This is a genomic window from Caballeronia telluris, assembly GCF_001544495.1.
GTDB classification, from domain to species: Bacteria; Pseudomonadota; Gammaproteobacteria; order Burkholderiales; family Burkholderiaceae; genus Caballeronia; species Caballeronia telluris.
On sequence record NZ_FCNZ02000023.1, the window covers coordinates 1 to 57,671 of the forward strand.

Annotated in this window: 51 protein-coding genes and 2 pseudogenes (1 of these 53 running past the window's edge); 33 read left to right on the plus strand and 20 right to left on the minus strand. The window is 63.8% G+C overall.

All coding sequences use genetic code 11. The annotated features are described in order from the left end of the window. The coding region (locus AWB66_RS24465) for an electron transfer flavoprotein subunit alpha/FixB family protein (RefSeq protein WP_200819053.1) at window positions 1–420 on the plus strand (420 nt) is incomplete at its 5' end. A gap of 379 nt (window positions 421–799) precedes the next feature. On the opposite strand, the gene AWB66_RS24470 is transcribed toward AWB66_RS24465, so the two are convergent. Next, window positions 800–2,239, minus strand: coding sequence for an aldehyde dehydrogenase family protein (locus tag AWB66_RS24470; RefSeq protein WP_087632681.1), 1,440 nt, complete (start codon window positions 2,237–2,239; stop codon window positions 800–802). Beyond that, complete coding sequence (locus AWB66_RS24475) at window positions 2,236–3,174, minus strand: LysR family transcriptional regulator (protein ID WP_087632682.1); 939 nt, start codon at window positions 3,172–3,174, stop codon at window positions 2,236–2,238. Before AWB66_RS24475 ends, AWB66_RS24470 begins: the two co-directional genes overlap by 4 nt. 300 nt (window positions 3,175–3,474) lie before the next feature. Here AWB66_RS24475 and AWB66_RS24480 point away from each other — a divergent pair, with 300 nt between their 5' ends. The 10 genes from AWB66_RS24480 to AWB66_RS24525 all read left to right on the plus strand — a co-directional run bounded on the left by AWB66_RS24480 (window position 3,475) and on the right by AWB66_RS24525 (window position 16,350). After that, window positions 3,475–4,977: a UbiD family decarboxylase gene (locus AWB66_RS24480; RefSeq protein WP_087632756.1), complete on the plus strand. Its 1,503-nt coding sequence runs from the start codon at window positions 3,475–3,477 to the stop codon at window positions 4,975–4,977. Next, complete coding sequence (locus tag AWB66_RS24485) at window positions 4,970–5,590, plus strand: UbiX family flavin prenyltransferase (RefSeq protein WP_087632683.1); 621 nt, start codon at window positions 4,970–4,972, stop codon at window positions 5,588–5,590. Before AWB66_RS24480 ends, AWB66_RS24485 begins: the two co-directional genes overlap by 8 nt. Next, the gene (locus AWB66_RS24490; protein WP_087632684.1) at window positions 5,587–8,610 is read left to right on the plus strand and encodes a xanthine dehydrogenase family protein molybdopterin-binding subunit; all 3,024 of its coding nucleotides are present in this window, start codon (window positions 5,587–5,589) and stop codon (window positions 8,608–8,610) included. The genes AWB66_RS24485 and AWB66_RS24490 overlap by 4 nt, the downstream gene beginning before the upstream one ends. After that, window positions 8,607–9,428 (plus strand): FAD binding domain-containing protein, encoded by an 822-nt coding sequence (locus AWB66_RS24495; RefSeq protein WP_087632685.1) that lies wholly within the window; start codon window positions 8,607–8,609, stop codon window positions 9,426–9,428. Before AWB66_RS24490 ends, AWB66_RS24495 begins: the two co-directional genes overlap by 4 nt. After that, a complete protein-coding gene (locus AWB66_RS24500; RefSeq protein ID WP_087632686.1) occupies window positions 9,425–9,970 on the plus strand; it encodes a (2Fe-2S)-binding protein in 546 nt (181 codons plus the stop codon). Before AWB66_RS24495 ends, AWB66_RS24500 begins: the two co-directional genes overlap by 4 nt. Then, window positions 9,963–11,534: an AMP-binding protein gene (locus AWB66_RS24505; protein ID WP_087632687.1), complete on the plus strand. Its 1,572-nt coding sequence runs from the start codon at window positions 9,963–9,965 to the stop codon at window positions 11,532–11,534. Before AWB66_RS24500 ends, AWB66_RS24505 begins: the two co-directional genes overlap by 8 nt. A 6-nt stretch (window positions 11,535–11,540) precedes the next feature. After that, complete coding sequence (locus AWB66_RS24510; RefSeq protein WP_087632688.1) at window positions 11,541–12,347, plus strand: enoyl-CoA hydratase/isomerase family protein; 807 nt, start codon at window positions 11,541–11,543, stop codon at window positions 12,345–12,347. Window positions 12,348–12,376: 29 nt separating this feature from the next. After that, on the plus strand, window positions 12,377–14,113 hold the full coding sequence (locus AWB66_RS24515; protein WP_087632689.1) for a GMC family oxidoreductase: 1,737 nt from the start codon (window positions 12,377–12,379) through the stop codon (window positions 14,111–14,113). A gap of 96 nt (window positions 14,114–14,209) precedes the next feature. Then, entirely contained in the window at window positions 14,210–15,586 is a 1,377-nt protein-coding gene (locus tag AWB66_RS24520; protein WP_087632757.1) for an MFS transporter, read from the plus strand. 62 nt (window positions 15,587–15,648) lie between these two features. Further along, window positions 15,649–16,350, plus strand: coding sequence for a sterol desaturase family protein (locus AWB66_RS24525; RefSeq protein WP_087632690.1), 702 nt, complete (start codon window positions 15,649–15,651; stop codon window positions 16,348–16,350). Here AWB66_RS24525 and AWB66_RS24530 read toward each other — a convergent pair. The 6 genes and pseudogenes from AWB66_RS24530 to AWB66_RS24560 all read right to left on the minus strand — a co-directional run bounded on the left by AWB66_RS24530 (window position 16,347) and on the right by AWB66_RS24560 (window position 23,408). Next, on the minus strand, window positions 16,347–17,267 hold the full coding sequence (locus AWB66_RS24530) for a LysR family transcriptional regulator (protein ID WP_087632691.1): 921 nt from the start codon (window positions 17,265–17,267) through the stop codon (window positions 16,347–16,349). The two genes, AWB66_RS24525 and AWB66_RS24530, sit on opposite strands and share 4 nt — an antisense overlap. 122 nt (window positions 17,268–17,389) lie before the next feature. Further along, window positions 17,390–17,728 (minus strand): type II toxin-antitoxin system RelE/ParE family toxin, encoded by a 339-nt coding sequence (locus AWB66_RS24535; RefSeq protein ID WP_087632692.1) that lies wholly within the window; start codon window positions 17,726–17,728, stop codon window positions 17,390–17,392. Next, window positions 17,728–18,012 carry a type II toxin-antitoxin system Phd/YefM family antitoxin gene (locus AWB66_RS24540; RefSeq protein ID WP_087632693.1) on the minus strand — a complete coding sequence of 95 codons (285 nt, stop codon included), beginning with the start codon at window positions 18,010–18,012 and terminating at the stop codon, window positions 17,728–17,730. The genes AWB66_RS24535 and AWB66_RS24540 overlap by 1 nt, the downstream gene beginning before the upstream one ends. A gap of 342 nt (window positions 18,013–18,354) precedes the next feature. Then, a pseudogene (locus tag AWB66_RS34470) lies at window positions 18,355–18,738 on the minus strand (hypothetical protein). Between the two features lie 20 nt (window positions 18,739–18,758). Further along, window positions 18,759–22,055, minus strand: a complete 3,297-nt coding sequence (locus AWB66_RS24550; RefSeq protein ID WP_087632758.1) for an adenylate/guanylate cyclase domain-containing protein — start codon at window positions 22,053–22,055, stop codon at window positions 18,759–18,761. 393 nt (window positions 22,056–22,448) lie between these two features. Then, complete coding sequence (locus tag AWB66_RS24560) at window positions 22,449–23,408, minus strand: GlxA family transcriptional regulator (RefSeq protein WP_087632695.1); 960 nt, start codon at window positions 23,406–23,408, stop codon at window positions 22,449–22,451. A gap of 130 nt (window positions 23,409–23,538) precedes the next feature. Between AWB66_RS24560 and AWB66_RS24565 the strand changes: the two genes are divergently transcribed. Continuing rightward, complete coding sequence (locus AWB66_RS24565; RefSeq protein WP_087632696.1) at window positions 23,539–24,360, plus strand: SDR family NAD(P)-dependent oxidoreductase; 822 nt, start codon at window positions 23,539–23,541, stop codon at window positions 24,358–24,360. A gap of 165 nt (window positions 24,361–24,525) precedes the next feature. Further along, the gene (locus AWB66_RS24570) at window positions 24,526–25,788 is read left to right on the plus strand and encodes an epoxide hydrolase family protein (RefSeq protein WP_407642317.1); all 1,263 of its coding nucleotides are present in this window, start codon (window positions 24,526–24,528) and stop codon (window positions 25,786–25,788) included. Between the two features lie 300 nt (window positions 25,789–26,088). Here AWB66_RS24570 and AWB66_RS24575 read toward each other — a convergent pair whose 3' ends face one another. Next, on the minus strand, window positions 26,089–27,006 hold the full coding sequence (locus tag AWB66_RS24575) for a LysR family transcriptional regulator (protein ID WP_087632698.1): 918 nt from the start codon (window positions 27,004–27,006) through the stop codon (window positions 26,089–26,091). 270 nt (window positions 27,007–27,276) lie between these two features. On the opposite strand from AWB66_RS24575, the gene AWB66_RS24580 reads away from it, so the two are divergent. From AWB66_RS24580 to AWB66_RS34485, 19 genes are all read left to right on the plus strand, one after another. Further along, window positions 27,277–28,056 (plus strand): 5-oxoprolinase subunit PxpA, encoded by a 780-nt coding sequence (locus tag AWB66_RS24580; protein ID WP_087632699.1) that lies wholly within the window; start codon window positions 27,277–27,279, stop codon window positions 28,054–28,056. Between the two features lie 41 nt (window positions 28,057–28,097). Beyond that, complete coding sequence (locus tag AWB66_RS24585; protein WP_087632700.1) at window positions 28,098–28,340, plus strand: acetyl-CoA carboxylase; 243 nt, start codon at window positions 28,098–28,100, stop codon at window positions 28,338–28,340. Window positions 28,341–28,345: 5 nt separating this feature from the next. After that, on the plus strand, window positions 28,346–29,770 hold the full coding sequence (locus AWB66_RS24590; RefSeq protein ID WP_087632759.1) for an acetyl-CoA carboxylase biotin carboxylase subunit: 1,425 nt from the start codon (window positions 28,346–28,348) through the stop codon (window positions 29,768–29,770). After that, on the plus strand, window positions 29,767–30,642 hold the full coding sequence (locus tag AWB66_RS24595) for a 5-oxoprolinase subunit B family protein (RefSeq protein WP_087632701.1): 876 nt from the start codon (window positions 29,767–29,769) through the stop codon (window positions 30,640–30,642). The genes AWB66_RS24590 and AWB66_RS24595 overlap by 4 nt, the downstream gene beginning before the upstream one ends. Beyond that, complete coding sequence (locus AWB66_RS24600) at window positions 30,632–31,627, plus strand: 5-oxoprolinase subunit C family protein (protein WP_087632702.1); 996 nt, start codon at window positions 30,632–30,634, stop codon at window positions 31,625–31,627. Before AWB66_RS24595 ends, AWB66_RS24600 begins: the two co-directional genes overlap by 11 nt. A gap of 239 nt (window positions 31,628–31,866) precedes the next feature. Beyond that, the gene (locus AWB66_RS24605) at window positions 31,867–33,213 is read left to right on the plus strand and encodes an amidase (protein WP_087632703.1); all 1,347 of its coding nucleotides are present in this window, start codon (window positions 31,867–31,869) and stop codon (window positions 33,211–33,213) included. A 21-nt stretch (window positions 33,214–33,234) separates the two neighbouring features. Beyond that, a complete protein-coding gene (locus AWB66_RS24610) occupies window positions 33,235–34,122 on the plus strand; it encodes a polysaccharide deacetylase family protein (RefSeq protein WP_087632704.1) in 888 nt (295 codons plus the stop codon). 25 nt (window positions 34,123–34,147) lie between these two features. Further along, window positions 34,148–35,485, plus strand: a complete 1,338-nt coding sequence (locus AWB66_RS24615; protein ID WP_087632705.1) for an MFS transporter — start codon at window positions 34,148–34,150, stop codon at window positions 35,483–35,485. An 18-nt stretch (window positions 35,486–35,503) separates the two neighbouring features. Next, window positions 35,504–36,259: an SDR family NAD(P)-dependent oxidoreductase gene (locus AWB66_RS24620; protein ID WP_087632706.1), complete on the plus strand. Its 756-nt coding sequence runs from the start codon at window positions 35,504–35,506 to the stop codon at window positions 36,257–36,259. An 11-nt stretch (window positions 36,260–36,270) separates the two neighbouring features. Continuing rightward, on the plus strand, window positions 36,271–37,029 hold the full coding sequence (locus AWB66_RS24625; protein ID WP_087632707.1) for an SDR family NAD(P)-dependent oxidoreductase: 759 nt from the start codon (window positions 36,271–36,273) through the stop codon (window positions 37,027–37,029). A gap of 30 nt (window positions 37,030–37,059) precedes the next feature. Next, on the plus strand, window positions 37,060–37,371 hold the full coding sequence (locus tag AWB66_RS24630; protein WP_087632708.1) for a hypothetical protein: 312 nt from the start codon (window positions 37,060–37,062) through the stop codon (window positions 37,369–37,371). After that, entirely contained in the window at window positions 37,368–38,423 is a 1,056-nt protein-coding gene (locus AWB66_RS24635; protein WP_087632709.1) for a CobW family GTP-binding protein, read from the plus strand. The genes AWB66_RS24630 and AWB66_RS24635 overlap by 4 nt, the downstream gene beginning before the upstream one ends. Before the next feature lie 39 nt (window positions 38,424–38,462). Further along, window positions 38,463–39,641, plus strand: a complete 1,179-nt coding sequence (locus AWB66_RS24640) for an ABC transporter substrate-binding protein (protein WP_200819054.1) — start codon at window positions 38,463–38,465, stop codon at window positions 39,639–39,641. Window positions 39,642–39,690: 49 nt separating this feature from the next. Further along, window positions 39,691–40,719, plus strand: coding sequence for a GntR family transcriptional regulator (locus AWB66_RS24645; RefSeq protein ID WP_087632710.1), 1,029 nt, complete (start codon window positions 39,691–39,693; stop codon window positions 40,717–40,719). An 807-nt stretch (window positions 40,720–41,526) separates the two neighbouring features. Then, a complete protein-coding gene (locus AWB66_RS24655; protein WP_087632711.1) occupies window positions 41,527–41,877 on the plus strand; it encodes a hypothetical protein in 351 nt (116 codons plus the stop codon). A 124-nt stretch (window positions 41,878–42,001) separates the two neighbouring features. Continuing rightward, window positions 42,002–42,814 (plus strand): sugar phosphate isomerase/epimerase family protein, encoded by an 813-nt coding sequence (locus AWB66_RS24660; RefSeq protein ID WP_200819055.1) that lies wholly within the window; start codon window positions 42,002–42,004, stop codon window positions 42,812–42,814. Between the two features lie 9 nt (window positions 42,815–42,823). Next, window positions 42,824–42,988 (plus strand): hypothetical protein, encoded by a 165-nt coding sequence (locus AWB66_RS34080; RefSeq protein ID WP_200819056.1) that lies wholly within the window; start codon window positions 42,824–42,826, stop codon window positions 42,986–42,988. A 71-nt stretch (window positions 42,989–43,059) separates the two neighbouring features. Then, window positions 43,060–43,788 carry a shikimate dehydrogenase gene (locus AWB66_RS24665; RefSeq protein WP_235021220.1) on the plus strand — a complete coding sequence of 243 codons (729 nt, stop codon included), beginning with the start codon at window positions 43,060–43,062 and terminating at the stop codon, window positions 43,786–43,788. Further along, window positions 43,740–43,844 carry a hypothetical protein gene (locus AWB66_RS34485; protein ID WP_235021221.1) on the plus strand — a complete coding sequence of 35 codons (105 nt, stop codon included), beginning with the start codon at window positions 43,740–43,742 and terminating at the stop codon, window positions 43,842–43,844. Before AWB66_RS24665 ends, AWB66_RS34485 begins: the two co-directional genes overlap by 49 nt. 708 nt (window positions 43,845–44,552) lie before the next feature. Here the strand turns inward: AWB66_RS34485 and AWB66_RS24670 are convergent. From AWB66_RS24670 to AWB66_RS24710, 9 genes are read right to left on the minus strand one after another with little or no spacing between them, the layout of a single operon-like run. Further along, a complete protein-coding gene (locus AWB66_RS24670; RefSeq protein ID WP_087632712.1) occupies window positions 44,553–45,326 on the minus strand; it encodes an SDR family NAD(P)-dependent oxidoreductase in 774 nt (257 codons plus the stop codon). A 24-nt stretch (window positions 45,327–45,350) separates the two neighbouring features. Then, a complete protein-coding gene (locus AWB66_RS24675) occupies window positions 45,351–46,112 on the minus strand; it encodes an SDR family NAD(P)-dependent oxidoreductase (RefSeq protein WP_087632713.1) in 762 nt (253 codons plus the stop codon). Window positions 46,113–46,163: 51 nt separating this feature from the next. Beyond that, window positions 46,164–47,162: an ABC transporter permease gene (locus AWB66_RS24680; RefSeq protein WP_159462935.1), complete on the minus strand. Its 999-nt coding sequence runs from the start codon at window positions 47,160–47,162 to the stop codon at window positions 46,164–46,166. A 16-nt stretch (window positions 47,163–47,178) separates the two neighbouring features. Further along, a complete protein-coding gene (locus tag AWB66_RS24685; protein WP_087632715.1) occupies window positions 47,179–48,696 on the minus strand; it encodes a sugar ABC transporter ATP-binding protein in 1,518 nt (505 codons plus the stop codon). 56 nt (window positions 48,697–48,752) lie between these two features. After that, window positions 48,753–49,862 carry a sugar ABC transporter substrate-binding protein gene (locus AWB66_RS24690; RefSeq protein ID WP_087632716.1) on the minus strand — a complete coding sequence of 370 codons (1,110 nt, stop codon included), beginning with the start codon at window positions 49,860–49,862 and terminating at the stop codon, window positions 48,753–48,755. A 33-nt stretch (window positions 49,863–49,895) separates the two neighbouring features. After that, complete coding sequence (locus tag AWB66_RS24695) at window positions 49,896–51,176, minus strand: acetoin dehydrogenase dihydrolipoyllysine-residue acetyltransferase subunit (protein ID WP_087632717.1); 1,281 nt, start codon at window positions 51,174–51,176, stop codon at window positions 49,896–49,898. Further along, on the minus strand, window positions 51,173–52,156 hold the full coding sequence (locus AWB66_RS24700) for an alpha-ketoacid dehydrogenase subunit beta (RefSeq protein ID WP_087632718.1): 984 nt from the start codon (window positions 52,154–52,156) through the stop codon (window positions 51,173–51,175). The genes AWB66_RS24695 and AWB66_RS24700 overlap by 4 nt, the downstream gene beginning before the upstream one ends. A 4-nt stretch (window positions 52,157–52,160) precedes the next feature. Continuing rightward, window positions 52,161–53,183 (minus strand): thiamine pyrophosphate-dependent dehydrogenase E1 component subunit alpha, encoded by a 1,023-nt coding sequence (locus AWB66_RS24705; RefSeq protein ID WP_200819057.1) that lies wholly within the window; start codon window positions 53,181–53,183, stop codon window positions 52,161–52,163. A 54-nt stretch (window positions 53,184–53,237) separates the two neighbouring features. After that, on the minus strand, window positions 53,238–54,746 hold the full coding sequence (locus AWB66_RS24710) for an FGGY-family carbohydrate kinase (RefSeq protein ID WP_087632761.1): 1,509 nt from the start codon (window positions 54,744–54,746) through the stop codon (window positions 53,238–53,240). 27 nt (window positions 54,747–54,773) lie between these two features. Between AWB66_RS24710 and AWB66_RS24715 the strand changes: the two genes are divergently transcribed. After that, a complete protein-coding gene (locus tag AWB66_RS24715; protein ID WP_200819058.1) occupies window positions 54,774–55,895 on the plus strand; it encodes a sugar-binding transcriptional regulator in 1,122 nt (373 codons plus the stop codon). Window positions 55,896–56,347: 452 nt separating this feature from the next. Here the strand turns inward: AWB66_RS24715 and AWB66_RS35115 are convergent. Both AWB66_RS35115 and AWB66_RS24725 read right to left on the minus strand, forming a co-directional pair. Then, window positions 56,348–56,545 (minus strand): annotated as a pseudogene (locus tag AWB66_RS35115) (hypothetical protein); the annotation flags it as partial. Window positions 56,546–56,637: 92 nt separating this feature from the next. Further along, window positions 56,638–57,671: the 3' portion of an ATP-binding protein gene (locus tag AWB66_RS24725; protein WP_087632720.1), read on the minus strand. 646 nt of this gene lie beyond the right edge of the window; only the last 1,034 of its 1,680 coding nucleotides appear in the window; its start codon lies off the right edge, out of view; its stop codon occupies window positions 56,638–56,640.

The following is a 57,671-nucleotide window of genomic DNA, read 5'->3' on the forward strand; positions in this document are numbered from 1 at the left end:
GCGGGCATTTCGCAGTTCGTGTCGCGTGAACTTACGAAGCTGGACCGTCCGGAACTGACGTCCGCGTCGATCATCGTTTCTGGCGGACGCGGCTTGGGCAATGGCGAGAACTACACAAAAGTACTCGAACCTTTAGCTGACAAGCTCGGCGCAGCACTCGGCGCATCTCGTGCCGCAGTCGACGCAGGCTTCGTTCCGAACGATTATCAAGTCGGTCAAACCGGCAAGATCGTCGCGCCGCAGTTGTATGTCGCGGTCGGCATCTCGGGCGCGATCCAACACTTGGCCGGCATGAAGGACAGCAAGGTCATCGTCGCGATCAACAAGGACGCTGAAGCGCCGATCTTCGGTGTCGCCGATTACGGCCTCGTGGGCGATCTGTTCAGCGCGGTGCCGGAACTCATGAGCGAGCTTGACTGACCCTCACGAGCGCATGCATCGGCGGTGACCGCTGGCCGGCCAAGCGATCTTGCATGCGGGGCTATCGATGGAAGAGATTATGTCTTCGGGAGCTCTGGCCGTCGCTCATCCTGAGCCTGACGTGTCTCGCCGGAGTTCTCGTTCCCCGCGCCGACATATTCCGTGAAAGGGAATGGATTGGCGCCGCGCGATCGGGCTCGCCGACTTGCCTATCCAGAGCGCTTGTCGTCTTGGTGTCCCGTCGCGGGGTGACTGCGCCCCGCGAACGTGGGCTATCCCAATGCCGATCGTCTGTCGTCTTCTTCTGAGTCCCGGCAGTGAGCCATGAACAGGCCGACGGCCTGTCGGAAAACAGGCGGAGTCGCCCCCGCCAACGTACTCAACGTAGCGGTGTTACACCATCGGCGACGCCAGCCGGCATGCAGATGTGCTTGATTTCCGTGAAGTCGGCGAGCGCATCGTAGCCGTGCAGGCGGCCGAGACCGCTTTGCCGGTATCCGCCCGTTTCCGCTTCGGCAAAGAGCTTGTTGTGATCGTTGATCCACACCGTGCCGTTGCGCAACGCGCGCGCGATCCGATAGGCGCGCGCGCCGTCATGCGTCCACACGCTCGCGGACAGGCCGAATACGGTGTCGTTGGCTTTCTCGATTGCTTGCGCTTCAGTGTCGAATGTCTCCAGCGTGACGAACGGTCCGAAGATTTCCTCCTGGCAGAAGAATCCTTTCGGGTCGCTGTGTTCGACGAGCGTCGGCGACAAGAACGCATGCCCCGAGCGCTTGCCGCGCAGCAGTACGCGATCGGCTTCGTTGCAGGCACGGGCAATGGTTTGATCGACCGCGTCGCGCGTGGCCGCGTCGATTAGCGGACCGATGTCCATGGCCTCGTTGATGCCTTCGCCCACTTTCAGCGCTTCGAGCGCACGCGTCAGATGCTCGCGCATCTCGGCCGCTCGCCGGGCATGCACGAGCACGCGGCGCGCAGCAGTGCATTGCTGACCCGAGATGATCGTCGCGGCGCGTGCGATACGCGGCGCGATCGCGGCGACGTCCGCATCCTCGAAGACGACACAGCACGACTTGCCACCGAGTTCCAGCGAGAGCTTCTTCATGCTTTCGGCGGCAGCGGCCATGATTTTCTTGCCCGTCGCGGTCGATCCGGTGAAACTCACCACGTCTACGTCATGCGACTCGACCAGCCGTTCGCCCGCCGCATAACCGACCTCGTTGACGAGGTTCACTGCGCCCTTCGGCAGCGTGGTCTGCTCGAAGCAGCGCAGCATGGCCGCGATGACCAAGGGCGTCTGCGCGGCCGCTTTGACGATTGCGGTGCAGCCAGCGGCGAGCGCCGGCGCGAGCGAGCGCACGAGCAACACCGCGGGCGCATTCCAGGGCACGAAAATGGCGGCGACGCCAGCGGCTTCGCGCAGCATCGTCGAGATCGTTCCCGGTTCGGGTTCCAGCACGTGCCCCGCGACGTGCCGAGCGAGTCCCGCGTAATAGCGCACTTCGGAAATCGCGCCTGCGATCTCGCCGCGCGATTGAGCGATCGCCTTGCCGTTTTCGCGCGTGAGGAGGGTCGCAAGCGGCTCGCGTTGCGCATCGAGTGCGCCGGCCCATGCGAGTAGCACGTCTTGACGCAGGCGCGCGTCCTGCGCCCACGTCGTGCGGTCGAACACCTGCCGTGCTGCGGCGATGGCCGCATCGGCTTCCGGTGCGCCGCCGTCGGCGAACTGGCCGATGCTTTCACCGGTAGCAGGGTCGATGCTGTCGACGGACGGCATGCCGACCCATGCGCCGGCTATCCAGTGTGATGCGTTCATACGGTTTCCTTTGGGACAAGAGTGGCATTCGTGCCGGATGCGTTCGACACGCGGTGCAGTTCGTCAGCGATGATTTCGATCAGCGCCTCGGCCGCAGCGGACAGCGGCCTGCGCGGATGACTCACGCGCACGATATGCCGCACGATGCGCGGCGCGAGAATCGGATGGGCTCGCAGCGTCCCACGTTGCACGGCCCGACCGACGGCGATGCGCGGCAAAATCGTGGCAAAGCGGGTGCTCTCGACGAGTTTCACGATCGTGCTGAGCACGTCGATTTCAAAGCGCGGCGCCAGCAGCACGTCTTCGTGCTGCGCAGCCGTATCAAGCACGCCGCGCAAGCCGTGGCGCTTGGTCGGCAAGACGAGTTCGAGTTCGGGCAACTGCGCGAGCTCGATCGTGTGCGGTAGGTCAGGGCCGTGCTCGACGCTCGTCGCCAGCACCATTTCTTCGTCGAGCAAGGTCTGCGAATCCAGAGACAGGCGCGAGCGGGGCTTGTTGATGAGAGCCGCATCGAGTTGCCCGCCTGCGACCCAGTCAATGAAGGTCGCGCTGAAACCGTCCGCCACCGTCACTTCGACATGCGGATAGCGCGCATGAAAGCGCGAAAGCGAATCGGCAAGCACACTCTCCGTCACTGATGCGATGAGCCCGATGCTCACGTGCCCCGTTACGACTTCGTCGCGCTGCTGAAGCTGCTGCCGCGCGTGCGCGAGGTCGCGCATGATCGGCAGGAAGAGGCGATACATCAGGCGTCCGGCGGCGGTCGGCGCCATACCGTGCGCGCCGCGCTCAAACAATTGCTGATGCAGCTCTTCCTCCAGCTTCGCGATCTGCATGCTGAGCGCAGGCTGCACGATGTTCAGTCGTTTGGCCGCACGCGTGACGGATCCGTCCTCGAAGAGCGCGATGAAGTACTGGATTTGCTTGAGGTCCATTTTCGTTTCAATAGGCTATCAGCGAGTCTTATGACGGCTGGCTGCATTATCAGATTATGGCCGCAGGGCGTCTTACAGGCCATTTCCCTCCACGGCGCTTGCGGTGCGGTACAGCGTCAGGGCTCTATTGATATAGTTCTGTCAGACCGGTGTCATCGGGGCTAACACTGATATCAACATTAATGATTCGAAACATCAAAAAACAGTATTAGAACTTATAACGCGATCTCGCTACGCTTCATTTCAGCCCTCGCAGCGGTGCTTTAGCCGGAAAACGCAGGGGACTTGATGGAGACGCAGATGAACACTCGCGATGCCGCGACGCACGGCACCTTTCCGACCCGGCCTCTTCCGTGGGCTTCGAATCGTTCAGAGACGGCAACGCTCACGCTGCGCGACTGGCTCGCGCATCTCGCGAAGACCAGCCGGCTGGCGACCATCGACCGGCCGGTTGCGCTCGAGCACGAACTCGCCGCGATCGCCAAACGTCTCGATGGTACGCAAGCCGCTTTCTTCACGCAGCCCGGCGGCAAGAGCGTGCCGGTCGTTTCCGGCTTCATGTCGAAGCGCGCCTGGATCGCGGAGGCGATGGGTGTCGAGGAAGCAGGCCTGCTCGCGCGTTTCTCGGCGGCGGCCGCGCAGCCGCTCGCATCCAGGGTAGTCGATCGAGCGGACGCGCCCTGTCAGCAGATCGTTCATACGAATGGCGTCGACCTGCACGCACTGCTGCCGATTCCCACGCACAGCGAGCATGACAACGGCCCGTACATCACGGCGGGTCTCGTCATCGCGCGCAATCCGCGCACCGGCGTGCAGAACGTGTCGATCAACCGCATCCAGGTGCACGGCCCGGACCGCATGGCGATCCTGCTGCTGCCGCGCCACCTGTACGCGTTCCAGAAAGCCGCCGAGGAAGCGGGCGATGCGCTCGACGTTGCGGTCGCCATCGGCGTCGATCCGCTGACGATGCTCGCCTCGCAGGCGATCACGCCGATCGATCACGACGAGCTGGAAATCGCGGGCGCGCTGCATGGCGCGCCACTGCCGGTCGTGAAGTGCGTAACGAGCAATGTGCATGTGCCGGCGTTCGCGGAGATCGTCGTCGAAGGACGCATCCTGCCGAACGTGCGCGAGCCGGAAGGCCCGTTCGGCGAGTTTCCGAAGTATTACAGCGCGAAGGAAGCGCGTGAGGTGATCGAAGTGACGGCGCTCACGCATCGCCGCGATCCGGTCTTTCATACGATCGTGCCGGCCGAGATGGAGCACTTGCTGCTCGGCGCGATTCCGCGTGAAGCGACGCTGCTCGCGCATCTGCAACGCAGCCATCCGGGCGTCACGGACGTGCATCTGTCGGTGGGCGGCGTATGCCGCTATCACCTCTGGGTGCAGTTCGACAAGAAGCGCGAAGGCGAAGCGAAGAACGTGATCCTGTGCGCGTTCGGCGCGCATTACGACATCAAGCAGGTCGTCGTCGTCGATACCGATGTGGACGTGCACGATCCCGCCGAAATCGAATGGGCGATCGCCACGCGCTTTCAGGCGGATCGCGATCTCGTCGTGATCGAAGGCGCGCAGGGTTCGCCGCTCGATCCGTCCACGACGGTCGACCAACCGGCGGACGCACCGCCGCATCTGCAAGGCGTGAGCGCGAAGATGGGGCTCGACGCGACGCGACCCGTGGTCTACCCGGAGCATGTTTTCACGCGCGTTCGCATTCCGGGCCAGGACACGGTCGACCTCGACGCGCTCGTCGCCGCGGACAACGCCGCATTCGATGCCTACCTGAGCCGCGATCATGGCTGAGCGCAACAAGTCGCGCATCGTCGTCGGCATCTCGGGCGCGAGCGGCGCGGCGATCGGCGTGCGCCTGCTCGCTGCATTGCGCCGGCTCGGCACGCACGAGACGCACCTGATCGTGTCGGCTTCGGGTGCCGTTACAGCCGCGCAGGAACTCGGCCTCGGACGCGGCGACCTCGATGCGCTCGCCGACGTCGTGCATAACGTGCGCGACATCGGCGCCGCAGTGGCGAGCGGATCGTTCCTGACGGACGGCATGGTGATTGCGCCCTGCTCGATGAAAACGCTTGCGGGCGTCGCCAACGGCTTCGCCGACAACCTGCTCACGCGCACCGCCGATGTGATGCTCAAGGAGCGCCGCCGCCTCGTGCTAGTGGCGCGAGAAACGCCGCTCAACCTCGCGCATCTGCGCAACATGATGCTCGCGACCGAGATGGGCGCGATCGTGATGCCGCCGGTACCCGCGTTCTACGCGCATCCGAAGACGATCGACGACGTGGTCGATCACACCGTCGGCCGCATTCTGGATCTGTTCGGCATCGAGCATGGCGAGATCGCGCGGCGCTGGAGCGGCCTCGCGGACGAGTTCGCGAGCCGAGACGAAGGAGCCGCGTCATGAACCAGCGCGAAACCGCTTTCGCAAACATCGACGCAGGCGCGAAGCAGGAGCCGCTTGCGAAGCGCCACGTCGGCCGCTCGATGCAGCGCCTCGAAGATCCCGCGATCCTGACCGGCCGCGGACGCTACGGCGACGACATCGCGGTGAAGCCCGGCACGCTGCACGCCGCCGTCCTGCGCTCGCCCCACGCGCACGCGGAGCTGGTCTCGATCGATGCGCAAGCCGCGTCGAAGCTGCCCGGCGTGCGCGCCGTCCTCACGCGTGACGACTTGCGCCCGTGGTCGCGGCCGTTTGTCGTTGGCGTGAAGTCGCCGATGGAACAATGGTCGCTCGCGATGGATCGCGTGCGTTATGTCGGCGAGCCTGTGGCGGTAGTGATGGCGGAATCGCGCGCGCTCGCCGAAGATGCGCTCGATCTCATCAAGGTCGAATACGCAATGCTTGATCCGGTCACGTCGATCGAGCAATCGCTGAACGACGATGCGCCGGTCTTGCATGAACGCGTCGGCACGAACGTGATCAGCGACCGGCATTTCCGCTATGGCGATCCCGAAGCCGCGTTCGAAGCGGCGCCGCATCGCGTGAAGTTCGTCGCCCACTATCCGCGCAATACGTGTGCGCCGATCGAATGCGGCGTGGTGATCGCGGAGTATCTGTCGGGCGACGAAGGCTACGACGTCACCTCGAATTTCATGGGACCGTTCTCGCTGCACGCCGTGATGGCGATGGCGCTCAACGTGCCGGCGAATCGTCTGCGTCACAAGGCGCCGCGCGATTCGGGCGGCAGCTTCGGGGTGAAGCAGGCGGTGTTTCCGTATGTCGTGCTGATGTGCCTCGCGTCGCGCAAGGCGGGCGCGCCGGTGAAGTGGGTCGAGGACCGGCTGGAGCATCTGAGCGCGGCAACGTCGGCCACCGCGCGCTTCTCCACGATCGAAGCCGCCGTCGAAAACGACGGACGCATCACCGCGCTTTCCTACGATCAACTCGAAGATGTCGGCGGCTACGTGCGCGCGCCGGAACCCGCGACCTTCTACCGAATGCACGGCTGCCTGACGGGCGCGTACGCCATCGACCACCTCGTCGTGCGTAACCGCGTCGTGCTGACCAACAAGACGCCGACCGGGCTCGTGCGCGGCTTCGGCGGCCCGCAGGTCTACTTCGCGCTCGAACGGCTGATGCAGCGCATCGCGATCGAATTGAAGCTCGACGTGCTGGACGTGTATCGCCGCAACTTCGTTCCCGCCGATGCGTTTCCGTATCGCGCGGCAGCGGGCGCGTTGCTCGACTCGGGCAACTATCAGGAAGCGTTGCGCCGCTCGCTCGCGGACGGCGGCTATGACGAACTCGTCGCGCGGCGCGAGGCGGCGCGCAACGAAGGGCGGTTGTACGGCATCGGCTTCGCGGCGATCGTCGAGCCTTCCGTGTCGAACATGGGGTACATCACGACCGTGATGCCCGCCGACGCGCGCAAGAAAGCCGGCCCGAAGAACGGCGCGATCGCCAGCGCGACGGTGAGCGTCGATCTGCTCGGCGGCGTGGTCGTGACGGTGGCGTCGACGCCGGCGGGGCAGGGACACATGACGGTCTGCGCGCAAGTCGTCGCGGATGTGCTCGGGCTCGATCCGAAAGACATCGTCGTGAACGTCGAGTTCGATACGCACAAGGACGCGTGGTCCGTCGCGTCGGGCAATTATTCGAGCCGCTTCGCGGGCGCCGTGGCGGGTACCGTGCATCTCGCCGCAATGCGGGTGCGCGACAAACTCTCGCGCATCGTCGCGAAGCAGTTCGGCTGCGCACCGCAAGATGTCTGCTTCGATGCCGCGCGCATTTATCCGAAGGGCGCCGAGGATCGCGCACTGCTGTTTCCGCGTGTTGCGAGCAACGCACCGCATTGGGCGCCCGCGCTCCTGCCCGAAGGCGAGGAACCGGGCTTGCGCGAGACCGTATTCTGGACGCCGCCGAACATGGAAGCGCCCGACGAGAACGATCGCATCAACACGTCGGCGGCCTATGGATTCGCTTTCGATATGTGCGGCGTCGAAGTGGATCGCGCGACGGGTCGCGTGCGCATCGACCGCTACGTGACCGCGCACGATGCCGGCACGCTGCTGAACCCCGCACTCGCCGACGGCCAGATTCGCGGTGCGTTCGCGCAAGGACTCGGCGCGGCGTTGATGGAAGAGTTCCGCTATGGCGCGGACGGCAGCTTCCAGTCCGGCACGCTCGCCGACTACCTGATGCCGACGACATGCGAAGTGCCCGATCCGCTCATCGTGCATCTTGAGACGCCGTCGCCGTTCACGCCGCTCGGCGCGAAGGGTCTCGGCGAGGGTAACAACATGAGCACGCCGCCGTGCATCGCAAATGCTGTCGCGGATGCGCTTTGCGTCGACGATATCCGCCTGCCGCTGACGCCCGCGAAAGTGATGGCGCTGATCGGCATCGACGATCCCGAGCCGTCGCGGCCCGAACTGCGCGACGCACCCGCGAAGAAGCCCGCGACGCCGGGCGGCAAGGCGCTGACGGCGCAAGGCACGGTCGATTTGCCCGCGACGCCCGAAGCGGTTTTCGCCGTCTTGCTGAACCCGCAAGCGCTCGCGAAGGTCATCCCCGGCTGCCATGCGCTCGAAGAGACTGCGCCGAACCATTATCGCGCGGATGTGACGGTCGGCGTCGGCATGATCAAGGCGCGCTTCGAGGCTCGGATCGGCTTGTCGGAGATCGACGCGCCGCATCGGCTGCGCCTTGCCGGCGCGGGTATCTCGCCGCTCGGCAGTGCGCGCGGCAACGGGCTCGTCGAACTCACGCCGACAGACCACGGCACGCGGCTTTCATACGACTACGAAGCGCAGGTGTCGGGCAAGGTCGCGGCGGTCGGCGGACGCATGCTCGAAGGCGCGGCGAAGGTCGTGCTGAAGCAACTCTTCGAATCGCTCGGGCGACAGGCCGCCGGCAAGTCCGTGCAGGCGGGAGGATCGTGGATCACACGCCTCTTCGCACGCTTCAGGAGACATTCATGAAACCGGCGCCGTTCGATTATTTGCGCGCCATGACGACGCACGATGCGCTCGGTGCACTCGCCGAATTCGGCGAGGACGCGCGCGTGCTCGCGGGCGGCCAGTCGCTGATGGCGGTGCTCAACATGCGCCTTGCGCAGCCGCGAGTGCTCGTCGACATCTCGCGAACCGAAGAGTTGAACGCGGTCCACGTCGACGACAAAGCGGGCCAACTCGTCCTGAGCGCGGCGGCGACGCAGGGCAGCGTCGAATGGCGCAAGACCCTGCGCGACGAAGTGCCGATGCTCGCGCTGGCGTTCCCGCACATCTCGCATTTTCAGATCCGCAATCGCGGGACGGTGTGCGGTTCGATCGCGCATGCGGACCCGAGCGCGGAACTGCCGCTCGTGCTCGCCGCGCTCGGCGGCGATGTCACATTGCGCTCGAAGAAGAAAAAACGCGTGCTCGCTGCGCAGGACTTTTTCCAGGGCATGTTGATGACCGCGCGCGAGCCGGATGAACTCGTCGAGTCCGTGAGCTTCCCGCTAAGGAAGCCGGGCGAGCGTTACGCGTTCACCGAATTCTCCGCGCGTCACGGCGACTTCGCGATGGTCGCGTGCGCGGCGGTCGTGACGGACGACGCGATTCGCATCGCGGTGGGCGGCGTCGCGGACCGGCCGATGGTCGAACGATGGCCGCGCCTCTCGGGCGACGACCTGCGCGGTGCACTGAACGATTTGAGCTGGAAGCTGGGCGCGCAGGACGACGCCCACATCAGCGCGAAATACCGCCGGCATCTGGTCCGGCAACTCGGATGGCGCGTGATCGAGGAGGCGAAGTGAGCAAGACATCGATGAACATCATGCGGCAAGGCGAAGCGCAGCGCATTACGCTAACGCTCAACGGCCGCGAACGGAGCGGTCATTGCGAGCCGCGCGAACTGCTATCGGACTTCATCCGGCACGAACTCGGGGCGACCGGCACGCACGTCGGCTGCGAGCATGGCGTGTGTGGCGCGTGCACGGTCCACATCGACGGCGTCGCGGCGCGCTCGTGTCTCATGCTCGCGGTGCAGGTGCACGGAAGGCGTGTCGATACAGTCGAGGGTCTCGCTCCCGACCAGACGCTCGGCGACTTGCAGCAGGCGTTTCAGCGGCATCATGCGTTGCAGTGCGGCTTCTGCACGGCGGGCATTCTGATGTCGTGCGCGGACTATCTGCAACGCGTGCCCGATCCGAGCGAGGAACAGGTGCGCGAGATGCTCTCGGGGCACATCTGCCGATGTACGGGCTATACGCCCATCGTCAAGGCGGTGCTCGACGTGGCCGCGCGCCGCAATGGTCGCATTGGCAGCGAACAAGGCGAGGAGGTCGAGCATGCTTGATCTCGGCCGCACCTTCCTGCAAAGCGTCGAGCGCAGCCCGCATGCGCTCGCACTCGTCGACGGCGACTTGCAGTTCACCTACGCACAGTGGCATCGCGTCATTCTCGATGTCGCCGATGGCTTACGCGAACTGGGTCTCGCGCGTGGCGACCGGCTGCTCGTCGTGCTGCAGAACCGCTGGGAAATGGCGACGCTGCACTGGGCCTGCCAGATGGCGGGCATCGTGATCGTGCCGCTCAACTGGCGCGCCAAGCCCGACGAACTTGACTATTGCGTGACCGACGCGGGCGTAAAGGCGATCGTCTACGAGCCGGTGTGCGCGGATGCCGTCGTGCAAAGCAGCGCGGCGCAGAACGTGCCGCGCATCGGACTCGACGATGCCCAGGGCCGCACGACGTCCTTCGACGCGCTGCTTGTCGAACGCACGCATGCAGGCGAAACGACCCACGCGAACGCCGACGATCTCTCGCTGATCCTCTACACCTCGGGCACGACCGGCAAGGCGAAGGGCGTGCCGCGCCGTCACCGCCACGAACGCGCGGGCGCGCTCGCGCACGTCGCGCAGAACCTGTACCGGCACGGCGAACGCACGCTCGGCGTGATGCCGCTCTATCACACGATGGGCGTGCGCTCGCTGCTCTCGATGGCGCTCGTCGATGGTCTCTTTGTCTGTGTGCGGCGCTGGAACGCGCGGCTCGCGCTCGACTCCATCGCGAAACACGGGCTCACGTGCCTCTATCTCGTGCCGACGCTCTACCACGACCTGCTCAGCGAGTCCGCGTTCGCGAATACCGATACCTCGTCGGTGACGAAGCTCGGCTTCGCGGGCGCGCCGATGAACGACGGTCTGCTCAAGCGCCTCTCGACCGCGTTCGAGCCGGAACTGTTCGTCAATCACTACGGCTCGTCCGAGGTCTACACCTTCAGTGTCGACCAGGACGCGACGAAAAAGCCGGGTAGCGCGGGACGCGCGGGCATCAACACGCGGCTGCGCGTCGTAAAGCTCGACGCGAAGTCACCCGACGATCTCGCGGCCATGAACGAGGAAGGGCAGATCATCGCGGACCTGCTCGGCGACGAAGCGTTCGAAGGCTACTGGAACCGACCCGATGCCGACGCGAAGTCGCTGCGCGAAGGCTGGTACTTCACCGGCGACACCGGCTACTTCGACGAAGACGGCGACCTGTATGTGTCCGGGCGCGTGGACGACATGATCATCAGCGGCGGCGAGAACATCTCGCCGGTCGATATCGAATCGGTGCTCTCGCTGCATCCGTCGGTCGATGAAGTGGCCGTCGCCGGCGTGAAGGACGAGCGCTGGGGCCAGCGCGTCGTCGCGTTCATCAAGCGCCGCGATTATGTCGATTCAGCCGCGCTCGACGCATGGTGCCGCGAGTCGGACCTCGTCAATTTCAAGCGGCCGCGCGACTACGTGTTCGTCGACGACATTCCGAAGTCGCCGGTCGGCAAGATCCTGCGCCGCAAGCTTTCCGCTGGCGACTATCAACGCGATGACGGTCCGTCCGCATCCGCTGCACACCACACCGAAACCACGAAGGAGTAAATCAACATGACCGACTTGACCCATCGCGGCCAGGCGCTGCTTCAGGACCTCGACGGCTTCTCGATCGAGATCGACGCCGCGCGCGAGCGCGCCGACATCATCCTGCATCGCCCGCCGTTCAATGTGATCTCGATGCACGCGCGCGACCAGTTGCGCGCGGCGTTCGAAGCGCTCGATGAAGACGATCGCGTGCGCGTGATCGTCGTGCGCGCAAAGGGCGAACACTTTTCGAGCGGAGGCGACATCAAGGGCTTTCTCGAAGCATCGCCGGAGCACGTGTCGAAGCTCGCCTGGAACATCGCCGCGCCCGCGCGCTGCTCGAAACCGGTGATCGCGGCCAATCGCGGCTTCTGCTTCGGCGTGGGCTTCGAGTTGTCACTTGCATGTGACTTCCGCATCGCGACCGAGACCACATTCTATGCGCTGCCCGAACAGAAGCTCGGGCAGATTCCCGGCTCGGGCGGCTCGGCGCGGCTGCAGCAGATGGTTGGCATCGGCAGGACCAAGGACATCGTGATGCGCTCGCGCCGCATTCCGGGCAAGCAGGCGTACGAATGGGGCATCGCGGTCGAGTGCGTGCCGGATGCGGAACTGGAAGCCGCCACCGATGCACTCGTCGACGAGTTGCGCACATTCTCGCCGCTCGCGCAACGCACGGCGAAGAAGCTGCTCAACGATTCCGAAGATACGCCGCTCTCGATCGCGATCGAACTCGAAGGGCATTGCTACAGCCGGCTGCGCACCTCCGACGATTTCCGCGAAGGCGTCGAAGCGTTCCATGGCAAGCGCAAGCCAGTGTTTCGCGGTTCTTGAGAGCCGGAAAAAGACGAGGAGACAGGCATATGGAACGTTTCGACTACGTGATCGTCGGTGGCGGATCGGCGGGATGCGTGCTCGCGCATCGGCTGTCGGCGGTGCCGTCGCTGCGCGTCGCGTTGATCGAGGCGGGCGCGGATACGCCGCCGGGCGCGGTGCCCGCGCATATCCTCGACAGCTATCCAATGCCCGTCTTTTGCGGCGATACCTACATCTGGCCGGATCTGAAAGCGAAGGCGACCAGGACATCGGCGCCACGGGTGTATGAGCAGGGCCGTGTGATGGGCGGCGGATCGAGCATCAACGTGCAGTCGGCGAATCGCGGCCTGCCGCGCGATTACGACGAGTGGGCGGCGAACGGCGCGCCGGGCTGGGGATGGGACGACGTGCTGCCGTATTTCCGCAAGCTCGAGCGTGACGTGAATTTCCCCACTGGCGAGTTGCATGGCAGCGATGGTCCGGTGCCGATCCGCCGCATCATGCCGGAAGACTGGCCCCCGTTCTGTCACGCGTTCGCCGATGGTCTGCGCGCGAACGGCTTCGCCACCTTGCAAGACCAGAATGCCGAGTTCGGCGATGGCTTGTTTCCAGGCGCGTTCTCGAATATCGACGACAAGCGCGTGTCTACCGCTGTCGCGTACCTCGACGAAGCGACGCGTAGACGGCCCAATCTCACCGTGTATTCGAACCTGCGTGTCGAGCGAATCGTGATGGAAGGGATCGCTGCTCAGGGCGTGGTCGCAGTGGCGCCGAACGGCGAGCGGGTGCATCTGGACGCCGATGAGGTCGTCATCTGTGCGGGCGCGCTCCAGTCGCCCGCGTTGCTGATGCGCGCGGGCATCGGCTCAAAGCATGAGCTCGACGAGTTCGGCATTGGATGCCTCGTCGATCTGCCCGGCGTCGGGCGCAATTTGCAGGATCATCCGTCGCTCACGTTCTGCCATTTTCTCGAGCCGCGCTTTCGTATGCCGCTTTCCCGGCGTCGCGCGAGCATGACGGCGGCTCGATTCACGTCGGGCGCCGATGGTGGCGAATCGTCGGACCTGTATCTGTCCAGCGCGACGCGCGCCGCATGGCATTCGCTGGGCAACCGGCTTGGTCTTTTCTTTCTCTGGTGCAACCGGCCGTATTCGCGCGGCCGTGTGCAACTCGTTTCATCCGATGCAGCGGTCGCACCGCGCGTCGAGCTCAATCTGCTCGACGACCCGCGCGACCTCGATCGGCTCGCGGTGGGCGTACGGATGCTCGCGAAGGTCGTCGCGGCATCGGGCCTCGGTCACGATCAGCGGGATTTCTTTCCCGCGGCATTTTCGCCGCGCGTGAAGGCGCTGAGCCGTGTTGGCGAGGGCAACGCGCTGCTGACTTCGATGCTCGGCATGCTGCTCGATACACCCGCGCCGATCCGCCGCCTGCTGATCGAACGCTTCTTCACGCGCGGGCTCAGGATGTCCGCGCTGCTCGCCGATGAACGCGCGCTCGCGGATTTCATCCGCGCGAACGTCTTCGGCGTATGGCATGCGAGCGGCACGTGCCGCATGGGCGACGCGCGCGAGCGCAGCGCCGTGACCGATACCGAAGGCCGAGTGCACGGAACGCGGGGCTTGCGAGTGGTTGATGCATCGCTGATGCCGCGACTGCCTTCGGCGAATACCAATATCCCGACCATCATGATTGCCGAGAAGATCGCCGATGCAATGGTCACTAGACGACGCGCCGGCAGCGCATCGGCATCGGCATCGACGCCGCTCGCCGCCGCGCACTGACAAGTTTCTTTAACGGCAATAAGAGCACGCCACAACAACGTGCCTTCAACACGGGGTCAATCGAGAGATGGCTCGGTGACATTCAAGGAGATGGAAATGTCCGTAGCAGCGCAAAATGGCGCCGCCGCACCCGCTGTCGATCAGCAACAGGTGATGGGCGCAGTGGTAGCTTCGTGCCTCGGCTGGGCACTGGATTTGTTCGACCTGTTCGTGTTGTTGTATGTTGCGCCAGTGGTGGGGCGTCTTTTCTTCCCCTCCGAACACGCGATGCTTTCTCTCGCCGCGGTCTACGCGTCCTTCGCCGTGACTTTGCTGATGCGCCCGCTCGGCTCCGCGCTTTTCGGCTCATACGCCGACCGCCGCGGACGTAAAGGCGCGATGATCGTCGCGGTGGTCGGCGTCGGCCTGTCGACTGCCGCGTTCGGCCTGCTGCCGACCGTCGCTCAAGTCGGTCTGCTCGCACCGATTCTCTTCCTCGTGCTGCGCCTGATCCAGGGCGTGTTTGTCGGTGGCGTGGTTGCTTCGACGCATACCATCGGCACGGAATCCGTCGCGCCGAAGTATCGCGGCGCGGTGTCGGGGCTGATCGGCGGCGGCGGGGCGGGGCTCGGCGCGCTGCTCGCGTCAGTAACGTTCCTCGCGATGTCTGCGCTTTTTCCCGGCGATGCCTTCGACGTATGGGGCTGGCGCTGCATGTTCTTCACCGGCATCATCAGCTCGGTGCTGGGTCTCTTCGTGTTCAACAGCCTTGAAGAGTCGCCGCTGTGGAAGAAGCTCGCCGCCGAAAAGGCCGCGAAGGCCGCTGCACAGGTGAAGAGCGCGCCCGTTGAAATCGTGCGCTCGCCACTAAAGACGCTGTTCTCGCGCGACTATCGCAAGATCCTCTTCGTCAACCTGCTCCTGACGATTGGCGGCGGCAGCGGCTACTACCTGACATCGGGCTACCTGCCGACGTTCCTCAAGGTAGTTAGCCATGCACCCAACGGTGCGGCCGCGGCGATCCTGATGATCTGCAGCGTAGCGGTAGTGATCGCATCTATCGCGGCAGGGCACCTGAGCACGTTCATCGGCCGCAAGGGCACGTTCGTGTGGATCGGGCTGCTGCGGCTCGTCGCGCTGCCCGCGCTGTTCTTGCTGCTGCCTACCGCGGACAGCATCATGATGGTCGGCGTCTATGCGGTGCTTCTTAGCGCGCTCGGCAGTGCCGGCTATGCGCCGATCCTGATCTTCCTGAACGAACGCTTCCCGACCTCGATCCGCGCGACCGGTACAGGTCTCTCCTGGAACATCGGTTTCGCAATCGGCGGGATGATGCCGACGGCCGTGTCGCTCGTGGCGAAGGACGCAAGTCAGTTGCCGATGACGCTGGCGATCTTCGTCGGCGCGATCAGCGTGATCTTCCTCGTGGGCGCATTCGTCGTGCCCGAGACGCTCGGCAAGCTCGAAGGCGGTTCCGCGCGCAGTCCTTCCTGAGTCATTAGGCATGACGGCGGACGCCAACGGGCGCTCGCCTTTCACAACAGCCGGAGACATCGATGAAATACGAAGAAGACGTTCGTGCGCGTTCCTACAAGTTTCGCGACGAGTATGTCGACGCCACGCCATGGTGGTATCGCGGTGAAATGCACCTCGGCTTCACATTGCTCTTCACCGGCGGCGTAATCGTGTATTGCCTGATGCAGCTTCATGCGCCGACGCTCGCCGAATGGCTCGCGGTCATTCCGCTTTTTCTGTTCGGTAATTGGGCGGAATGGGCGGCGCACCGCTACGTGCTACATCGTCCGACGAAGTATTTCAGCATGATCTACAAGCGTCATTGTGCGGTCCATCACCGCTTCTTCACACATGTGACGCTTGAATACAAGGGCCACCGTCATTGGCGCGCGCTGCTGTTCCCGCCGTTCGCGCCGGTTGCATTCGTGCTGGCGGCCGTGCCGTTCGCGCTCGTGATCGGGTTTGTATTCTCACGCAACGCTGGCTACATCGCGTTGTTCACGATGGCGGCGTACTTCCTGATGTACGAGGGCCTGCATACGCTCTCGCACTTCACCGACAGCCCGTTCCTCGACCGCGTCCCGCTCGTCAACACCGTGCGGCGCCTGCACGCCACGCACCACGATCCCGAAGTGATGGCGACACAGAACTTCAACCTCACGTTCCCGATCTGCGACACGCTGTTTGGCACGCGCAGCGATGCGCCGAATAGTGCGCGCGAACCGTTGGAACGCGGCCGCTAGGGCGCCTGTTCCCTCGATACACCTGTCGTCACGCGCTTTATCTCGTCGGTGATGATTGCGATGAGCGTCTGCGCGGCGGGACCGATCGGCCGCTTCGGATGCGTGACCTGGATGATGTGCCGCACGATCGGCGGCGATGCGATCGTGTGGGCGCGCAGCACGCCTTCATCCACTTTGCGTTGCACGACCACGCGCGGCAGGATCGTCGCGATATTTCCCTGTTCGACGAACTGCACGATCGAGCTGAGCAGATCAATTTCGAACTTTGGCTTGATGACGATATCGGCGGCCATCAACGCGGCGTCGAGGGCGCCGCGCAGGCCGTTGCGGCGGGTCGGCAGCACGAGTTCGACTTTGGGTATGTTCGCGAGATCGATTTCCTGCGGCAGCTCGACGCCGTGCGCGGCGCTCGTTACGAGCACCATTTCCTCGACCAGCAACGGCTCCACATCGAGCGCAAGGCGACCGCGTGGCTTGTTGATGATCGCGGCATCGAGCCGGCCTGCCTCGACTGCGTCGATGAGTTGCGCGCTGAAGCCGTCGGCCACGGAAACCTCGACTTGCGGAAAGAGCGCGTCGAACCTCGCGAGTGACTCCGGCAGCACGCTTTCCGCTTCCGACGCCACCATTCCCAGCGAAACGCGACCCGTGATGATGACGTCGCGCCGGCTCAACTGCTCGCGCGCGTGGTCGATGTCACGGATGATCGGCGTGTACAGGCGGTACATGAGGCGCGCCGCTTCGGTGGGCGCCATGCCGTGCGGCCCGCGTTCGAAGAGCGTCTGTCGCAGTTCGGTTTCGAGCTTCGAAATTTGCATGCTGAGCGCGGGCTGCACGATATTGAGGCGCTTGGCCGCGCGTGTGACGGAGCCATCCTCGAAGAGGGCGATGAAATACTGGATTTGCTTGAGGTCCATGAGGCCGATCGAGGTGGGAAGGCCAGAGACTGCGAGTAGCCACGGGCCGAAGCGTACGGGGGTTCGATGCTGCGATCCAAGATTGCACGGCCCGGTTCTTTACTCACTCCAACCACCGGTACTCACATCAGCCGGAGCACGATTCTATGAAGAAGGGCTAGCAGATCACGTCGCCTGTCGACGAAGAGGTGAATGTACAGCGTGTCGTCGCGCACCTGATAAACAATCCGGTTTTTGCCGGATAAGACCTGCCGAAAATTGTCGTCACCGAAGCCCTCGAGTTCGGAGGGCACATGGCCGCTCTCGGGAAACGTGCGAACGTGCGTGATGGCCTCTTGCAGGTGCGCCGACGTCTGACGCCATGTGTCCCACCCAAACGTGCGGACGATATAGCTTCTCAGTTCATCGATACCGATTCGGGCGGTCGGCAAGATGCGGGACTTCAAAAGCGATGCTTGCATTAGCGGAGCTTTTCTTGACGGTCGAGTTCGTCGAGTTCCGCAAAAAATTCGTCGCCATCGACATGGTCGTGTCGTTCAATCTGTTTTTGACCGATCGCCAGAATTTTCAAAAGAGCAATCGTCTGTTGTGCCGCTTCATAGGTCCGCACGTCCTGAACGACGAGTTTCGCCTCGCCGTTTTGCGTGATGATGAGCGGTTCGCCGGAGTCAGTCAGGTCTTTAACAATTTGCGCTGCTTCGCTCTTGAGGTAGCTGATTGGCTTCACACGGTCAGCGATATGCATTGGGCGCTCCGTTTGCAGGGGATAAGACCAAATGTAGACTATTTTTGGTCCGATAACAACGATGCTTACATTTCTAGGAATCATCCTGACGGACGTGATTTGACATAATGCAATGTATCAAAGTTTGACATGTAGTAGCTTTATAGAAATGTCGTTCTAACGAGACAGAAATGTCGTGTTTTACCTGGCAACGCGTTCCAGCCAGTTGATCGCGGAACTGGAGTCGGTGGTCGGCTTCCGTATCTTCGCCCGGATGACCCGCACCGTGGCGCGTCTCCTGCCGAGCGCATCGGTGCGTGGCTGCTGCGTGGGTCATGCCCTAGCAGTACCCGCGGCATCGGACTATCCGAACACTGGAGTCCATGCACCCCGGATGCAACGCGCGCAGTCTTCCAGAAGAAAAGAGGCCGCGAGCGCCAGAAACGCTGAAACCGCGCCTGTCAGTATGTGTTCGACGTGCGTCAAACGATAGTGGCTCACTGTACATAGGTGTCGCCGATTGCCGTAGGCACGCCTACCAGCGTGGCATTTCCATAGCGCTTTGCAGCGGTGTGAATGTCGGCAGCACCGCGGACGGTCCGCTGAGAACCCGACCTGAACGCTATCGCCGACTGGGCGAGGCTTGCGATATTGCTCCAGGCCGGGCATGCATGTCATGCGCGCGCTGGTCGGCTGCCAGAAACGTTGAATGAACAGTCTGAACCGGCTCCTCCGTTCGCTTGGCATGATCGACGTCCTCACCGTCTTCAATGAAGATTCGACTGACTCGTAAGCGCGTCGTTGATCGCTTCGAGCGCGTAAAGGAAGCCGGACCTTCTGCCCTCCAGCTCGAGCCGCCTGAGTTCCTTCATCGACGCCGGGTCCCGATTGCCTTTGCCATGCGAGACGAGCGCGCGTGCACGTGCCACGTGAAACGCGGAGAAGATCGATGGCTCACGGCGTGCATACGCTTCGAGGGCGGCCGCATGATGCGCGGCCGCATCCCAGCGTCCCCGATCGATGCATGCGTCCATCGCGTCACGCCGGAAGAGAAAGTGATTGTGGCTGACGGCCCCGGCGGCAAGCACGGCTTCGCCTTCCGCGAGCGCGCTTTCGAAGGTATCGATGTCTTCCGTCGCGCGCGCAAGAATCCCGAGATAGGCGGCGCCGAGGTAGGCCATGCCGGTCTCCCGACTGATCGAAAGCGCCTCGCCGATGTCTTCTAAGGCCTCGCGCGGATGCCCCGCGACGCGATGCAATTCCGCGCGCAACGCTAAGGCTTCGCCTTCGAATCGCCTCGATTTCAGTTCGAGCGCGCACTGTAACGCTGGAGCGACGTGCTCCCACGCGCGCTCCCAGTCAGCGCGATCGTGCAGACAATGCCAGGCGGCGTGATGCGCAACGGCGAGCGCCCGAAGATGACCAACCTTCTGCGCCGCGGCCACGCTGGCGAGCGCGGCATCGAGTGCGACGTTGGCCTTGCCCGCGAACCACGCGGTGATCGCGCGCATCGGCAGGTTGGCGACCTCGATCCGCCCAAACCCGTGGCGCTGGCAAAGAACAATGCAGCGGCTAAAGGCGTCGTGCGCGCTGATCATCCGGCCGCGCATGTACTCCGCGTCGCCCAGTCCGCCGAGTGCAGCCGCCTCCTGTTCCGGGTCGCCCAACTCCTGTGCGAGCGCAAGGCTCAATCCGTGCTCGCGCGCGCAGCCGTCGATCTCGCCGCGTGGGAAGCACAGATTGCCGCGCAGGGAATGAATGCGTGCCTCTTCGCACCGAAGACCTTCGGCGGTGGCGGCCGTGGCGGCGCAGTCGAGATCGGCCCATGCACCGTCCAGATCGTCAAGGACCCGCTTCACGGTCGCCCTCCCGATCCATGCGCGGCAACGCTCTGCGTCGGTCGTGGCGAACTGCAAAACCCGTTCGAACGCCGCGAGGGCCGACGTCATGTCACCGGTGTCGTGCAGGATATTGCCGCGCAGGCATTCGAGCGCGACACGCTCGCCCTGCCCTTGCGCGAGTTCGACCCCTCGTCCGACGAGTTGGAGGGCGGATTCATAACGGTATCCGGATGCCTGCGATCGCGCCGCGTCGCAATAGGCGAGCGCGGCTTCGTGGTCCGTTGCGCGATCGAGATGCTCGGCCCGCAGGACGAGATCACGCTCGCCATACCACTGCGCGGCCCGACGATGCAACGTACGGCACCGGCTCTTGAGCAACCCGTCATAGATGGCGTCGCGAATGAGGGCGTGGTGGAATATGAATCTCGCTCCCTGCCGTCGCAGCAGGTGACTCGCGACAAGTGTTTCCAACGCAGCGCCCGCGCCCATTCCATCGACGAGATAGTCGACCGCCTCCTCTTCGAAGAACTGGCCGAGCACCGAGGCCGCCTGCAAAATGGTTTTATTCGTGGTATCAAGTCGGTCCAGCCGCGCCTGCACCAGACTTCGCACCGAGCCCGGCACGCCAGTCGCCGCCCCGCTCTCGGCATGAGCAAGCAACTGCTCGAGAAAGAGCGGGTTGCCCGCCGCACGCGAGATGCAGCGTTCAGCCAGATCTGGCTGTGCATTGGGAAACGAGCCGGCCATGATTCGTGCGTCCCCGGCGCTCAGCGGACCCAGATCGACGACCGAAACGGGCGCACTGTCTGCGGCAAGCCATGAATCATCGAGCGCTTCGCCGAAAGGTCGCGCCGTCAGTACCAGCACGGCGGGACACCCCGCCGCGGTTTCCGAAAGTGTCTGGAGATCCCGTAATGTCGAGCCATCCGACCAGTGAATATCCTCGACGGAGAGGAGCCGCGGCCGCCGGCGACTCGCGCGCTGCACAAGGCGTTTCACGACGTTCTGGCGTCCGCGAATACGCATCGCGTTGTCCATTGCCTCGTAGACCGCCCGGTCCTCGAACGCCATCGGACGACCGACGAGGTCGTACAGAAAGAGTGCATCGCCGGAGTCGACCAAGCCGTCGTTAAACGCGCGGTCAACGTCAGCCACACGGGTGTCGTCATCGTTTGAATCGCCGAGTGCCAACAGACCGCAGACGAGAGACTGGATTGCACCCCGCCCGGTCGTCGCGCCGAAGTCGAGCACGAAGCCGCCATGGCAAGCGAATCCCGCGTTCCGGGCTTCGCGTTCGAATTCCTCGAGCAGCCGCGTCTTACCGATCCCGGCCTCACCGCGTATCAGAACCGTACGACCACTCCCAGTCTCGCGGCACAATGCAAGCACCGCTCGAAACGCCTGCAACTGATCGCTCCGACCAACCATCGGTCGGCCAACAGTCGAGCGTCGAATCCCGACAACACACCAGGCCGAAACCGGATCTGCGAAGCCCTTGACCGATAGCGCGCCGCGTTCGACGCAGTCGAGCCGATTCGCCAGAGAGCGCCTTACCGCGTCTGACACCAAAGTCTCTCCTGGCCCTGCCGCGTCGGTGAGACGCGAGGCCAGATTGACGGTCTCGCCGGTGACGGTATATTCCCTGTGCATCTCGCTACCCGTCCCGCTTGCGACGACCTCGCCACTGGCAACGCCGATATGCGCGAATACTGGACGTGCGAGAGAGTGTGACAGACCGGGCATGGCGTCGCTGATCACGAGCGCTGCCCGTACGGCACGCTCGACGTCGTTTCCATGTGCGACGGGCGCGCCAAACAGTGCCATGACGGAGTCGCCGACATGTTTGTCGACGTGCCCTCCGTGTTGTCCGATGATGCGATCGACCCACTCGAAATATCGCTCAAGCACAGCGAGCACTTCTTCCGCGTCGAGATGCTGGCTCATATCGGTGAAGCCACACAGATCAGCGAAGAGCACGGCAACCTGCCGTCGTTCTCCTTTCGCGTCATGCAGACTCACCGGCGCGGGCGTGGGCTTGATTCTCGCCCGGAGTGCCGCCAACGCATCGAGCAGTTTGCGGCGATGCCCAACCAAAGTGACACCGAGTTCCTTCAGATCGTCCGCGGAAAGGTTGCGCAGCGCGTCGGCATCGATGGCGTTCTCATGGAACGCCCGTTCATACCGCTCCATTCCGAGGCTGCGCAGCCAGGCGGCGACGTCCACGATCTCTCCCGGGCGGAAGGTCTCCACACCATTTAAAGATAGCATGCGGCCAGCATTCTGCAGCGTTTAGAGCGATTGCGCGCGGTGTCGGCAATGCAGTCGCCGCGCTGCCATCGGCGAGGCGCGGTCGCCGCCCACGTGCCGCTTCGTCAGCGCGTAGTTGGTGTGGCCGTCGGTGACGAGGCAGCCCACCCTGGCCGTCCGCTCGGCGCCCTGCACGTTCGCGATCAGCGGTAGCCACCTGCAGCGACGGGCTTTTGAAGTCGGGGTTGCCGGGAGCATGAGGTCGATTCACCTCGTCGACGAAGTTCGCCTTGCGATCGTGGTCGTCATGCGGGCCTGGTCCTGCTGGCACGTGTACGAAGTCGACGCCGTCAGTTCAAGCCGACGTGCTCACGCGCTCACCTCATCCCCGGCGCGCGCCTCGCGCCGTACCTCCTGCGGCGGGAGACCAAACCCGCGCATGAACGCTTCGCGCATATGCCGGCGGTCGCGAAAACCCGTCTCCTTCGCGATCACTTCCAGCGAGTGCCGGCTCTTTTCGATCATCAACCGCGCGGCTTCCAGCCGCAGTCCTTCGATCGCCTTCGCTGGCGACTGGCCCGTCTCCACCGCGAAGACGCGGCTGAACTGCCGTGGACTCAGATGGGCCGCGCTCGCGAGTTCCTCCACGGGAAGCGGCCGGCTCAGGTTCTTGCGCGCATAGTTCAGCGCGTCCTGGATGCGATCGGATTTCGGCGCGAGATCCAGCATTTCCGAATGCTGCGACTGACCGCCCGCGCGCCGCTGGTGCATCACGAGCTTGCGCGCAACCGAGCGCGCGACTTCCTCGCCGTGATCCTTCTCGACCATCCCGAGCGCGAGGTCGAGCCCGGCGGTCATGCCCGCCGAGGTCCAGATGGGTCCATCGACAATGTAGATCCGGTCTTCCTCCACGCGGACATCCGGATACCGGCTCGTCATTTCGCGCGCATAGGCCCAATGCGTCGTCGCGCGGCGATTCGCGAGCAGCCCCGCCTCGGCCAGCAAGAAACCGCCCGTGCAGATGCCGGCAATCCGTCGTGCGCGCGTCGCCGCCTTGCGCAGGAATACAAGCACTTCGGCGGGCGGCGGCGGGCTGAACGGTGCATTGACGCCCACCGCGAACCACGTGTCGATCGACGCGCGCACGCTGAGCGGCCGCGTGCTCACGAACATGCCCAGCGAGGAACGCACTCCCCCGCCCGCGACGGAGTAGCTCTCCACCCGGTAGAACGGCTCGCGCAATACGAGGTTCGCGTATTCGAAAACGGCCTGTGACGCGAGCGCCATCACCTGGAAGCCATCGCTCAACAAATATCCGATGCGGTGCATGTTGGTCCCCTATTCATCCGGTTAAAGCGGAATGTCCTGAATCACAACCTTATTCGTCATTTGAGCCGTCGTCAATGTGGACCACACTTGCCTCACCCAATCACCGAAGAACTTCAACTGGAGCACTTCAATGAATCGACATCACCAAGGTACGGCGCTCATTACGGGTGCGTCGTCTGGCATCGGCGCGGTCTACGCCGAGCGGCTCGCCCGGCGCGGCTACGATCTGATTCTAGTTGCGCGCAATCACGACCGGCTCGTGAATCTCGCCGAGCGCATCACCAACGAAACGCGCCGTGGCGTCGAGATCATGGACGCCGATCTCACCGATCCCGCTTCGCTCGCTACGGTCGAAGCGACGTTGCGCGAAGACGCCAGCATCGCGATGCTGGTCAACAATGCGGGAGTCGGCACGCACACCCCGCTCGTCGACAGCGATGTCGACGCCATGTCGAGGATGATCGACCTGAACGTCACCGCGCTCACCCGTCTCACCTACGCTGCCGTGCCGGGCTTCGTATCGCGCGGCAGAGGCGCGATCGTCAACATCTCGTCGATCGTCAGCATCGCGCCGGAGATCCTGAACGGCGTCTACGGCGGCACCAAGGCGTTCGTGCTGGCATTCAGCCAGTCGCTGCGGCACGAACTCGCCAGCAAGGGCGTGACGGTGCAGGCCGTGCTGCCGGGCGCCACCGCCACCGACTTCTGGGAAACCGGCGGTCTGCCCCTGGAGCACCTGAATCCGGCCATCGTGATGTCCGCCGGCGACATGGTCGACGCGGCGCTGACCGGCTTCGATCGCGGCGAAGCGGTCACGATTCCGTCCCTGCACGACGGCGCGAAGTGGGACGCGTTCGAGGCCGCGCGTCAGGCGATGTCGCCTGAGTTGTCGACCAGCACACCCGCGCCACGCTACGTTGCCAATCACGTACAGACCGCCGGCGACGCATAGCAGCCGGTTGCGCCCGATACGAAAGCGAAAGCGCTCGACGCGAGCGTGGACGCAGTGCATCGCTGCATTTTTTCTGCAAGGAATACCAGCATGTCAACCGTTTCGACACCTCAAACCCGGCGCAGCTCGTTCGTCAAGTCGGCGACGGCGGCCCTCGGCCTTGTAATGGCCGCAACCTTCGGTTCCGTCAGCGCGCTTGCGGCGACCGACCAGCCGGCCGCGCCGGCCGCGGCTCAGGACGCATTGATCCGTCCCTTCCACGTCCATGTCCCGGACGAAACACTCGCCGATCTGCGACGCCGCATCGCGGCGACCCGCTGGCCCGACAAGGAGACCGTCGCCGATCAGACTCAAGGCGTGCAGGAGGCGAAGATCCAGGAACTGGTGCAGTACTGGGGAACCGGCTATGACTGGCGCAAAGCAGAGGCCCGGCTGAACGCGCTGCCGATGTTCGTCACGACCATCGACGGCGTCGATATCCAGTTCATCCACGTCAAGTCGCGTCACCCGAACGCGCTGCCCCTGATCATCACCCATGGCTGGCCCGGTTCCCCGCTTGAAATCGAGAAGGCGATCGGCCCGCTGACCGATCCTACGGCATACGGCGGCCGGGCGGAGGACGCCTTCGATGTCGTCATCCCGTCGATGCCCGGCTACGGCTTCTCGGGCAAACCGACGGATACCGGCTGGGGCCCCGAACGCATCGGACTCGCGTGGGACGTGCTGATGAAGCGTCTCGGCTATCAGCACTATGTGTCGCAAGGCGGCGACTGGGGCTCGGTCGTCGCGGACGCGATGGGGCGTCAGGCGCCAGCGGGTCTGCTCGGCATCCACGTCAACATGCCGGCTACCGTGCCGCCGGACGTCGCGAAAGCGCTCGGCAGCGGCGCGCCGCCGCCGCGCGGCCTGTCCGGTGCGGAGAAAGCGGCGTACGAATCGCTTGCTGACCTGTACAAGAAAGGCGGCGGCTACGCGGCCATGATGGTGACCCGCCCGCAAACGGAGGGCTACGGCCTGGCCGATTCGCCCGCAGGCCAGGCGGCGTGGATGTACGACAAATTCGCGGCCTGGACTTACAGCGGCGGCGATCCCGAGCGCGCGCTCACGAAAGATGAAATGCTCGACGACATCACGCTCTACTGGGTGACGAATACATCGACGTCATCGGCACGGCTCTACTGGGAGAACAACAACAACAACTTCAACGCCAGGGAGCAGAGGACCGCCGACATTTCGGTTCCGGTCGCGGTGACGGTCTTTCCTGGCGAGATCTATCGCGCGCCCCGAAGCTGGACCGAGCGCAGCTATCCCACGCTCAGTTACTTCCACGAGGTGGACAAGGGCGGTCACTTCGCAGCATGGGAACAACCGCAACTTCTCGCCGAAGAGCTGCGTGCGGCGTTCAGGCCGTTGCGCCGGCAACAGTGAGATTCCGCTGTCGATGCTCGATGCGACGCGCTATCCCGGATAGCGATCGGCGAAACCCCCAATGGAGAAACCGCCATGCCGGAAAGGATGAACCAACGCCGTCGCCGCTTGCTTCAGACGACCATCGCAGGCGCCGGTCTGTTCGAAGTCGGACTCAGCGGATTCGCTCACGCGCAGTCGGCGGGAAACACAACGCGCGCCGGGGTCAACGCAGCGACACGCGCGTTATCCTTCGTGTTCGAGCCCAACGATGACCCGCTGTGGGCATCGGTCCGTCTGAATATCGGTGCGTTATGCACCTCAGTTGAATCCCGCACTGCCTCTCGGCTCCATGAATGTGTGCCGGAAGTACTCGCGCACCGCGTGCATCCCCGGACTGATCTCGGCGATCCTGCGCCACGCAAGCCCGACGGTCATCGGCGGAACGATGTCGCGCAACTGTCGCGTTTCGATGCGCCGGCCTTCGAGCGACCACGGCCGGTACACCATATCTGACAGGATCGCCACGCCGCTGCCATTCGCCACCATGCTGCGCACGGCCTCCACCGATGACGTGCGCAGCTTCACGTTCGGCCGATAAGGCGTGTCGGTCCAATAGCGCAACGCCGTGTACGCGGCCTCGTCCACCGTCAGCATAACGAACGGCTCGGGCGCGACGTCCGCGAGCGTGACCTGCTCTCGCCTGAGCAGCGGGTGCTGTGCACCCAGCCAGAGACGGCGCGGTGAATGAATCATCGGCTCGAGCGTCAATTCGGGATTGTCGACGTTCGACGTCAGCAGCACCGCCATGTCGTAGCGCCCCGAAATCAGCCCTTCTTCGATGGCCTCGCGATTGAGTTCGTGCAATTGAATCGTGAGCCGCGGATACTGCGCGCCGAGCCGTTGCAGATGATGAGGCAGGAAATAGCCGAGCACCGTATAGCTTGCAGCGAGCGTCAGCGTGCCGGAGAGCGTGCTTTCGAGGTTGGGCACGCGCATCGCTTCGTCCACCGACGACAGGATCGTGTACGCGTGATTCAGAAAGTGCCGCCCCGTATTGGTGAGCGTCACGCCCGCCGCAGTGCGCAGAAAAAGCTGAGTGCCGACGCTGTCTTCGAGTTCCTTGATCGCCGTAGTGACCGCCGACTGCGAGATCGTCAGTTGCATGGCGGCCTGTGAGATCTGGCCCAGTTCTGCCGTCGCCACGAAGTACTTCAGTTGCCGCAAGGTAAGCGCCATCTCGTTCGGACCGGAAAATGATATCGAGCCGAACAATATCGTATTTCCAGAGGTCCGTCGCCGATACGGGTTTTCCCCGGTGCGTCGGAGGCTCGTCGTCCTGCGATGCTGGCGCCGCGCGCGTTTGCGGGACATTAAAAAAACAGATGCCGACGCATAGAAAAATAGAACTATTTTGACGTTCTGCCGGAAGTTAAGGTTTGCGCGACGGACCTCGGGCATCGAATCGAAAGCCCCAGGCCAGCAACGACGCAACGGAGAACACTCGGCGTGAGAAAGCACAGCATCGATCTGAATTCGGACATGGGCGAAGGTTTCGGCCCGTGGAAAATTGGCGACGGCGTCGACGAGGACATCATGCCGCTCATCAGTTCGGCAAACATCGCCACCGGCTTTCATGCAGGCGACCCGAACATCATGGCGCGCACCGTGCATCTCGCAAGGACAGCGGGTGTGGGTATCGGCGCACACCTGGGCTTTCGCGACCTGGTCGGCTTCGGACGCCGCAACATCACGGAAACGCCGCAGGCGCTCGTCAACGACATCGTGTATCAGCTCGGCGCCTTGCGTGAGTTCGCGCGCCTCGCCGGCGTGAGCATCCAGCACGTCAAGCCGCACGGCGCGCTCTACATGCTCGCCGCGCGCGATGAGAGCTTGTCGAGACTGCTGATCGAAACGCTGCGAACGCTCGACCCGACGCTGATGCTGTACTGCATGGAGATGTCGGTGACCTGCCGGATCGCACGCGAACTCGGCCAGCCGGTGGTCCGCGAGTTCTACGCCGATCGCGACTACGACCGCAGCGGCTCGATCGTGTTCACGCGCCAGGTTGACCGGCTCGATCCGGAGCGGATCGCGGCAAAAGTACTGCGCGCGTGCCTCGAAGGCCGCGTGAAAACCGTGGACGGCGAGGACATCGAAATCGGTTTCGACTCGGTCTGCATTCATAGCGATACGCCGGGCGCGCTCGCGCTCGTGCAGGCCACGCGTGCCGCGCTCGCACGGAACGACATTCGCATCGCGCCGCCGCTTCCGGCCGTGGCACGCTGAACTCAGTATCCTGTTTGAAACAAGCCTGGAGGCCTATAAAGATGGCACAACACGACATTGTCAGTCCCTTGCCCGGCACGTTCTACCGGCGTGCTTCGCCCGATGCGGCGCCGTTCGTCGAAGCCGGCACGCAACTCGAGCGCGGCGCGGTGGTGGGACTCGTCGAAGTGATGAAGCAGTTCAGCGAAGTGGAGTCCGATGTGTCGGGACGCGTGATCGAAGTGCTCGTCGAAGATGGCGAGCCGGTCGACGCCGGCCAGGTGCTGATGAGAGTCGGAGAGTGAGCGCGATGAACACGAGCGCTTCCACTTCAGCGTTTTATCGTCCGCGAAAAATACACACGGTGCTCGTCGCGAATCGCGGCGAGATCGCCGTGCGCGTGATACGCGCCGCGCATGAACTCGGCATGCGCGCGGCGGTGGTCGTGAGCGATGCGGATCGCGACAGCCTCGCGGCGCGCATGGCCGACGAAGCCGTTCACATCGGCTCCGCGCACGCGGCGAAAAGCTACCTGAATCCGTCTGCGATCCTGGCCGCCGCGCAGCAGTGCGGTGCGGACGCGATTCATCCGGGCTACGGCTTCCTCTCCGAAAACGCGGCGTTCGCGGCTCAGGTCGAGGCTGCGGGGCTCATCTTCGTCGGACCGTCGTCGTCGGTGATTGCCACCATGGGCGACAAGGCGAAAGCCCGCGAGACCGCGCAGCGCGCGAACGTGCCGACGGTGCCCGGCAGCGACGGCGTCGTGAACTCGCTCGACGAAGCACGCGAGGTCGCCCGGCGCATCGGCTATCCGGTGATGATAAAAGCGGCGGCGGGCGGCGGCGGCCGCGGCATCCGCGTGGCGCACTACGCAGCGCAGCTAGACGCGGAATTGCCGCTCGCGCAGCGCGAAGCGCAGGCCGCGTTTGGCAACGCCGGCGCGTATCTCGAACGCTTCATCGCGCGCGCCCGGCACATCGAAGTGCAGGTGCTCGGCGACGGCGCGAACGTCATCCATCTGTTCGAACGCGAATGCTCGTTGCAACGGCGCAGACAGAAAATTCTCGAAGAAGCGCCCTCGCCGTCTCTCAAGTCCGAGCAGCGCGCGGCACTTTGCGAATCGGCGACGCGGCTGGCGCGCGAGGTCGGCTATCGCAGTGCGGGCACGCTCGAATATCTCTTCGACGAAACGCGCGGCGAGTTCTACTTCATCGAAATGAACACGCGCATTCAGGTCGAGCATGCGGTCACCGAGGCGATCACCGGCGTCGATCTGCTGCGCGAAATGCTGCGCATCGCGGACGGCGAGCCGCTGCGCTTCACGCAACGCGACATCGTGCTGCGCGGCGCGGCGCTCGAATGCCGGATCAACGCCGAAGATCCGGAGCACGATTTTCGGCCGAGCCCCGGGCGCGTCGACGAACTCGTGTGGCCGGCCGGCCCGGGCGTGAGAATCGACTCCCTGCTGTATCAGGGTTACACGATTCCGCCTTTCTACGACTCGCTGCTCGCAAAGCTGATCGTGTTCGACGAAAGCCGGCCTGCGGCGCTCGCGCGGCTCGATCGCGCGCTGCGCGAATTGCGGATCGGCGGCGTGAAGACGACGGCGTCGCTGCATCGCGTGCTGCTCGCCGACGACGATGTGCGCGCCGGCCGCTATCACACGAACTTCCTCGAAGCGTGGATGAGCGAGCAGCGTACCGCGACGGGCAACCGCGAGGAGACGGCGACATGACGATCCGATACACGTTCGGCGGCGACGAGTTCATCTTCGTCGAGATCAGCGAGGACATGTCGCTCGATGCGTTTTTCAGAGGCACGGCGATCACGCGCGAACTGACGCGGCGCAATATTCCCGGCGTGAGCGAGATTTGCCCGGCCAACGCGTCGTATCAGGTCCGCTACGATCCGGATGTGATCGCGCCCGACACGCTCCTCGCGCTGCTGAAGGACATCGAGGCACAAGTCGGCGAGGCGGATCTCGACATCGCGACGCGCATCATCGAGGTGCCGGTGCTCTACAACGACCCGTGGACGCACGAAACGCTGATGCGTTTTCGCGAGCGTCATCAGGACCCGGATTCGACTGATCTGGAATACGCGGCGCGGATCAACGGAATGCCGGATGTCGACGCGTTCATCGCCGCACATTCCGGTTCGCCGTGGTTCGTGTCGATGGTCGGCTTTGTCGCGGGGCTGCCGTTCATGTTCCAGATGGTCGAGCGCGAGCGCCAGTTGCAGGTGCCGAAGTATCTGCGCCCGCGCACCGATACGCCGAAGCTCACGATCGGCCACGGCGGCTGCTTCGGCTGCATTTATTCGGTGCGCGGAGCGGGCGGCTACCAGATGTTCGGCGTGACGCCCGCGCCGATCTTCGACCCGACGCAGCGTCTCGACTATCTGCGCGACTTCATGGTTTTCTTCCAGCCCGGCGACATCGTCAAATTCAAGCCGATCGATCGCGATGCCTACGACGAAGCCGTCGCCGCGGTCGATGCCGGCACGTTCTCGCTGCGCGTGCGTCCGGTGACTTTCTCGCTCGCGGACTTCAGGCGCGATCCCGACGCATACAACCGTTCTCTTGTGGAGGTGCTCGATGCCAATTGATCCGGTTGAGGCCATCGAGGTCGTGAAGCCAGGCCTGGCGACTTCGGTGCAGGACACGGGCCGGCAGGGGTATTACCACGTCGGCATTCCACCCTCGGGCGCGCTCGACCAGTACGCGTTACGCGCGGCGAACCTGCTAGTCGGCAACCGCGAGGACGCGGCCGTGCTCGAATGCACGCTGCTCGGGCCGCAGTTGCTGTTTCATGCGGACGCGGTGATCGCCGTGACGGGCGCCGAAATGACGCCGAAGATCGACGGCGTCGCGCAGGCCTGCAACGTCGCGCTGCGCGTTCGTGCGGGCAGCACGCTCACGTTCGATCATGTGAAAGGCGGTGCGCGCGCGTGTCTCGCGGTGGCGGGCGGTATCGACGTCCCGATGGTGCTGGGCAGCCGCTCGACCTACACGCTCGGCGCGATTGGCGGCCACGAGGGACGCCGGCTGCAAAAAGGCGATCGCCTTGCGATCGGCGTATCGTCCGGGGCCGTGCGCGAAGGGCGCGAGCTGGCCGCTTCGTTGCGCACGCCGCTCGCGCGCGAAGTCGAATTGCGGGTGCTGCCGGGTCTCTATCACCATCGTCTCACCGATGCGTCCGCGCGGACGTTCTTCGAAGACGCGTGGGTTGTCGCGCCGGAGGCGGACCGCATCGGCTATCGCTACAAGCAAGGCCGCGCGCTTGGCTTTCGCGAGCGCGAACAGCCGTTCGGGGCGGGTGCCGATCCGTCGAACATCGTCGATGCCTGCTACCCGATCGGCTCGATTCAGGTGCCAGGCGGGCTGGAGCCGATCATCCTGCATCGCGACGCGGTGTCCGGCGGCGGCTACGCGACGATCGGAACGGTCATCAGCGCGGACATGGATCTCATCGGACAGATGCAGCCGAATCATCAGGCGCGCTTTGTTTCGGTGACGATGGAGCAGGCGCTCGCGGCGCGGCGCGACGTGCAACGGCGGATTGCGCGGCTGCGTGAGGCGTTGCTGCCGTAGTTCGCGCCCTGCGTTAGCCCGTTCTTCTGCAATTCGTCACGCGGCGCTCATCGCCGCGTGACGAATGCGCTCGCGCGTCGTTGGTGCAATCGCCTTAAGTCGCTAAAACGCGCCAAAAAAGATATGCGATACCGCTCAGGGAAGACCCTTATGTATCGCAAAATTATTTCCTCGTTTAATGCAAATGTACATTGTCAACGACATCCATTTAATTGCATTTCACAGCGAGGATCGCGCGGATGCAAGACCAGTCCTACACGGCTGTGGCGCTATCCCACGCCTATGCGAGCGGCCGCGCCGACCCCGTTGAGATAACCGAGGCGGCGCTTGAGCGCGCGGCGCTCGCGCCCGCCGTTTTCATCTCGATGACGCCGGATCGCGCACGCGCCGAAGCGGCGGCATCGGCGCGACGATGGAAACAGGGCATGCCGTTGAGCGCGCTCGACGGCGTTCCGGTCGCCTGGAAGGACCTGTTTGACATCGCTGACACCGTGACGACCGCAGGCTCGGCGGTAAACGCAGCGCGCCCGGTTGTGCGCCGCGATGCCCCGCTCGTAGCCGCCGCTGCCCGAGCGGGCCTCGTCGCAATCGGCAAAACGAATCTTTCCGAATTCGCGTATTCCGGTCTCGGCCTCAATCCGCACTTCGGCACGCCGGTCAATCCCGCGCTCGATCACGGCTCCCGCGTGCCCGGCGGATCGTCGTCCGGCGCCGCGGTGGCAGTGGCGACCGGCATCGTGCCGATCGCCATCGGCACGGACACCGGCGGTTCCGTGCGCATTCCCGCGGCCTTCAATGGCGTGACGGGCTATCGCGCGAGCACCGCGCGCTATCCGCGCACGGGCATGACCGCGCTGTCGGAGACGCTCGATACTTCCGGCCCGCTCGCGCGCACTGTCGAGGATTGCATCTGCTTCGACGCCCTCGTGCGCGGCGTCGTGATGCCCGAGCCGTTGGTGAATCTGACCGGCCAGCGTTTCATCGTCGATCCGGCGCTCACCGAACGCTATCAGGTGAGCGACACGGTGGCGGCCAACCACGACCGCTTCGTCGATCGGCTTTGCGACGCGGGCGCGCGCATCGAGACTCGTCGGCTGGACGCGCTGAAGCAGGTCCACGAACTGATCCGTGCCGATGGATGGCTCGGCGCGCTCGAAGCGTTCGCGTTGCATCGCGCGTTGCTCGATTCCGCGGATGCCGTTCGCATCGACCCGCGCGTGCGAGCGCGTCTGGAGACGAGCCGCGGCATTCCCGCCGATCGACGCGAGCATTTGCTGGCGCGCCGCCTCGCGCTGATCGCCGCGTTCAGACAGGAGCTTGGCGGCGCCACGCTCGTGATGCCGTGCGCGCCACATGTCGCACCGCTGCGCGCGCCGCTCGAAACCGATCCCGATCTGTTCGCGCGCGTCAACCTGCAAACGCTGTCGCTGACGATGCCCGGCAGTTTCCTCGATACCCCGGCCTTCGCGATCCCTTCGGGCGTCGGCGAACACGGCCTGCCCACCGGCGTGCAACTGATGCGCGCCCAAAACGACGACGACGCACTCTGCAGCATCGCGTGGTCGATCGAACGACTGACTTTCTGATCCTTGAGGAGCAAACACACGATGGCAAAGGAAATCCTGATTGCATTCGGTATCGACGTCGATGCCGTCGCCGGCTGGCTGGGGTCGTATGGCGGCGAAGACTCTCCCGACGACATCTCGCGCGGTCTGTTCGCCGGCGAAGTCGGTTCGATGCGCCTGCTCAAGCTCTTCGAGCGCGAGAAATTGAAGACGACGTGGTTCATTCCGGGCCACTCGATCGAGACCTTCCCCGAGCAAATGAAGGCGGTCGCCGACGCGGGGCACGAAATCGGCATTCATGGCTACAGCCACGAGAACCCGATCGCGATGACGCCCGAACAGGAGGAAGCCGTGCTCGATCGCAGCATAGAACTCGTCACGCAACTGTCCGGGCGCCGTCCGACCGGCTATGTCGCGCCTTGGTGGGAATTCAGCCAGGTCTCGAATGAATTGCTGGTCAAGAAGGGCATCAAGTACGACCACAGCCTGATGCACAACGATTTTCACCCGTACTACGTACGCGTCGGCGACACGTGGACCAAGATCGACTACAGCAAGCACCCGGACACCTGGATGAAACCGCTCGTGCGCGGCCAGGAAACCGATCTGGTCGAGATTCCGGCCAACTGGCATCTCGATGACCTCCCGCCGATGATGTTCATCAAGAAGTCGCCAAACAGCCACGGCTTCGTCAATCCGCGCGACATCGAACAAATGTGGCGCGACCAGTTCGACTGGGTCTATCGCGAGCACGACTACGCGGTCTTCCCGATCACGATCCACCCCGACGTGTCCGGCCGGCCGCAGGTTCTGTTGATGCTCGAGCGCCTCATCGCGCATTTCAAGTCGCATGAGGGCGTGCGCTTCTGCACCTGCGACGAGATCGCCGACGACTTCATCCGCCGCCAGCCGCGCGGCCAATCCGCGTGAAGACCCGCGCCTCACGGAGCTGTGAATGAAAGAGAATCCGCTGTCCGCCGCCGGCTTCACGCTGGAAAAAATCCTGCCCGTCGATGTGAAGCGCGCGACCATCGTCGCGTTCTTCGCCTGGGTGTTCGCTGTCTACGACTTCATTCTCTTCGGCACGCTGCTGCCGGAAATCGGCAAGCACTACCGCTGGAATGCGGCGACGCAAGCCGAGATTGCCACGTATGTAGCGATCGGCACCGCCATCATCGCTTTCGCGATCGGGCCGCTGCTCGACCGGCTCGGACGCAAGGCTGGCCTGCTCTGGACCGTTGCCGGCGCCGCATTGTGCTCGGGCCTGACGGTGGTCGGCGGCTCGATGGGCCAGTGGCCGCTCGTTCTGATCCGCTCGCTTTCCGGCCTCGGCTATGCCGAGGAGACGGTCAACGCGACCTACCTCAACGAGCTGTACTCAGCGGCGAACGACCCGCGCCTGAACCGCAACAAGGGCTTCATCTATAGCCTCGTGCAGGGCGGCTGGCCGATCGGCGCGCTCATCGCATCGGGGCTGACGGCGCTCCTTCTGCCGCGCATCGGCTGGCAGGGCTGCTTCATTTTCGCGACCTTCCCCGCCATCGTCATCTTCTTCATGACGCGCCGACTGAAGGAGAGCCCGCAGTTCGTGCTGCACAAGCGCATCAAACAGTTGCGCGAAGCGGGACAAGCCGGCGAAGCGCGCACGCTCGCCGATGAACATCGCGTCGACTACGAGCAGCACAGCCGCGCCGGCCTGCGAGAAGCATTTCGTGGCGACGCGCTGCGCGCGACGCTCGTGCTCGGCGGCGGCATCCTGTTGAACTGGTCGGCGATTCAGGTGTTCAGCGTGCTCGGCACGACTGTGCTCACACAGGTCCATAACGTGTCGTTCGAGAACTCGCTGCTGATTCTCGTGCTGTCGAACGTGATCGGCTATTGCGGCTATCTGTGCCACGGCTGGATCGGCGACAAGATCGGCCGGCGCAACACGCTCGCCATCGGCTGGATGCTCGGCGGTCTTGCCTTCGGCTGCATGCTGCTCGGCCCGCACAGTGCATCCGTGGTGGTTGCGCTCTACAGCCTTGGCCTGTTTTTCCTGATCGGGCCGTACTCGGCCGCGCTGTTCTTCATCGGCGAGAGCTATCCGACGTCGATTCGCGGCACCGGCAGTTCGATCGTTCACGCGATGGGCCCGATCGGCGCCATCCTCGCGGGCGTCGGCGTGACGTGGATGCTCAACCACGGCACCGACTGGATGCACGCCGCCCTGTGGTTCGGCGCGCTGCCCTGCTTCCTGTCGGGCGTGCTGATCTTCTGCGCCAAACACGTCGACCCCGAAATCACGCAGTAACCCATCCGGAGCATCCTAATGAAAGTGGCTTTGATCACCGGTGCCGCGAGCGGGATCGGTCAGGCGCTCGCCGTGGCCTACGCGCAGCACGGCGTGGCCGTCGTGGGCGGCTACTTCCCGGGCGACCCCCATGATCCTCGCGACACCGAACACGCGGTGAAAGAAGCCGGCGGCGAATGCCTGATGCAGCCGGTCGACGTCACGTCGGCCGAACAGGTCGAGGCGTTTGCCCAAAGCGCGATCAAGCGCTTCGGCCGCATCGACTTCGCCATCGCCAATGCGGGGCTGCTGCGGGCCGCGCCGCTCACGGAGATGCGCGACGACCAGTGGTTCGAGATGCTCGACGTCGACTTGTCCGGCGTGATGCGCACGTTCCGGGCAGCGGCCCGGCACATGTCCGACGGCGGTTCGATGGTCGCGATATCGTCGATTGCGGGTGGCGTGTACGGCTGGGAAAACCATACGCACTACTCGGCCGCCAAGGCCGGCGTGCCGGGACTTTGCCGCGCTGTCGCGATGGAACTGGCGCCGCGCGGCATCCGTTGCAACGCGGTGATTCCCGGGCTGATCGAAACGCCGCAATCGCTCGACGCGGTCAATTCGCTCGGACCCGACGGCCTGCGCCGGGCGGCAGAGGGCATTCCGCTCAAGCGCGTCGGCCGCCCCGCCGAGATCGCCGCGCTGATCCGCTTTTTGACGAGCGAGGACGCGTCCTACATCACAGGCCAGGCGATCGTCGCCGACGGCGGCCTGACCGTGCGCTGGCCGGGTTGAGGAGAAGCGCCATGACTGCATCCTTTTCGCTCGACGGCCGCCGCGCGGTCGTGACGGGTGCCGCAAGCGGCATCGGCGCGGCGATCGCGATGGCCTACGCCGCGGCGGGCGCGCGTCTGGTGCTCGCCGACCGCGACGCCGGGCGCCTCGCACAACGCGCCGAAGCCTGCCGCGCGCTCGGCGTGGCGGTCGAGACCGTGCACGCCGATGTGGGCGTCGAAGCCGACACTGCGCGCATCGTCGATACCTGTATCGAAGCATTCGGCGGCATCGATATTCTCGTCAACAACGCGGGCATGCTGACGCAGGCGCGTTGCACCGACCTCACGACGCCGATGTGGGACGAGATGATGCGTGTCGATCTGCGCAGCGTGTTCCTGTGTACGCGCCGCGCGCTGCCGTCGATGATCGCGCAGAATTGGGGGCGCGTCATCAACGTGGCATCGCAGCTCGGTATCAAGGGCGGCGCCGAGTTGTGCCACTACTCGGCGGCCAAGGCTGGCGTCATTGGTTTCACCAAGTCGCTCGCGCTCGAAGTCGCACCGGACAACGTGCTCGTCAACGCAATTGCGCCGGGTCCGATCGAGACCGCGCTCGTCGATGGCATCAGCGCGGCGTGGAAGCAGGCCAAGTCGGCCGAGTTGCCGCTGCGCCGCTTCGGCCGCCCCGAGGAAGTCGCGCCTGCCGCCGTGCTGCTCGCGTCGGACCCGGGTGGTAATCTGTTCGTCGGCCAGACGCTCGGGCCGAATTCCGGCGACGTGATGCCCTGATTACGCGATTCCCCGAAGGAGACCCTCATCATGTGCGGCATGTGCGGCCTGCTCGGCGGCGGCAATCACTGGTCGAACGCGACCGCGCCCGCGCGCGGCGCCAACGCGCGGCGTCAGCGCCTTGTGCAGGCGGCGCTCGCCAACCGGATTCTGATCCCGCTGCGCCTGCGGCTCGACGACTTTCACGGGCAGTCGTTCGTGCTGTCGTCGCCGACGGGCGCAAGCGAACTCGTCGATGATTTTTCTAAGGTCTGGAAAACCGCGGAGAAAATGCTCGGCCGTCCTCTCGATCCGCTCGTCATGTTCGACGCGACACACAAGTCGACGGAGCCGCGCGCATGAGCCTGGCCTACGATGTCGTTCCCGTCACGCTCGTGACGGGCTTTCTCGGCAGCGGTAAGTCCACGCTGCTCGCTGACGCGCTGCACGGCGACGCCGCGCGCGATACCGCCGTGCTCGTGAACGAGTTCGGCGCCGTCGGGCTCGATCATCTTCTGATGGGCGAAATCGACGCGCAGACCGTGCTCCTCGACAACGGCTGCGTCTGCTGCTCGATCCGTGGCGAACTGAAAGACGCGCTCGCCGCGCTGTTTTCCCGGCGCGCGCGCGGCGAAGTGCCGCCGTTCACCCGCGTCGTGCTGGAAACCACCGGCCTTGCGACTCCGGCGCCAATCATCGCGACGCTGCTCGCCGACCCGGTCATCCGCAGCCACTACGTGCTGAATGCGACCGTCACCGTGGTCGACGCCCTCCATGCCGCCGGTCAGCGCTCGCGTCACCCGGAGTGGCTCGCGCAGGTCACGGCCGCGGACCGCATTCTGATCAGCAAGGCCGATCTCGTTACTGCTTCGGTCATCGACGAACTGAAAGCGGCGCTCGGCTCGCTCAATCCGGCAGCGCGGATCGTCGCGCGCGAAGCACACGCGCATGCCCTCGGCGACCTGCTCTTTGCCCCCGCCAGTGCGCAAGCGCTCATCACGAGAATCGGCGCGTCGAGCGGGCTTGCACATGGCATCGGAAGCGGTCTCGGCGACAAGGGCCTCGCGCACCGCGCAGCCAGCGCTCGCGACGACAGCGCGTCCATCACCGCCGCCTGCATCGGGATCGACGAGCCTATCGACTGGCAGGCTTTCACGCTCTGGTTTTCCATGTTGCTGAACCGGCACGGTGATAAGATTTTGCGCGTCAAGGGATTGCTCGCGATCGACGGTTCCGATCAGCCGGCCGTCCTGCATGCCGTCCAGCATCTCGTTCATCCGATCCTTCATCTGGATGCGTGGCCCGATGACGCCCGTGAATCGAAACTCGTCTTCATCACCGATGGACTCGCCGCAGACCGGATCGAAGCATCGTACCGGTCTTTTTGCACCGCACTTGAAGACGCCGTTGGCTAGACTCCACCATTGAAAGCCGCGCCCAACCCTGCACCGTCCGTGCACCGTTCCAAGGTGGAGTTGCGCGTGCTCGGCACTTCGGTCACGCTGCAAGAGCACATCCGCAAGCAGGCGGAACGCGATCTCGGCATCAAGCTGACATTCATCGTCGAAGATGGCTCGGCCGTACAGCGCAATGGCGTGATGCACCCGGATCGCTACGACGTCTACGATCAGTGGTTTCACAGCATCGACTGCCTGTGGCCGGCGCGCGCGCTGCAACCCATCGATGTGAGCCGCATCGAGCGCTGGGAAGAAATCGGTTCGCTGCCGCGCAACGGGCGTCTCGCGCGCCGGGCATGCAAAGGCGCCGGGAGCATTCCCGTCGACCGGCTCTACGTGCAGGCGGACCACTCGCTCGGACGCGCGGTGTCGGACCATATCAGCATGTTGCCGGTCACGCACAACGCCGACAGCTTTGCGTATGTCGAGGACGCCGTGCCGGCCGCACTCGTCGACAGCGGCGAAAGCTGGGCGTGGCTGCTCGCGCCGGAGCTTTCGGGCCGCGTCGCCCTGCAGGCCGACGCCGCGATTGGAGCGATCGACGCCGCGCTCGCCGTGCAAGCCTGCGGCCTCATGCGATTTGCGGACATCGGCAACCTGAGCATCGAGGAAATCGACGCGCTCATCGCGACGCTGATCGAGTACAAGCGGCGCGGCCACTTCGCCGGCTTCTGGTCGAGTTTCGCCGAAGCCGCGCAACTGATGATTTCGAAGAAGGTCGTGATTCAGAGCATCTGGGCGCCGGCCACTGTGGAACTGGAGAAAGCCGGGCTGCGGTTCAAGCTCGCGAGTCCGCGCGAAGGCTATCGCGCCTGGTTCGGCGGCATGTCGCTCTCGCGCGCGACCAACGGACGAGCGCTCGGAGCCGCCTATGCCTACCTGAACTGGTGGCTCGATGGCTGGCCCGGCGCGTCGATGGCGCGACAGGGTCTTTACATCTCGAACCAGGAGCGATCGCGCGCGCACCTGAGCGACGCCGAATGGACTTACTGGTACGATGGCAAGCCGGCCACAGCCGAGCTACCCGGACCGACCAGCAAGCATCTGATCGCCGCGGGACAGCGTCGCAACGGCGGCAGCTATGTCGCGCGCATGGGCCATGTCGCGGTCTGGGACTCCGTGATGGACGAGCACAACTATCTGGTGCGGCGCTGGGCCGAGTTCATGCGCGCCTGACACGCCCTCAAATTCGACGATGACAAGACGCGCAAGCGCAACCGATTCAATGTTCCTGGCCTCGACCGGCGCAACGAACGACGCCGCGGCCGAAACCGAAACACGGCTGCGTTACCGCCTGATCTACGAGCAGTTGAAGACCGCGATCGAGCGCGGACGAATCGTGCCTGGCCTCGTGCTCCTCGAAGGACCCGTCGCGCGCGTTTTCGGCACAAGCCGCGTGCCGGTGCGCAAGGCATTCGAAATGCTGCACGAGGCGGGATTGCTGCACACGTTCGAAGGTCGCGGCTATCTGGCCGCCGCACCCGGTGGCCGCACACACGCGCCGGTTCGCACGCCGCTCTCGGATGCGGTTCTCGGCTTCGATACCGCGCCTGCGCCGCTCGATCTGCGCTCGACGAGCGAGCGCATTTACCACGCGCTGGAAGACGCGGTGTCGAACGGTATCGTGTTCGGCCATTTCCGTATCGACGAGACCGAGGCGGCCGAGGTCTTCGGGTGCAGCCGCGGCGTGGTCCGCGAGGCGCTCGGACGGTTGCGCGACCTCGGACTGGTGGAAAAATCGGCTTACTCGCACTGGCTTTGCGGACCGCTCACTGCCCGGGCCGTCGCCGAGGACTACGAGCTTCGCGCGCTTCTCGAGCCGGCAGCGCTTCGGACCAGTGCGCCCCATCTGCCGGAGAGCACGCTTGAGGCGGCGCTTGCTGAAATCGAGCGAGCGATCGATTGCCCCGCTTCGATAAATGCGGACGCACTCGCACGGATCGAAACGACGCTGCATGTCGAGTGCCTGCGTTATGCACCCAATCGGAAACTGCTCGAGACAATCGGCCGTGCGCTCATGCCGCTGACCGTGAATCATGCATTTTTTCAGGCATTCGATATCCAACCCGAGGTCGGCACGTTGATGGAACATCGCGTGGTGCTCGACCACTTGCGCGGCGGCGGTTTTGAAGCTGCAGCGATCGCACTCAACGCGCACCTTCAGGCGGGCAGAAAGAGAACGCTTCAGCGGTTAAAGGTACTGGCGGTTTTACCCGAGCCGGCTCTCCCGGCGTTTATGAAGCGGATCGCGTAGAGGCGGCTGTTGCGTGCGCCCGGAAGTGAGCGAGCTGCGCGCGTTTGGCTTCGCATGCGATTCCGAACTGTTCGACCTGCGTGCCTAGCAGGCATTGCGCCTTCCTTCCCAGCGAGGAAAGCGCCGGGTCAATACTAAGCAATGGCATATAGGTAACCTTCAGCCCCGACTTCCCCGTACACCAGATTTGGCTTTGTCTCGATGGCGCGCCGTCACATCTGACAAATTTTTACACGCCAGACGTACCGGGAATTTGTCAAAATGAACGACGTCGTTGAGGTTAAAGATGGGGCAAGCTGAGCGCCATGTCCATATCAAAAATGGGTTGGTCGGGCGGACACGATAAATGAGCCTGGCTGCTAAGAAACTGCTCAAATTGTCCATTGCCATGCGTGACTCGGCGCAAACGCTCCTGTTCCATCAGGCGTAATTTAACAGACACAGACGGAATTGAGCTGTGCGGTTGGAAAGTTAAGAGCAATGTTTTGCATTACTTATAGTACTGCCATCTGTTGGAGCGAATCGGCTTTTAGCGAGCTAGAAAACTCGGCATCAGGCTCGATGAAATGCACTGTATTGATGACCCCCTCCACGATCTGCGCAACCAAATGGAGAACACCCTGCTGAAACTTGAACCGCGCCTGCGTGCAGTCGAAATCGAGATAGACGAGAGGCCGAAACCGGGTCTCCTGGTGAGCTTCATTATGACTTGCCATCCCAGGATGGGATAGGACTGGTCCGGTTTGGAACGCATCTACCCGACAAGGGCCGCTTCACCTTCGACTTATTGAACCTTACATCAGCAGCATGAAATTGCAATTGCGTCGTTTTACAGCAGCCCTGATTCCCGGCATTCTGCTCGGGTTCGCGACCACCTGCGCTTATGCGTCGTATTCCGAACAATGGCTGACTCCCGGGCAGTTGCGAAAGGAAGAAACCGCTCATCCACATCACGCCACGCCCGCAATACCCGAGCAGGATCCATTCACGTTGCAGTCGACCAGCGACCCGCTCACGAATCAGATGCAGCACTTCTGCGATGTCATTCGCGGGACTGCGAAACCGCTGCTCGACGCGCGCGGCGCGGCCAAGACGCTCGCGGCGACCCTTGCCGTGAAGGAGGCTGCAGCAACGGGTCGGGTCGTTACGCTTTCATAGGGGCCGTTTAATGAACGCTTTACGTTCTTCCTTCGCTCGACTGTCGCGCACGAGAACTGGGCGGCGTGAGCGGGGCCGAGCACGATGGTCTCGTCGACGGATTTGCCCTTCTAAAAGGTAACAAATGAAGATCGGACTCGTTTCCGACAGTCTGTCCCACCTCTCGTTGAACGATATGCTCCAGGCAGCCCAGGAGATGGGAATAGACGGCGTCGAAATCAACACCGGCAACTGGTCGTCGGCGCCTCATATCGATCTCGCGGCATTGCTCGCGAGCAGTGGAGAACGACGCGCATTTCTCGATGCGTCCGAAAAACGCGGGCTTTCCCTGATCGCCCTGAATGCCAATGGAAATCCGCTCCATCCGACGGACGGAGAAAGACTGTCAGCCGTGGTCCGCGACACGATCCGGCTCGCCGCCGAGCTGGGCCTCGACAAGGTGTGTCTGATGTCGGGCCTGCCTGGTGGCGCGCCAGGAGACCGCATGCCGAACTGGATCGTGTCTTCCTGGCCGCCAGAAACGCAGCAGATACTCACTTGGCAATGGAACGAAGTCCTGTTGCCGTACTGGACGTCGCTCGTGAGGTTCGCATCGGATCACGGGATAACGCGGCTGTGCCTCGAGCTGCACGGCAATCAAATCGTCTACAACGTACCCTCGCTTTTGAAGCTTCGAGCGGCAGTGGGCCCCGTCGTCGGCGCGAACCTCGATCCAAGTCACCTCATGAGGATGGGTGCGGATCCGATCGCCGCTGTCGATGCGCTCGGCGAGGCAATCTATCACGTACACGTTAAAGATACGAGTATCAATCCGACCCGGTGCGCCACCACGGGTTTGCTCGAGAACGGTCCGCTCGAAGACATCGCAGCGCGCGCGTGGAGCTATATCACGCTCGGCTACGGTCGCCCGGAAGCGTGGTGGAAAGACTTCTGCTAACGCTTGCGCATGAACGGCTACGACGGATGGCTGTCCATCGAGCATGAAGACGTGCTGATGTCGCGAATCGAAGGAGTGCGCCGCTCAGTTGCTCTTTTAAAGGCCGTTGCGCCGGTCGAACGGGCCGACTTCGCACCCAGTCAATCTAATTGCAGTGGAGCGAACCATGTCTGAACCTAAGCCCGCGATCCTGATCGGCTTGATCGGCACGAATCTGCAGTTTTCAAAAAGCGCCGCAAATTCACATGCAGGAAGGCGAAGAGTGCGGATTGCGGTACATCTATCGTCTAGTCGATCTGACCGCGCTCGGCTTGAGCAATGACGCTCTGCCTGCTCTTCTTCAGGCCGGAGGGCGGTTGGGCTTCAGCGGCTTTGCAGTGACGCATCCCTGCAAGGAGGCCATTCTTCCGCACCTCTCCGAATTGTCCAGTGACGCGCGGTTACTGGGCGCGGTCAATACCGTCGTTCTTGAAGGCGGCAGATCGATCGGTCACAACACGGACTGGTTCGGCTTTGCAGATTCGTTCCGGCGCGACATCGCGGGCGTCAAGGCTGACCGGGTTGTCCAACTTGGCGCAGGCGGCGCGGGCAAGGCGGTCGCTCACGCACTGCTCACCTGCGGGGTCGGCCGCGTGAACCTGTGGGTCCGGAATCAGGATAAGGCGAAGCCCGTGGTCGACAGTCTCGCCGCGATTTATGGCGCTGACCGAATCGGCGTCGTCGACAATTTGGCCGAGGCCGTGGCTGGCGCGGACGGGCTCGTCAATGCGACACCCATCGGTATGGATGCGCATCCCGGTTGCCCGCTTCCGATGCATTTGCTACGCCCCGACCTGTGGGTCACCGACTTATCTACTCGCCAGCCGAGACGGAACTTCTTAAAGCCGCTCGTCTACTGGGAGCCCGGACAAATAACGGTAAAGGCATGTTCTTTTCCCAGGCAGCTGAGCAGTTTCGCCTGTTCACGGGCATAGCCCCAGACCAGCAGCGGATGAGAGAATACATGCAATTGCTGACCAGCACGCGATAAATCTCTGAACGGAGGTGCGTCATACATTGAGTCGGCGGCCGCCCCTTTGATAATCGGCACCAGCCAGCTCAAGCTGCTGAACAACTGAGCCACCACCTCGCGCAGACTTCCAATAAAAGGATTTCGCGCTCGCCAATCGGCACTCGCTCGATTCGAGGCTGATTTTCCCGATAGTCGCTGTCAGACCGCAGCCGCTCTTTCTGCCAGAGCCTTCGTCGCGTGAGTTGACATTCGTCACTGGAGCAGTACTACTGATGAGGAGGTTGCGGCCGTACCTTGAATCATTGAATCGTCTTTTGCAACCTCCGCAGCGACGGACGACACTATTTTTCGCCTCCAGAGTCAGATTGGCGGGGTTCGACTCGGGCCGATGAGTTGGTTACGCGTTTCGCGGCGGGACGGGGTTTGCCGGCCTACTCCCAAACGGATTAGGAACTGGCAAAGTTCGAAAACCGGGGGATTCCATCTGTACCTTAAATTTGAGATCTTTCCGCGTGCAGTACCCCGAAAACTGCGACATGCTGATCCACAAGATGATCTCATCCTCCTACTTGGCTTTTTGGCGACCACGGACAACGGTGTCTCTGTGGTCGCTACAAGTCTTCTCCCGATTGCTCAGGAGTTGCGGGTCGATGCCCATGCCTGAGACAGCGCGCTTCTCGACCCCTACAGAAAAAAATCCACGGTCGCAGCCCGACGACTTGTCCTTCACCAGCAGATATACCCGCCGTCCGCGACCACTATCGATCCCGTCATGAGGCTCGCAGCGTCGCTCGCGAGGAAAAGAACGACGGATGCGATTTCGTCCGGGCGTCCCAGACGCCCCATCGGCGTGCCGCCGACCCAGTACTGCCGCAAGTTCGGATCCATCGAAACCTTTCTGACCAGATCGGTATCGATGTAAGTCGGCGCGACGGCGTTCACCCGGACGCCCCGCGACGCCCATTCGACCGCGAGCGAGCGCGTCAAATGATGCACAGCCGCCTTCGACGCGTTGTAGTTCACTTGCTCCTGCGGCCGCGTCGCGATGAATCCGGCCATCGACCCGACGTTTACGATCGAGCCGCTACCTCGCTCGAGCATCGATTTACCGAACGAGCGGCAGCATCGGAACAGGCCGTTCAGGTTCACGTCGAGCACCTTGTTCCACACCGCGTCCGACATCGTCTCGGCCGGCACATTTGAGATCGCGATGCCTGCGTTGTTGACGAGAATGTCGACCGCGCCGAATCGAGTTGCGATGTCATCGTGGACGCGTTGCGGCGCCGCCGGGTCGGTTACGTCGAAACGCACGCCATGAGCAGTGAAACCGAGGTCCGATAGCGAACCGAGGGCAGCTCCGAGCGCATCGGGGTCGAGGTCGGTCAACACGACTTGCGCGCCGGCCTCGGCGAGCGCGTGCGCCGTTGCGTAGCCGATGCCGCGCGCCGCGCCCGTCACCACCGCCCGCTTGCCTTCGAGGCTGAATTTATCGAGATACATGGAACGCTCTGCTCAGGAAAGGAGTTAGCTCAACACGATCCCACCGCAGACGTTGAGTGTCTGACCCGTGACGAAGGCCGACGCGTCCGAGGCGAAGAAGCACACGGGCCCGGCGACATCCTCGGGCTGCCCGAGCCGCGCGAGCGCGGTCTTGTCGATCCACTTCTGCGCGATGGCCGGATCTTCGAGATTGGTGCGCCCCATGTCGGTCACAATGATGCCCGGGCAGACCGCGTTCGCCGTGATGCCGAACGGACCGACTTCCTGCGCGAGCACGCGCGTGAAGCCCATGACGGCCGCTTTCGATGCAGAATAGTGCGCCTGCAAAGGCGCGCCATGCTTGCCGCCGATCGACGCAATATTCACGATGCGTCCGTAGCGCCTCGCCTTCATGTGCGGCAACAAAGCCTGCGTCACCAGAAACGTGCCTTTCGCGTTGACGTCGAGGACCGCGTCCCACTCGCTTTCGTCGAGCTCGTCGACCGAGCGCGCGATCAGGATGCCCGCGTTGTTCACGACGGCGTCGATCTGCCCGGCCCGTGCGATCGCTGCCGCGACCATATCGGTTACCTGCTGCTTGTTGCTGACGTCGGCCGACAGCGCGAACGCTCGTCGCGACTTGCCGCGAATCTCCTCCGCAACGCCCTCCAGCAGATCCCGCTGCCGCTCGATGTCGTTGACGACGACGTCGAAGCCGTCGTCCGCCAGCCCCAGTGCGAGCGCCCTTCCAATGCCCCTGCTTGCGCCCGTGACGAGCGCGATGCGTCCGTTCGATGATTTGACCATGATGTCCTCGTCTCCTGACTGATTGTGTCTTCGATCGCGTCTGCCGCGCGTTCAGCGGAAGAAGCGAATCTCGCCGCGCAGGACCGCCAGGCCGACGGCCGCGACCATCACGACGCCACGCACGATGTTCTGGAGATAAAACGGGGCGCCGATCAGATTCAGGCCGTTGTCGAGCATGCCGATGATCACCACGCCGACGAGCGTGCCTTGAATCGTCGCGCGGCCGGGCTTGAACGCGGTCATGCCGAGGAACACGGCGGTCAGGCTGTCCATGAGGTAGGCGTCGCCCGCGCCGGACTGGCCGGTGCCGAGTCGCGCAGTCAGCATCACGCCGCCGAGCGCGGCGCCCGCGGCCGAGAGCACCAGCGCCGTGACGCGCGCGCGGTTCACCTTGATGCCCGACAGGCGCGCCGCCTGAATGTTCGCGCCCGTCGCAATGACGCTACGCCCGAGACGCGTGCGGTTCAGCAGCACGTAGAAGACGAACACCGTCACGAGCGCGATGACGATCGGCATCGGTACCACGCCGAACACGGTGCCTTTGGCGATCGCGTAGAAGCTGTCAGGCATGGTCGCGTAGATCGAGTCGCCGCCGGTGTAGGCGTAATTCACGCCGAGAGCGATCGGCCCCATTGCCAACGTCGCGATCAGCGAGGGGATGCGCAGCACGGTCACGAGCAGGCCATTGATCAGTCCTATTGCGACGCCGGATAACAACGCGACCGCGATCGCAACCGGCACCGACTGATGCGCCAGCACCAACATACCGGCAACAAGCACGCCTGCAAGACTCGCGGCCTGTCCGATCGAAAGATCGAATTCGCCACTCGCGACGGCCACGGTTAGCCCGGACGAGATGACCATCAGCACGGAGATTTGCACCAGCACGTTGCTGATGTTGTCGAGCGAGACGAAGCGATCCGTGCCGAGCGCGAACGCAATGAAAATGATCACGGCGGCCGCGACCGTGCCCCACCGGCTCGCGAGCTGACTGAAGTCGATAGAGCGCTGCGCGTGCGCGACGGTTTCGTCGGGTCTTTTAGCGGCCAAGGTCTGTCCTTTCATTTCAGTTCACCTCGAGCAAAAGTCTTGCTTCAGAAAATTCGGTGCGGTCGAGACATTCGCCCACCACGCCATCGGCGATGCAGTAGATGCGATCGCATAGCTTCAACATTTCCTCGAACTCGGCGCTCGCGATCAGCACGCTCGCGCCCGCCTTGACCAGTTCGTGAATCAGCGCGTAGATCTCCGCCTTGCTGCCGACATCGACGCCTTCGGTCGGATTGTCGAGCAGCAGCAGCGGTTTCCTCCCGGCGTCGCTTCGTCCCATGCGGATCAGCCAGCGTCCGAACGCGACCTTCTGCTGATTGCCGCCGGAAAGCTGCAAAACGTCCTGGCCGATACCGCTGCACTTGATACCGAGCTGCGCGACGGCATCGTGCGCGAGAGTGCGCGTCAGCGTCTGCTGCATGAAGCCACTGCGGCTTGTCTGGCCGAGCGCGCCCGTCATCAGGTTCTCCTCGACCGTCAGTCCGGGAAACAGCGCCTTGCGCAAGCGTTCATCGGCAACGAGATACACGCCGCGATCGATCGCTTCGGCGACGTCGCGCGGAAACCCCCGCTCGCCGTTAACGACGCAGTCGCCTTCGACCTTCGCGCTCACCGAGCCGGCGAGCGCTTCCAGCACGCCCGTCTGTCCCGCCCCCATCACGCCCGCGATGCCGACGATCTCGCCCGCGTGCACGACGAGATTCGGCACCTCCAGATGGCCGATGCGCGCGTTATGAATGCGCGTCGCGACGGCATCGTAGGAAGCAGACGACGCCCAATGCTGATCCTCGATCCTGCGCCCGACCATCAGATGCACGACTTCCTGCAGCGTCGTATCGGTGACGAGGCCGTCGTGCACCTTCTCGCCGTCCTTGAGCACGGCGACGCGGTCGCATTGCTCGAAGATCTCGTTCAGATGATGCGAAATGAACAGGATCGACAGCCCGTGCGACTTCAGATCGCGCAGGAAACTAAAGAGCTTGCGGCTTTCGTTGAGCGTGAGCGAGGCCGTGGGTTCGTCGAGGATCAGGATCGCGGGCTCGCTCACCAGTGCCTTCAGGATGTCGAGAATCTTGTTTTCGCCGAGCGTCAGGTCGCCGCATTCGGTATCGAGATCGATGTCGATGCCAAAGCGCTGTGCGAAGCGGCTCGCTTCGGCCCGTAGCGCGCGCGAACGGATCAGTCCGCCTGAGAGCGGCTCGCGTCCGAGCATGATGTTTTCAGCTGCGGTCAGCGTCGAAATCACGGCGATCTGCTGGTGCGCGACCGCGATCCCTGAAGCGAGCGCATCGCCGACGCTGCGCATCGATACCGGCTTGCCGTCGATCGACAGCGTGCCAGCGTCAGCCTGTTGCGCGCCGCAGATGATCTTGACGAGCGTCGATTTTCCCGCGCCATTGGCACCGACGAGCGCGAGCATTTCACCGCCCCACAGGTCGAGATCGACGCTGCGCAGCGCCGGGTTGCCGTGGAAGCTCTTCGCCACGCCGCGCGCGGACAGGCGAGGCGTGCCCTTTGCCAGAGTGTCATTCATGTGTCTGTCTCCTGACACGACGGGCCGGCGCGAGCATCGCGCCGGCCCGTCGCACACTACATGCCGGCCACGGCGCGATCGCGATAAATGTAGTACAGGTCTTTTGCGTTATAGGTCGGCTCACCCGGCGCCGGGATGTTCACGCCGCGCACGAGCAGCGGCGCAGGGAATTCGACAGTCGGCACGGGCACGAGCTTCTTTGCATCGCCGCCCTTCGCCACGATCTCGTTGATGAGCCAGCCGGTGTAGGCGCCCCACACTTCGAACGCCTGCGCCGTCGTGCAGACCAGTGGATAGTTCGGTTTGCGCATGCGGTCGAGCGCCGTCGGATGCCCATCGTGGCCGATCACCATGATCTTGTCCTGCATGCCGCGCGACGCGACGACTTCGGCTGCAGCCATCGCAGGCTCGTCCCACGGACACCAGATCACGTCGAGATCCTTGCCGTAGGTCGTCAGCCAGTCGTTCACGGTGTTCTGCGTGGCCTCGTAGAAGCCCGAGTACTGGATGACCCGCTCGTTCTTCATCGTGATCCACTCGTTTTCCGTCAACGCCGTCTTCATCACCTTGCCGCGCTTGCGGGTGCCGTGGTGGAAGTTCGCGATCACTGCGCACATGTTGGCCTTGGTCTTGCCCTGCGCCAGAAGCGTGTCGATCATGAACTGAGAGGTCTGCGCGCTCATCGCGTAGTTATTGCTCGTGATGTCCGCGATGGCGGGCGCCTGCCAGCCCGAGTCGAGGCTGAAGAACGGAATCTTCGAAGCAGTGAGGTGATCGAGCGCGCTCTTCGCCGCCGTGAGCGTGCCGTACAGTACGAGAATCGCGTCGGACTTCGCGGTGATCGCATCCTCGATCTGGCTGACGAGCTGTCCCGGATCGCCCTTCGCATCGGTCTGCTTGATCTGCCACGTCTTGTCGAGACCCGCCTTCTTGAGCCACTGCTGGAATCCGGCCCACGATCGCTGGTCGGATTGCGCAGACATCTGCTGCGCGACGACCGCGATGCGCATCGGCTTGCCGCCACCCGCCGACGATGCCGGCGTCTGCGCCTGCGCCGACGTCGAGCCGAACAACATCTGCGCGAACTGCGTGCCGCCGATCGCGGCCGCCATGCCGAGCATCCGGCGGCGGGAGAACTCGGGTTCCTGGCTGTTGCTGTCTTCCATGTTACGTCTCCTGTTTTCTAGTTCGAGTGCGTGTCATACGAAGAGCGCCGCCACCTTCTGCGGTTGATCCCAATGCGGCATGTGACCCGCTTGGGGAATGAAGTGCACGGGAATCTCCGGTCCTGCGCGGCTCGCGTGATGCCACGGGATGATCTGGTCGTCTAGCCCCCAGATCACGCGGGCGGGCACGTTCAGCCCGGCCAGTTCGGAGCGGATGTCGATCTGCTGGCGGCCGCCGCTCACGAGGTTGTCCGCGAGCGCGACGAGCGCGCCGCGTGTGCGGATCGCGTCCGCCATCTGGTCTAGCTGCTGCGCGGACAACAGCGGCGGATTGAGCGCGGACCGCCGCAGCAGATGCATGAGGCCGCCGCCCTTTTTGACGTGCGCCATGCCGTCGATGAAGTCGTCGTCGATTTCGGTGCCGAGCCCGGCTGGCGCGATCAGCGTCAGACGCTGCACCTTCGCCTTCAGGATCATGGCGACCTTCGCGGCCACCGCGGCACCGAGCGAATGACCGACGAGTTCGAAGCTGCCGATGCCGAGGTCGTCGATCAGCGCGGCCATCGCATCGGCCATGCTCGCGACGTCGGCGGAGTCGAAGTCCGTTGCGCCATGCGAAGGCAAGTCCGGCGCGATGACGTGCCTGCCGCGGCGTTGCAACTGGCTCGCGAGCGCGGACCACACCTGGGCGTCGCCTGAGAAACCGTGCAGCAGCACGAGGGGCGCGCCCGCCGCGCTTTGCGGACGCCACTCGCGATAGGCGACGCGTCCGCGCGCCAGATTGCGGTAGAGCACGCCTTCAGCCGGCGCTGCGCTCGCGGCTCCGGCGCCGTTCACGCGCACCTCCACGTCCTGCCGTTCGATGCGCCCGCGCCGTCCCGTTCCGGCGATGCCGTCGAGCGCGATGCCGCCCTGCCGCGCCGCGCGGCGGGCCGCGGGCGTCGCGCGAAGGCGAAGCGTGTCGGCGCGGGCGTGGTGGACAACAGCCGCGCGAACCTCGGACGCGGCGGCCGCGGTCTGCGCGACGGCGGCCGCCGGAACCGGCGCTTCCTCCGGCGCCGCGTTGGCCTCCTCGCCGATCACGTCGTACTCGCCGAGCGGCGCGCCGACATCGACGTCTTCGCCCACGTCCGCGAGAATTTGGCGCAGCACGCCGTCCGCGAGCGCGGGCATCTCGACGACGGTCTTGTCCGTTTCAATTTCCACGATGGTCTCGCCCCGCACGAACGAGTCGCCCGGCCTCTTGAACCACTCGACCACGCGCCCCTGCTCCATCGTCTCGCCGAGGCGCGGCAGCAACAGGGTCTTGCTCATGCGGGCACCATGCTGGAAATCATGTCGACGATCAGTTGCGTGGTCGGAATGCTCGCGCTTTCGAGCGCCGGCGACACCGAAATCGGCACGTCTTCGCCGGCCAGTCGCAGCACCGGATCTTCGAGGAAGTCGAAGCATTCCTCCGAGATGCGCGCCGCGATTTCCGACGCGACGCCGCACGTCGATGCCGCTTCCGTGACCACGACCGCGCGCCCCGTTCGATTCACCGACGCCGCGACCGTCTCCATGTCGAGCGGATTGAGCGTTCGCAGATCGATCACCTCCACGTCGACGCCGTTTTGCGCCAGTTGCTCGGCGGCGTCCAGCGCGACATGCACCATCCGCGAATAGGTGACGAGCGTGACGTCGCCGCCGGTGCGACGGATCGCAGCTTTGCCCCACGGCGCGATGGGCGCCGTTAGGTCCGCGTCTTCCTTGCGCGCGTACAGCGCCTTGTGCTCGATAAATACGACCGGATCGGGCAAGGTCAGGCTGTGACGCAACAGGTGATACGCGTCGGAGGCCGTGGCGGGCATCACGAGACGCAAGCCGGGTGTATGCATCACGAGCGCTTCGAGACTCTGCGAATGCTGCGCGCCTGCCGAGCGCCCGGTGCCGCCTTGCGTGCGCAAGACCATCGGCACACCGATTTGGCCGCCGAACATGTAGCGGATCTTCGCGGCCTGGTTGCCGACCTGATCCATCGTCATGCCGAGAAAGTCCACGTACATCAGTTCCGCGACGGGCCGCAGGCCGGTCATCGCGGCGCCCACGGCCGCGCCGACGATAGCCGGTTCGCTGATCGGCGTGTCGATCATCCGCTCGGCGCCGAACTCCTTGATCAGGTCTTTCGTGACGCCATATGCGCCGCCGTAGACGCCCACTTCCTCGCCGATAACGACGATGGTGTCGTCGGCCTGCATCGCGTCGCGCAAGGCTTGCCGGAGCGCATCGCGATAGGTGATCCGGGTGAGGCTCATCGTGTCAGCTCCTTGCCAGCACGCGTTCGAGGCGCGTGCGTACGGGTTCCGGTTTCGGTTCGCCAACGCCATAGACGTCCTCGAACATCGTGTCGAGCGCAGGCGAGGCCGAGTCCGCGGTGAAGTCGATCGCGGCGCTCATCTCGCGGCTGATTTCCGCGTCGAGCGCGTCGATCTGCTCGCCGCTCGCGAGCTTGCGTTCGATCAGCGTCGAGCGCGCGCGGACGATCGGATCCCGCTTGCGTCCGGTCTCTTCCTCGTCTGCGCTGCGGTATGGACTCTTGTCCATGCGGCCGTGGCCAAAGAAGCGGAAGCACGAAATCGCCATGAAGCCGGGCTTGCCGGCGCGAGCGCCCGACACGAGGTCTTCGGCCACCTTCAGAACGTCCTCGACGTCCTCGCCATCGACCATGCCGGTGCGCAGTCCGAACGCCTCGGCGCGCTTGTCGAACGCGGTGGAACGCGTCGCCTTGTCGATCCGCGTGCCCATGCCGTACTGGTTGTTGATGCAGACGAACAGCACCGGCAGGTCCCACAGCGCCGCCATGTTCATGCTCTCGTAGAGGATGCCCTGCTGCATTGCGCCGTCGCCGAAGAACGCCACCGACACCGCGTTCTTCTTCAGTAGCTTGTAGCTCAGTCCTGCGCCGACGACATGCGAGATGCCGCCGCCGACGATCGCGTTCGCGCCGAGATGGCCGAGCGCCATGTCGGCGATATGCATTGAGCCGCCCTTGCCCCGGCAGTAACCCGTCGCCTTGCCGCCGATCTCGGCCATCATCCGGTCCGGCTCCGCGCCGCGCGCGAGGAAGATGCCGTGGCCGCGATGGTGTGTCGTGAAACTATCCTGCGGCTGCAACGCGCCGACGACACCGGCCGCCGCGCCCTCCTCGCCGATGGAAAGATGAAGCATCGAACCGGCCGACAGTTCGCGCGCATAGAGTTCGGCGACATGCTCCTCGAACGTCCTGATGCGGCGCATCGTGCGGTAAAGGTCTAGCAATGGAGGCTTGGATTGCGAAAGCATGGTCTCGACTCTGATTGAGGGTTCTCGATAAATGAGCGGATCGGCGTCTTCGGATCACGCACTGGCCGACGGCCGCTCGCAAAAGCCCCGCAACGCGGGATAGAGCTTCTGATACCTTTCGTAAATCTCGCCGTACTGTGCCGCTTCGGCTTGACGCGGCTCAATGCGGCGGCCGGGTTTCACCATTGCCGCGATGCCTTCGTCGATCGAAGCGAAGTGGCCGGCGCCCGTCGCCGCGAGAATGGCCGCGCCAAGCGACGGCGCTTCGCTCGCCTTCGGCACGCTGACCGGCAATCCGGCGATATCGGCATGAAGTTGCAGCCACAGTTCCGACGCGACCACGCCGCCGCCGATCGTGATCTCGCTCGCCGGGAAGCCGGCCTGCGACATGCGCTCGAAGATCAGACGCGAGCCGAAACAGATGCCTTCTATCGTCGCGCGAAAGAGATGCGGCATGCCGTGCGCGAGCGTCAGGCCGACGAAGGCGCCGCGCGACGACGCATCGACATACGGCGTGCGGTTGCCCTGGAAATGATCGAGCGAGAGCAGGCCGTCGCAGCCCGGCGCGATCTTGCGGGCCTCTTCGTTCATCGCGTTGAGATTGAGGTTGCCGCCCGCAAGGCGACGGAGCCAGTTGACGATCGAGCCGGTCGACGTCTGCCCGCCTTCGATGATGTGCCGGTTGGGATATACGGCATCGGCGTAGGTGCCCCACAGGCCCCTGGCGGCCGCCGGGCGGTCGGACACGCCGAACATCAGGTGGGAGGAACCGGTGATCAGCGCGACCTGCCCCGGCTTCGCAACGCCGATGCCGATCATGCCGATCAGCGCGTCTGCACCGCCCTGCACGACCTTCACGCTCTGCGGTAATTGAAGATGTTCCGCCGCGCGTTGCGTCAGCGTGCCGATCACTTCGCCCGGCGCGGCCACGGCGTCGGGCCATTTTTCCAGCAGCGAATCGAGCTTCAGCGCGGCGAGCAGGCTTTTCGGGTAGCCGCCGCGCTCAGTGGAGTAGTGCCAGCGGATCGACGCGTTGTCGAGACTCGCGCAGCGCCGCCCGGTCAGGCGCAAGTTCATGAAGTCCTGATACTCGCAGATGGTCGCGGCGCGCTCGTAGTTCTCCGGTTCCTGGCGCGCGAGCCAGAGCGCCTTCGGAATCATCCATTCCGCCGACACCGGACCTTCCCCTGCGCCGTTGACGACCAGAGCAGGATCGCCGGTCGCGAGCACGTCGGCGGCTTCGGCTCCGGCGCGCACGTCCATCCAGATGATGGCCGGACGCAGCGCCGAGCCTTCGCCGTCGAGCGCGACGACGCTGCAACTCGTCGTCGCGAGCGCGATCGCGTCGACGTCGGCGGGCGCGATGCCGGCTTGAGCTACGGCCTGCCTGAGCGCCGTGCCCATCGCCGTCCACCAGTCTTCGGGGTTCTGTTCGGCTCGTGCGCCTGCCGAGAACTGTGTGGCGTAAGGCTGCGCGGCGGAGCCGAGGCACGAGCCCGACAGGTCGAACACGCGCGCACGAATGCTTTCCGTCCCACCATCGACTCCAATCACATAGCTCATGGTGTCTCCAATTTCGCTTTTGCACATTTGTCGTCGATTGCGACATTTGTGCTGAGTTTGATTTTCATGATGGGGTTTGTCAAGATGGTGTTTATGAACACAGGGAAACCACCTAAATTGCTCGAGCTGAATCTCGCTCACGAGTCCGACGACGCGCTCATCGTCCGCGCGGCCTGGATGTACTACGTCGGCGGACTAAATCAGGAGCAAACCGCCTCGCGGCTCGGACTGCATCGCAGCCGCGTCAACCGGCTGCTTTCGGAAGCTCGCGATCGCGGCCTGATCAACGTGACGATCAACCACGAGTCGGCGCGCGATATCGAAGTCGAACAAGCAATCGCTCGCTGCTTCGGCCTCGACTTCTGCATGACGACGCCGACATTGGGATTCGCCGATGGACCGTCGGACCCCAAGGCGGACCGCATCCGTGCGGCGATCAGCCGGCGCGCGGTCGGCGCTGCGGGTGCGAGTTTCCTGAAGGGCAAGCTGTTGGACGGGCCCGTGACGGTGGGCGTGAGCTGGGGACGGACGATCGAACAAGTCGCGATGCAACTCGCGGGCGTGCGAAATCCGCAGGCGCGCTTCGTGTCACTGCTCGGTTCGCTTAAAAGAAATTCGACGTCGAACCCTTTCGAAGTCGTGCAGTTTTTTGCGGCGCGTACGGGTGGCGAAGTGCATTTCCTGCCCGTTCCGTTCATCGCCGATTCGCTCGCGGACCGCAAGGTCTTTCTCGAGCAGCGCATCGTGCAGGACGCGATGCAACTCGCGCGCAACGCCGATCTTTACCTGATCAGCGTCGGCGAACTTGAAGAGACTTCGGTCCTGAGAACGCAGGACATCTTGACGGCCGACGAATTACGCAACATCCAGGAAAGCGGCGCGGTTTGCGACTCGCTGGGTAAGTTGTTCGATATCAATGGACGCGAGATCAACCACCCGCTCAGCCACCGGACGGTTGCGATCGAGACGAACGAACTGCGCGGACGGAATGTCGTGCTGCTCGCAGGCGGGCTCGAGAAGGTCCGCGCCACGATAGCGTTGCTTCGCAGCGGCATCGTCAAAGGGTTGATCATCGATGGCGACACGGCGGTCGCCCTCGCTCAGTCGGCCCTTGTGCTTGATCAATACAACGAATCTCATTCGAGGTGATCTTTCAAGTCGTGACCTATCTGGCAATTGAATTTGTTGACCACTGAACCACTTAGTAAGCTGGCGTGAACCCTGGTCGCTGTTGGACAGCGTTAATTTTGCTAGCGGTGTTCATTCAAGCGCTAGTGCGTCCATTAATTCTGCTAGCGCAGGCGGCCGGTGGCCCGAAACGAGCGTTTTTCGCGGTAACGACTGATCGCCCGAAGCGCGGCGTCCAAGTGATTGGATAGCCGAGCACGGACGCCGGCACCGTTTTTGTTGCTCGTACGCCGCTATCCAGCGGCGCAATACCGTACGAGTTACTCCGTGCCGTTGCGCGAGCGCGCGCGTGCCAGATACCCAGCAACGTACTGCCTTACCAGCTTCAACTGCTCGCTGTACTTCGCCATGAAAAACACCCCAAAGGTTGAACCGGTGTCCAACTTTTAGGGTGCGGTGCACTCTTGTGAGCGTTTCGGATCGGTGGGGCTTTTCCGTGACAGCGGCACCGCCAAGTCGAAAAGCCCAGCATCTCTGGCAGCAGCAAACCATTTGCCTTCCGACCCGGGCTCGCACCTGACGAGATCGGCCAATATCCTCTCGGGCGGCCGAGTCGGATACTTCTTTGTGATTGTTCCAAAAGATGCCAAATAGGTGCCTGCTCGGTTTGCCGGATCGCAAAGCGTGCCCGCCGGCATTGCGCATTTCGACGAGCGAAGTGCCATGCCGCCCTATGCCGCCGCCGACGCGGACTTGCTGCCGCTCAGCTACCGAGCCCCAGACGGACAATTCGTGCGAGTTCATCGAGCTGAAATGGCTTGCGCAAGATCGTGAGGCCCTTATCGGCCAGCTTCGACGTATCGACATCCGCGTAACCGGTTGCGAGAATCACCGGGAGATCGGCGCGCAGCTTTCGAGCCTGCGCTATCATCTCCATCCCGTTCATGCCTGGCATGGCAAAGTCGACCATTAGCAGATCGGGATCATCATCTGCAAGCCGCCCCAGGCCGCTCGGACCATCCGGGGCATTGGTGACCGTATAACCCAGCATCTTCAGGCATTCAACGATCATGATGCGTACGTCCTCGTCGTCCTCGACAACCAGAATATGTTTCTCGGTCGCCGCACTCTGCTCCGGGTCGGCCGCGGCCTTCATCGGAGACAGGTCCTTCGGTCCCAGTGGAAGCCATATCTGAACGGTCGTCCCTTTTCCTTCTTCGCTTTCGATGCGAGCGGTACCGCCCGCCTGTCGGGCGATTCCATATACCTGGCTCAAGCCCAGTCCTGTGCCCTTTCCAACAGGTTTGGTTGTGAAGAAAGGATCGAAGACCCGCGATACCACGCTCGCCGGGATCCCTGAACCGGAATCACTCACCTCCACCACGACATAACGCTCCGATGTGAAGGTCGCGTCCGGCGCCGGCCGCGTTGCCGTGCGTATGGTCAGGTCACCGCCGTTGGGCATCGCGTCTCGCGCATTGATCGCCAGGTTGAGAATGGCCAACTCGAGTTGGTTGGCATCGGCCCGAGTCCACAGTTCGTCGCCTTCGAAAGCGGTTAAGTATTTGATCGACGAGCCCAGCGAAATGGAAATGATGTCGCGCATGCCCTGAAGCAGAACGATGACGTTGACCGCTTTCAGATCGAGATTGCTGGTGCGGGAAAAGGCGAGCAGCTGGCCCGTGAGCTTCGCGCCACGCTCGGTTGCCCGCTTGGTGGTCGCGGCCATATTGCGGATTCGTTCATCGCTGCTGATGCGCGCGATGAGATCGGCATTGGCCATGATGACATTCAATA

Coding starts and splice junctions, on each gene's coding strand:
- AWB66_RS24575 (WP_087632698.1), bottom strand. CDS start 27,006: ATGGCGCTTACCTTGCGGCAACTGAAGTACTTCGTGGCGACGGCAGAA.
- AWB66_RS24710 (WP_087632761.1), bottom strand. CDS start 54,746: ATGAGCTATGTGATTGGAGTCGATGGTGGGACGGAAAGCATTCGTGCG.
- AWB66_RS24610 (WP_087632704.1), top strand. CDS start 33,235: ATGGCAAAGGAAATCCTGATTGCATTCGGTATCGACGTCGATGCCGTC.
- AWB66_RS34080 (WP_200819056.1), top strand. CDS start 42,824: ATGAACGGCTACGACGGATGGCTGTCCATCGAGCATGAAGACGTGCTG.
- AWB66_RS34485 (WP_235021221.1), top strand. CDS start 43,740: ATGTTCTTTTCCCAGGCAGCTGAGCAGTTTCGCCTGTTCACGGGCATA.
- AWB66_RS24480 (WP_087632756.1), top strand. CDS start 3,475: ATGAACACTCGCGATGCCGCGACGCACGGCACCTTTCCGACCCGGCCT.
- AWB66_RS24670 (WP_087632712.1), bottom strand. CDS start 45,326: ATGTATCTCGATAAATTCAGCCTCGAAGGCAAGCGGGCGGTGGTGACG.
- AWB66_RS24515 (WP_087632689.1), top strand. CDS start 12,377: ATGGAACGTTTCGACTACGTGATCGTCGGTGGCGGATCGGCGGGATGC.
- AWB66_RS24645 (WP_087632710.1), top strand. CDS start 39,691: ATGTTCCTGGCCTCGACCGGCGCAACGAACGACGCCGCGGCCGAAACC.
- AWB66_RS24475 (WP_087632682.1), bottom strand. CDS start 3,174: ATGGACCTCAAGCAAATCCAGTACTTCATCGCGCTCTTCGAGGACGGA.
- AWB66_RS24505 (WP_087632687.1), top strand. CDS start 9,963: ATGCTTGATCTCGGCCGCACCTTCCTGCAAAGCGTCGAGCGCAGCCCG.
- AWB66_RS24675 (WP_087632713.1), bottom strand. CDS start 46,112: ATGGTCAAATCATCGAACGGACGCATCGCGCTCGTCACGGGCGCAAGC.
- AWB66_RS24635 (WP_087632709.1), top strand. CDS start 37,368: ATGAGCCTGGCCTACGATGTCGTTCCCGTCACGCTCGTGACGGGCTTT.
- AWB66_RS24690 (WP_087632716.1), bottom strand. CDS start 49,862: ATGGAAGACAGCAACAGCCAGGAACCCGAGTTCTCCCGCCGCCGGATG.
- AWB66_RS24490 (WP_087632684.1), top strand. CDS start 5,587: ATGAACCAGCGCGAAACCGCTTTCGCAAACATCGACGCAGGCGCGAAG.
- AWB66_RS24560 (WP_087632695.1), bottom strand. CDS start 23,408: ATGCACCGCATCGGATATTTGTTGAGCGATGGCTTCCAGGTGATGGCG.
- AWB66_RS24625 (WP_087632707.1), top strand. CDS start 36,271: ATGACTGCATCCTTTTCGCTCGACGGCCGCCGCGCGGTCGTGACGGGT.
- AWB66_RS24530 (WP_087632691.1), bottom strand. CDS start 17,267: ATGGACCTCAAGCAAATCCAGTATTTCATCGCCCTCTTCGAGGATGGC.
- AWB66_RS24705 (WP_200819057.1), bottom strand. CDS start 53,183: ATGCTTTCGCAATCCAAGCCTCCATTGCTAGACCTTTACCGCACGATG.
- AWB66_RS24620 (WP_087632706.1), top strand. CDS start 35,504: ATGAAAGTGGCTTTGATCACCGGTGCCGCGAGCGGGATCGGTCAGGCG.
- AWB66_RS24535 (WP_087632692.1), bottom strand. CDS start 17,728: ATGCAAGCATCGCTTTTGAAGTCCCGCATCTTGCCGACCGCCCGAATC.
- AWB66_RS24615 (WP_087632705.1), top strand. CDS start 34,148: ATGAAAGAGAATCCGCTGTCCGCCGCCGGCTTCACGCTGGAAAAAATC.
- AWB66_RS24630 (WP_087632708.1), top strand. CDS start 37,060: ATGTGCGGCATGTGCGGCCTGCTCGGCGGCGGCAATCACTGGTCGAAC.
- AWB66_RS24470 (WP_087632681.1), bottom strand. CDS start 2,239: ATGAACGCATCACACTGGATAGCCGGCGCATGGGTCGGCATGCCGTCC.
- AWB66_RS24495 (WP_087632685.1), top strand. CDS start 8,607: ATGAAACCGGCGCCGTTCGATTATTTGCGCGCCATGACGACGCACGAT.
- AWB66_RS24525 (WP_087632690.1), top strand. CDS start 15,649: ATGAAATACGAAGAAGACGTTCGTGCGCGTTCCTACAAGTTTCGCGAC.
- AWB66_RS24510 (WP_087632688.1), top strand. CDS start 11,541: ATGACCGACTTGACCCATCGCGGCCAGGCGCTGCTTCAGGACCTCGAC.
- AWB66_RS24590 (WP_087632759.1), top strand. CDS start 28,346: ATGAACACGAGCGCTTCCACTTCAGCGTTTTATCGTCCGCGAAAAATA.
- AWB66_RS24665 (WP_235021220.1), top strand. CDS start 43,060: ATGCAGGAAGGCGAAGAGTGCGGATTGCGGTACATCTATCGTCTAGTC.
- AWB66_RS24485 (WP_087632683.1), top strand. CDS start 4,970: ATGGCTGAGCGCAACAAGTCGCGCATCGTCGTCGGCATCTCGGGCGCG.
- AWB66_RS24600 (WP_087632702.1), top strand. CDS start 30,632: ATGCCAATTGATCCGGTTGAGGCCATCGAGGTCGTGAAGCCAGGCCTG.
- AWB66_RS24700 (WP_087632718.1), bottom strand. CDS start 52,156: ATGAGCCTCACCCGGATCACCTATCGCGATGCGCTCCGGCAAGCCTTG.
- AWB66_RS24655 (WP_087632711.1), top strand. CDS start 41,527: ATGAAATTGCAATTGCGTCGTTTTACAGCAGCCCTGATTCCCGGCATT.
- AWB66_RS24565 (WP_087632696.1), top strand. CDS start 23,539: ATGAATCGACATCACCAAGGTACGGCGCTCATTACGGGTGCGTCGTCT.
- AWB66_RS24685 (WP_087632715.1), bottom strand. CDS start 48,696: ATGAATGACACTCTGGCAAAGGGCACGCCTCGCCTGTCCGCGCGCGGC.
- AWB66_RS24660 (WP_200819055.1), top strand. CDS start 42,002: ATGAAGATCGGACTCGTTTCCGACAGTCTGTCCCACCTCTCGTTGAAC.
- AWB66_RS24570 (WP_407642317.1), top strand. CDS start 24,526: ATGGCCGCAACCTTCGGTTCCGTCAGCGCGCTTGCGGCGACCGACCAG.
- AWB66_RS24695 (WP_087632717.1), bottom strand. CDS start 51,176: ATGAGCAAGACCCTGTTGCTGCCGCGCCTCGGCGAGACGATGGAGCAG.
- AWB66_RS24595 (WP_087632701.1), top strand. CDS start 29,767: ATGACGATCCGATACACGTTCGGCGGCGACGAGTTCATCTTCGTCGAG.
- AWB66_RS24540 (WP_087632693.1), bottom strand. CDS start 18,012: ATGCATATCGCTGACCGTGTGAAGCCAATCAGCTACCTCAAGAGCGAA.
- AWB66_RS24585 (WP_087632700.1), top strand. CDS start 28,098: ATGGCACAACACGACATTGTCAGTCCCTTGCCCGGCACGTTCTACCGG.
- AWB66_RS24520 (WP_087632757.1), top strand. CDS start 14,210: ATGTCCGTAGCAGCGCAAAATGGCGCCGCCGCACCCGCTGTCGATCAG.
- AWB66_RS24605 (WP_087632703.1), top strand. CDS start 31,867: ATGCAAGACCAGTCCTACACGGCTGTGGCGCTATCCCACGCCTATGCG.